We start from the raw sequence: 57671 nt of genomic DNA, 5'->3' as shown, positions 1-57671 counted from the left end.
TTGTTGGAACAGACCACGCAGTGACTTTTCAGCAGAGAGCGCTGCAATAACTTCATTTAACTGCTCAGAGTAGTCCATAACCAAATCCTCTTGTTCAAAACAACAAAATTGCTGCTACCACACTATAAACTCATAGCGCCCATCGTATAGGCTCAAGCAACCACATAAACGCGATGCTATGTGCTTTAGCCATAATAGACCGTGCATAGATGTACATGCAACTTAAGGCATGACTTAGAGTGCGCTGAGTCGGCGCATAAAATTCACTCAAGCTCAATCTAAAAACAGTATTAATCAGCTGAAGACAAGCTTAGGTTAACTAATAGTCATACTTTGCACAGGCTATGGATGATCATTATGCCCTATTTAGGATCGTCATTTAGGTGCAACGCAAAACAAAAGTGCAAAGCACTTAATAAAGCCGATAGATACAGTCTTTTTAAACATGCAAAAGTGTCACACTTGCATATTTATCTCATAGAAACCAATTTTTTACTGCACATGAGCAAAAAGTGATGGTATGTTAAAAAGCACATCAGGTGTACATGTGTACATCAAGCTTTTTAATCAACTATGAATGACTGTCAGTGTTTTCTGCCTTACATCAATGCTTTAGCGCCTCGCGCTAAAAGGCAAACACAGCCCCGCTCTTAGCTTGATTGCTTTAGGCAAAGAGTTTGAACTAATAGCGGCGTTGTGAAAGGCTCGAGCAACTAACCGCCGTAAGGCTTATGAGGTTTTTTATGTCTAAGATTGCACCTAGCGTAACCGCTTTAATTGGTTCTACTCCACTTGTTCGCATTAACAAGCTCACTTCTGAGTCCAAGGCAACTGTTCTTGCTAAACTTGAGTACTTCAATCCAGGTGGCAGCGTTAAAGACCGTGCCGCTCTGTTTATGATCGAAGATGCTGAAAAACAAGGTCTGTTAAAGCCAGGCTCAGTCATCATCGAGCCTACCTCCGGCAACACCGGTGTTGGCCTTGCCTTAGTAGCTGCAGTCAAGGGCTACAAACTCATTCTCACCATGCCTGAGTCCATGAGCTTAGAGCGTCGTCGACTCCTGCAGGCACGTGGTGCTCAATTAGTACTTACACCTGCCTCTGAGGGCATGAAGGGCGCAATTGCCAAAGCAGAGCAGCTGCGCGACAGCACTGAGGGTGCTGTAATCTTGCAGCAGTTTAATAACAGCGCTAACCCAAGTGCTCACTCTGCCACTACCGCTTTAGAAATCCTTTCTGATACTGACAATAAGGTGGATGTCTTTGTAGCTGGTGTTGGCACCGGCGGTACCGTAACTGGCACTGGTCGTGTCTTAAAAGAGAAATTACCAGGCGTTAAGGTGGTCGCTGTTGAGCCTCAAGATTCACCTGTACTTAGCGGCGGTAAGCCAGGCCCACACAAACTTCAGGGCATCGGTGCTGGCTTCGTACCTCAAAACTATGACGCCTCTGTAGTAGATCAGGTCGTTACCGTCACTACTGAGCAGGCATTCTCAACCTCACGCGCTTTAGCCTCTCAAGAGGGCATCTTAGTTGGTATCACCTCTGGTGCTGCTATGTATGCAGCTTTAGAGCTCTCTAAGCAAGATGAGTACGCTGGCAAGACCATCGTGGTTGTTCTGCCAGACACTGGTGAGCGTTACTTATCTACCGAGCTTTTCAAATTTGAAGAATAATTTGGCCACAAGAACAAACAGCTGACTTGCCAAAAGAACAAGCATTCGACTTGCAAAAAGAACAAGCAGCCGACATGCAAAAGGCATTTAACTGCCATACAGCACGTCACTTCCTTGTAAGCCTAAACAGCAAAAATCCCCGATGCTATAGTGCTGCGTTTCCCCGGCGCATGCTATAGCATCAAACCTCCCTGCAAAAGCACCACAAGCAGTGCAGTCATCGTATAAACGATGCGCAAACATCGCGTAAACATCTTGCAACTAGCCCCACGACAACCTCAAAACGTACTGATTGCCTTTATAAAAAGACTCATAAAGATGCAAAAGCAAGTTTGAGTTTGCAGCTTTTGTGATGTACCTCATCCACTGTGCTAAATTATTCACTGAAAGGTAAAACAAGCTACTTCGGATGCATGTATTATAGAAATACGTGTTTGAATCATTCAGCTGTTTCGATTCATAAACAGTGCAGTGAGTTACTTTTGTATAGCACTAACGCCCCTCTTCTAATGTTTTTTACCAAGAGGAGCTTTAAGCTATTGCAAATCTTGTTGCATCTGTCACAATCAAATATTGATTATGTATGGATTGTTTAGCGGATTAGAGCCTTACATATTCATTCAGGTCTAAGGATCGACTGTCACACCACGCTATGAGTTAGAACTGCCTCAGCCAAAGCTAGGTCATGCATCAATTCAGACAAGCACGTGCATGCACAAGCAGTTCTTAGGGAGCTTTGTTTATGGCACATATAAGACAGATATTGGCTAATCTCAGTATCAGTGTTGCTGAGTTTAAGAAGAATCCTAAAACAGTTATTAAAGCTGTTAAGAGTGAGCCTATAGCTGTTATTGTCAATGACAGACCAGCCTTTTATTGCGTTCCGGCAGACATCTTGGAGTCTCTTTACTCAAAGTTCTATGAGATGAATGAGATTCAGAACATTCAAGACTTTGCTAGCAACGATGGTTGCGTAGGCAATGTGAATGACGATGATGAAAGCTTTGGCGTTCAGGACATCTTCCAGAGCATTGAAGATGAACAAGCCACTCAGCTTCCTTCCGATGAAGACATCGTTGATCCTATTTCCAACAGCGTAGCCGATCCTTTAGATGAAGAAATCCGTAATCAATTAGGCAGCTCTATCGATCAGCACCTGTTTAATAGCACTGCAAAGATCATCGAGGACAACACCTCAAGTGTTAACGATCCTTTTGCAGACATCGGAGTATCTGGTGACGACTTTCCTGCTATGGATGACTTCTCCACTGACGACATGAGTGCCATTGATGACACAATGCTCCCACGAGTGGACGACGACTCATTTAACAACGTAGCACCTGGACAGAAAGCACCGATCCGTACTGCCTGTCTAAACCCAAGTGCTGACGCCGATAGCAAGGCATCAGCAAGTGCCAATCTGACTGATACTGCTTTAAAGATTACCACACCTCAAGTAGATACTAGCACTGTACCTACACAATTGACTGATTGCCCAGACGTACGCTCTTTAGTAAGCGGTCCACATTCTTATAGCCTTGATCATGTTGCTAAGACTTACAGCCCTTACAAGCACAAGAAAGTCCAAGCAAAACTGATTGCAGAGCAAAAGAAAGAACTCAAAAAAGAGCATAAGGCTCGTAAAAAAGAGATCAAAAAACTCGAAAAGGCTGCTAAGACTTTAAAGGCTGGTAAGTCTTTAGATAAAGAGCAGCTGATGCTGCCTGAGACTGAGCTTGTAAACGTGCTTGCTACAAGCAAGAAAGCATCAGTAGACAAGTGTAAGAGTGCAAAGATTAGCTGCTCAAGCAATACCAAGTGCGCCAAAACAAAAGAGAATGCAGCTCAAGAAAGCAGCTCAGTAAGCAAGAGTGTATCCGTACAAAAGACCAGATCTACTACTAGAAGCCCTCGCGCTAAAGCAAGCACCACAAGCGCTGCTACACCAAAGAAGCCTGCAGCAAAAAAGACTGTAAGCAGTAAAGAAACTGCAGCTAAAGATGCTCAAGCTCTAGAGACTAAAACAGCAACTAAGAGCAAAGCCCCAACAACCACTGCTACAAAGACCAAGGCTGCTACAGCCGCAAAGACCAAGGCTACTACAGCAACAAAAGATAAAACAGCTACTGCAACAAAGGCTGCACCTAAATCAAACACTACTGTAAAGGCAGCTCGTGAAATTGCAGCAGAAACTCATGTTCCAGAGCCAGCAGAAGGTTCCAAGAGAGCTAAAAAAGCCAATGAGTTTATTCTGCCAACCAAAGAGAAAGCTGTAGATTAATCGCAACAGCTGCAGCTACAAACTAGCACCCTATTTTCTACAAAGGCCCAAGATACCAAGCTTGGGCCTTTGTTTTTTCACCAAGATAAAACTCATAGACTAGCTAGGCCCATAGATACAACACGCTTATCTAATGAAAAGCATTGCGAAAGGGCACTGTTGATTTATGAATATAAGGAATACAAACGAGCAAGAGTTTGCTCAATAGAAATGAGGTATTGAAATGGCGGAAAGAGGGGGATTTGAACCCCCGAGACCCAAAGGGTCTGCCGCATTTCGAGTGCGGTGCATTCAGCCTCTCTGCCATCTTTCCGTGCGCTCTATTATAGGAAAACCATTATGTAAAGCAATAGGCACTAAATGTTTTTCTATACTCAGATGCCAACGACCCAAATAATCTGCGATCTCTTACCATACACATCACGAGTTATTGCCAGTTAGAACATTACGCGTCAAAAACAGTAAAGTAAGATCTACACTTGAGTGAAATATGTTTCCCCTCAGAACAAGATACAACAAAAAATTAACATAACACTTTGTGAAAACGTATTTCCCCCATAAATAAGGGCATATCATAGATACCTAGTATTGGAGAGATGGTTCTAACAATCCCCCCGTATAGATACAGCGCTATAAACCTAGCTCAATTCAAACATAACTACCATACAAGGCAATTACATCGACCTTACTAGTCTTATCCAACATTAGATAGTGTTCTGTATGTCCCAATACGATAGTTCAGCCTCGTTCAAAAAAGCAAATGGAGCGCCATCTTCTAGAGCGCGATCTAAGTACATGGAAGCGAAAGCTGAACTCTGATAACTCAGTGAGAAATCAAACAAACGGAGTTAAGGAGATGTACTTTTCTCACTATGAGTTATAAAACGGAGTATTAAAATGGCAGTCTATGTTAATACAAATTACAGCGCTCTTCAGGGTCAGCGCTACTTAGGTAATGTTCAGAACTCCTTAACAACTACCTACCAGCGTTTATCATCAGGCCTTCGTATCAATAGCGCTAAAGATGACGCAGCAGGCCTTCAGATCGCAGATCGTTTAACATCCCAGATTAATGGCCTCAACCAAGGCAACCGTAACGCCTCCGACGGCATCGCCCTTGCCCAGACCGTTGAAGCCGGCATGGACGAGATCTCAGGCATGCTCCAGAAGATCCGTACCTTAGCAGTTCAGGCTAATAACGGCACTAATACCTTAGATGATCGTAAAGCTCTCTCTAAGGAAGCCTCTTCTTTAGCTACTGAGATCACTCGTATTGCTAAGCAGACTACCTTCGCTGGCAAGACTATCCTAAACGGTAAGCAGACTAACTCCATTGACCCATTCGTTCAAGGTGCTGGTGGTGCAGGTGCCGGCAATAAAGGCGATGCTATGAGCATTACTTTACAAGTTGGCTCAAATAAGGGCGATACCATCAGTTTCGGCCTTGTAAACCTGCAGTTCTCTGCCGCAGCTGTGGCAGGCGGCGTTGACGCTGGACAGTTTGATGGCGCAGCAAGTGATACTAAAGCATTCGTCAAGGATGCGCAAAACGGCGATTTTATCAACGTTAACTTCTCAACTGTTGGCATGGCAGCAAACATCATTAATATGATGGATCAGATGATTGGTTACGTTGATTCTCAGCGTGCCGATTTGGGCGCGATCCAGAACAGACTTGAGAGCTCCATCCGCAACCAGTCTAACGTTGCTGCTAACGAAGCTGATGCACGCTCACGTATTCGTGATGCTGACTTTGCTGAAGAGTCTGCAAACCTTTCCCAGCAGTCCATCATTCAGCAGGCTGCTGCCTCCATGCTGATGCAGGCTAACACCCGCCCTCAGCTTGGTTTAAGCCTCTTAGGCTAATAAGGTAATCTCTTTACCTATCCCTAGATAGCATTTTGCTTTCATAAAGCCCCTGGCGATCCACATTGCTAGGGGCTTTTTAATTTCTACTCTGTTAAATCCTGCCTTTGCTTAAATCCAAGCAATTTTGCACATAAAACCCCATCAAAGATCTTCTGCATAGGCGTTTGCTTTGCCTTTTCTATTCACTTTTACTTCTTGTTCAATGATAGTAGGTTATACACCTTCCTCATCTTAAAGATCGTGCATTCCTCGCTAACTCAATAAGCCTTGTTCTTTAACCCGTCAAAAAAGGCCATGTATTGCGCATAGAGCGCATTTACTGGTTGTTATGTACTTTCAACTGTATTTTCTAAAAGATCGCTGTATGACGCTCTGGTAAGGGTCTATTACGTTTGAATGATTGTGGGTGATGGCAGCTTTTGTAAATTGATTAGTTTGTATCGATCTAAAACGCAAAAAGGGAAGAATCCATAAGGACTCTTCCCTTTTTAATCATCGATTTGCCTTAGTTGTTAGGCCTGTAGCATTGCTTCGGGCCTTAGCATGTGAGACTAATATAACTTAGGCAAAAATATCTGTTTTATAGATTAGGCCTGAGGCTTGTCGCTTACAGAGTCAGTCTTCTGATCTGCTGCTCTTGCCTCAGCTTGCTCAGCCTTTTCCTCGGCCTCATCAGCGTGGTAATCGGCATGATCAGCTGGCACTGTAGCCTCGGCAGCTTTTGCGGCAGCCTGAGCTACGGCATCAGCAGCGGCTGCGCCATCGGAACTGACCTGAAGCTTAGCAGCCTCTGCAGCATCGTCCTCTTCAACTGAAGAGATAACCATTGCCTCTGAGCCAGTGCGAGTGGTTGAGCCAAATACATGTGAACGCATCTCAGAGTTGTTTAAAGCACGGTCAATGGTTTTGCCGTTAACAATCTGGGATAAAGCGCGTTCTTGCATAGCCACAGCAACATAGCGGTTAGCAAGATCACGGATACCTTGTAAGAAGCCTAAGTACATCTCAGCTGAGTGCATGGATACGTGCTCACGGCCGATGATGTTTACTAAGTTAACCTGTGAACGGTCGATATCACGGTTGAGCTTCTTAGCGTGCTTAACCATTGCCTCAACATTTTCAGCTGTTGGGTTGGCAGCCATCTTATGTAGGTCAGCTGAGATGGTATGCAGACGGTTTACGATCTCTAAAAGACTTGACTGCATCTCACCCTGGAAGATGGTGTGACGGTTAGCTACGTGGGTGATAGCTCTCTTAACCATGTAACGAATAGCCTTAGATGCCTCACGCATGTTAGAGAAGGTTAGGTAGAAGAAGTGCTTAGCTTCTGAGGTTACCTTATCCTTTTCAGAGCGTGCTGTGGTAGCTAAGGTGTAGTACTCGGATCTAACCTTGGAGATATCGTACTCAATGTTAGATGCCTTGTTGAAGTCACGACGGAGCTTAAACTCGTTGTCAGCAAAGAAGTTTTCCAGTGCACGGTCAACAACATCGAGCTGAGCATCAAAGTAAGCTGGAACGGCGTGTGAAATAGAAGCCAGAACCTTCTCGTTATCTTCCTTAGCCTCAATAACGCTGTTGAATGCCTCAGAGGTCTTAGCCTTAACGAAGTTACTACGAATAATAACCACGAGAACTACGAACATCAAAAGGAAGATGGCGGTAAAGCCGAATGAGAAGAAGGCTAATGTTACTAAAGCAGCTGCTGTGAAAGCAGTCATTGCAGTTAAGAACCAGCCTGCAATAACGGTGATAACACCGGAGATACGGTAAACAGCAGACTCACGGCTCCATGCACCATCAGCAAATGAAGTACCCATTGCCACCATGAATGTTACATAAGTGGTAGATAAAGGCAGCTTTAAAGAAGTTGCTGATGCAATCAAAATGGATGCTAATACGAGGTTTACAGATGCACGTACATAGTCAAAAGGCAGCTGAATTTCACCCTTAACTACTGGAGCCTTTACATAGCGACGGCCAATGAAGGCAAGCAGGAAATTTGGTAAGAACTGCTTGATTGCACGAGCTACACCTAAGCCAAAACGGGTAACCATACGGCCTGGAGTAGAAGCACCGAATTGTTCATGCTCACCACTTGATGAGCTTGAAAGGTTAATAGAGGTCTGGATAACGCGGTGAGCCTTCTTGGAGGTCCATAATGTAACCACCATGATTACGCCAGCTAAACCTAAGTATAAGGTTGAAGCCTTAGTATTCTCATTTAAAGTGCTCATCATCATGGTGTTCATGTCTGGGTAACCAGCGGAAGTCCACTCTACGAATGCATCAAGAGCAGCTAATGGAACACCAACGAAGTTAACTAAGTCGTTACCTGCAAAGGAGAATGCCAGAGCGAAAGTACCAGCAAGAATAATGATCTTAAAGACATTAAACTTCAGCATCACCAGAATCTGACCTAACAGAGTTAGAGAAAGGAACAGAGTCCACAGGAGAGTTGAAGTGTGCTGATTAATGAACTCAATGTACTCAGGCTTCATGAATGATGCGCCCTTTGCGCCCTTCATGACTAAGAAGTAAACGATGGCGGTTACGGAGAAGCCGCAGAACACACCGCCTAAGTACTTATAAGCGTTCTGGAATCTAAAGGAGAATAGCAGACGCAAAATAAACTGAATAATTGCGCCGGAGAAGAAAGCTACTACAACAGAAATCAAGATTGCTGAAACAATGGTTGCAGCTCTTTCAGTCTTAATGAACTCAAAGATTTCTGTGTATGACATACCGGTCTGTGACAGCTTGTAAGCAGATGCCATAACTGCAGCGCCTAAGAGCTCGAACACAATAGAAACGGTAGTAGAAGTAGGAAGGCCTAAAGAGTTAAAGGTGTTAAGTAATAACACATCCGCCATCATAACTGCGCAGAAGATCAGCATGACGTCGTAAAAAGAGAACATCTCAGGACGGAACATACCGCTTCGGGCCACTTCCATCATGCCTGATGAGAATGTTGCTCCAATGAGAACACCTAAAGATGCTACAACTAATACAACCTGTAGCGGAGCGATGCGACAGCCAACAGCCGAGTTAAGGAAGTTTACGGCGTCGTTTGATACACCGACAAACAGGTCAATACATGCTAGCAGGAGTAAGAAACCAACTAACACTATAAAGATAGTTTCAATCATAGATTTTGTACCTAGAGGTGCTGTTGACCCAGCTGCCTTAGACAAACATCTGCCACTATCGACTGTTTAATTGCCATTTTGTGAGTACTTAAGTTTTACTACAACCAGAGATACGTACCCTGAGTTTTTGCTTGGATATCAAATCTATGTATGTAGCAGTTTGTTAACTGAGCTTTTTGCCTGAGGCTTACCTTTTAGCAAATAATCTCAAGCTTTAGCTTTAAACAATAGAAGACTCGAACACTGTAAGTAGCTATTAAGCATTTTGAATAGAGCTTTCTACTCGATTGCTTTAGGCCTACAGACAGAGTGCCTTTATGTTAAGAACATTAAGACTAAGTTGGACGCATAATCAATCAGAGCGACATGGAAGTTTGCTTAAGACACCTTGCATCCCGAATGAGACGGGGCTGAAGAAAGCATAGAGCATTCACTTCACAAGCACTGTTCCTGTGAATGGTAACACAGGGGCTAAATTTTGCCGCAAGATTATCAGTCTATTGTTAACTTTTTGTTAAGAATTTTTCAAGAAACTGTGCATACATGGGATTTGTCAATTACACATTCAATTTTAATATACATAACAATCATTATTACATATACTGAATGTTAAATCCTTAATCACCAATGAAGTTAAGTTTGCAATCTGCTTATATATAGGATTTAACAAAAGGAGCGTACGCTATATCCTCTCAAGGATAAAGTTAACTATAGTTGTATAAGTTAAGAATTTGTTTAGCTCTTGTCTAACAAGCTAAAAACTTCAACATACAGAGAAAGCTGCTTTTATAAGCCAACTCTATTATGTTGGCTATGTTAGTAATGGCGCTATAACCATGCTACTCAAGAACAACAGTTAAGCTCTAAACACCTCGACATACTCGCTAACAATGGCTGCAGCGGGCTTTTGTAAGGATAGATGGCTGGCATTTTTTGTTTGACACTAGCTGCAAATTCACCTAAAGTATACAGGCCCAATGGCCCTACAAGGCCATAAATGGCTAATACATGCGCTTTGTAAGCAATTTCAAGGTGCAATAGACTGAGAAAGACTAAGAACCATTTATACATATGTATATAAGGTTACAGTCATGCGACGTTGCTTGTAATCGGCAACACTAACGAACAGCAGCACGGCATACAGTTAAACTGTATAAGCTGTCCTCAGGAGACTCAGATGATTACAGCTTGCCAACTCTACGACGATAACAGACTCTCCCTTATCAAGGTAAAAGCCGGAGATGCTCTACCCTCGGACGTAATTTGGCTAGATGTTCATCAAGCAAGCGAAGAAGAGAGTGAGTGGCTTGAGAAACTCTTCGTTGAGGACGTTCCTGATGAAGACGAGATGGACGATCTGGAGTCATCCTCCCGTTTTAAGATCAGTGCTGATGGTGTTCACATCCTCTCCTTATTCCCTCAGCGTCTTGCTAATGACACCCGTGGCGTGAACATGTCGTTCATCATGCGCAAAAATCTTCTTATCTCTTTCAGAGAAGATGATGTGTCTATCGTACGCTTACTTCGCTACCATATTCGTTTCGGTAAGGCTGACGTTCGTTCTGCATTAGATATTCTGCTTACCTTGCAAGATCTCAAGGTAGATCAGCTCTCTGACCTTATTGAGGATGCATACGGCGTACTTGATGAAACTGCAGATCAGATTCTCCAAGACGATACTGTTGAGGACACTTTACGCGAGTTAGTGCGCCAAGAGGAACTTAACGGTCAGATTCTTCAGGCTCTATACGATACCCGTCGTGCATTACGCTTCATTAAAAAGTCTTTTGAAACTACTTTAGACGATCGCCAAGAGCGCTCCATTGATGAAGTGCTCAACGATATTGAGTCCATTTTGCCTCACACCCAATTCCTGGCAAACAAGATCAACTTCCAGCTAGAAGCATCCATGGGCTACACCAACCATAAGCAGAACAAGATCATCAAGATCTTCTCTGTGGCTGCTGTAGTGTTCATGCCTCCTACCTGGATTGCAAGTCTTTATGGTATGAACTTCAAATACATGCCAGAGCTTGAGTGGGAATTTGGCTACCCACTTTCCATATGCCTAATGTTCATATCGGCAACCATTACTTACATCTTCTTCAAGAAGAAAGGCTGGCTCTAATCAACGAACCATCCTTATCTTAAAAGGCCCTGCTATGCAGGGCTTTTTAGTCTCTGCTCCAAACAAAAGATCAGAAACAATCGCAGTAACAAGATCAAAGATCGATATCACCACAATCTCACTTCAATAGCATATGCACGCACTTGCCTGCATTGCCATTATTAAAGTATAGATACAGTAGCCTATCTTCTTTACAAAAGGTTTCATGATTTAACAGATAGCGATAGGCAATATCACCAAATGCTGAGATCTTAAGATCGCCATGACATAAGATCTCAAGATCTTGAATACTCACCCAAACCTAAAGATCAGAACTCACCTCTATTCAAACACTAACTTAAGATCTCTACATGCGATCTCAGTTAAACAACTAGACTCAAGACCTTATCCAATGATCTCAAGCATAGATCGCCACTTGAGATCTTGGGTATATTTGGCCCCACTCATCATACGAGTGCAGCTATACATTTACTCATGTATACAAGGGATATAAAGGATATAAAGGGTGAACTCAACTCACATAGGATTAGTTGAACACTTTGAGTCAATGCCGTTCGCGGCAAGATCTTGAGATCCTACTGCATCAACTGCTCATGAGATCTTATGAGGCCTAACAAGATCTTTAACCTATTCCTTTGAGATCATGACTATCCCTTGAGATCTTTACTCTGTTAGCTGCGATCTTTAGGCGAAGTTAAGATCGCAACCATGATCTTAAGACGGCAAGAGATCGGTAAGATCTTACACTTGCTACCATTACAGCTGCAAAGCGCACTCAACCAACTGCCTGTACCATGAATGCCCGATTGCTCTTACACTTACAGCGACTTAACTGCAATAAAGGCTTAGTGACTACGTAAATATTGTGGTTCTATCGTTTTTTGTTTCTCACACGTTTCACATAGCTAAAGCTACATTGTCACAAGCCTTGTCTTGCTACATCTTACATGGCTATGCGTTTCACAAATAGTTTCTTAGGACGAAGACACGTAAAAGGCCGCACTTAATCCTATTGATGTATGAATACTTGTAGAAATAGCTTTTTAAGCCAAGTAAAGTCTTATGTCTTTAAGAAAGAAACCAGAGACATTTGAGTACATCACGCATATGGTAGAGATTGCCGCATTGACCTTGGAGTTTAGTGCTTATTTGCCGTGGTATTTTGCGCTCATTTCTGTCGGATGACTGGCCTATTTATGCTGTTTAATAAAGATTTTTGCAAGTTTGTGCGTATTGGCTTAGAACTTGTATAAGATATGCTAGCGTTACAAGTAAACGGTAGATAAAACCATACCTTAACTTGATGTAACAAAGCCTGAACAAGTGCTAATCAATTGCCTGCCTACTTAATTTGCGGCAAAACACTTTATAGGCAAACTAATGCAAAACACACAGACAAGGATCATAAGATACTGTCTATACAGTTTTACAGAAATCGTTACTTTCAAGTCTTAAGTTTTAGTTTTCACACCGTTATATAAAGTGAAAGGGATTTACTCCCAAACTCAAGTACTCAATTACAGTCTAGGAAAAAAACTAGGCTATGTGCGAATAACTAGGAGTGCAAAATGGCATCATCAATTACTTCTGCCGGTTCCGCTTCCGGAATGGACTTTGAGTCCATTATTGCTGCGTCCGTTCAGGCCAAAGCAAGCCAAATTAACCGTAATGTAATCAAGAAGAAGGAAGAGACCAGCATCACCCTTTCAGGTGTTGGTAAGTTAAAGAGCGCTCTTGAAGAGTTCCAGAAGTCCATTAAGGCTCTGACCGAGGACAATGGCTTCAATACTCGTAAGGTTACTACCGATCTTCCAACTGAGAACCCATACTTCTCTATCAGCACTAAGGACGACGCTGCTAACGGTGAGTATGACATCACCGTTACTCAGGTAGCTAAGACCGAGAAGCTTGAGCAGACTTTCAAGAAAGACGAGAAGTTTGCTGAAGGTAAGCTGACCATTACTCTTCCTGGTGTCAAGGATGAGAACGGTAAGGTTGGTCCAGAGCGTAAGATCGAGATTGACGTTGCAGCTGACGACAACATCAACTCCATCCGTCGTAAGATCAACGAGAACGACTTTGGTGTTTCTGCTACCACTGTTACCACCGCTAATGGTGACATTAAGTTAGTTATCGACTCAGGTGTTTCCGGTAAAGACGGCAACATCAAGATGGACTTTGATGACAAGGGCGGTACTCAAACTGGCTCTGACAAGTTCAAGGGCGTAAACTCTGATACCGATAAAAAGGGCTGGAATGTAACCCAGGGCCAGAATGCAGTTATCACTGTTGACGGCGAAACCATTGAGTCTCAGACCAACGAGTTCCGTGATGCAGTTTCTGGTATTACCATTGATGTACACCGTGAGTCTAAGAAGGACGACAAGGGTAACTTCGAGTCCAACAACGTAAAGATCACTGCTGATACCGAGAAGGTAACTGAGAAGATGCAGGCATTCGTAACTGCATACAACACTCTCATGGATACCATGGGTGCCCTTTACGAGCACAATACCTACACTGACGGTACCAACAACTACGACGGTGGTCAGCTCGCTGGTGACTCCATGCTCCGTGGTCTGCAGTCTCAGATCCAGAACATGATGACCAACGTATCTGCTAACAGCACTGGTCTGAACATTTACGACATCGGTATTAAGATCGACAAAGAAGGCAAGATGTCCTTAGACTCAACCAAGTTCAAGGAGAACATTGCCGATAACTTCAACGCTGTTGTTAAGATCTTCTCTTCTGATGAGAAGGACAAGAATGGCAACAAGATTGGTATCTTATCTCAGTTAAAGGATACCGTTGACAGCTACACCAAGTCTGATGGTCTCTTAAAGAAGCGTGAGGACGACCTCAACGCTCAGATTAAGGACTACGAGGCTGACTTAACCAAGAATGATGAATACATCGCTGAGTACGAAGCTGCTTTACGTCAGAAGTATGCTCGCCTTGATACCACCATTGCTGGCTACAACCAGTCTCTGAACTACTTAGTCTCTGCAATGGGTTAATAGATAACCCCATGTAGCACGGGCAACAGTAAGAGTACTTGTATTCGCACACATTTAGTTCCAAGGGCATTAGCCCTTGGGGCTATGTGGGCAATACTCTTTAAAACCTGGCACTTACCCGTACAACATTTTCAAAATCCACGCTAATTTTGTTGATTTGTTAATGTATCAATAGATACAACATTGGCAAATTAGCCTCCCACCTATATGTCTCTATTATTTTCTTATTTTTCCCTGCCCTATCTTTTCATCTAAGCTGTCATTCCTGCAGCCATCTTTTCTTTTACATACCTATCCAAGTCTTCTCACTATTCTCCACCGTTCTAAATATGGTTAACTTTTCATTTCGTTCTTAGAGCGAAGTTAATGTGCTCACATTGAGTGTACGGGCTTTAACTGCGGCTATTGGTCGCGCCTTTTGCGCTGAATTTGTTAACTTTTCATTTCGTTCTTAGAACGAAGTTAATGCGCACACATTGAAGCGATGTCCTCATCCGCTGCTATAGGCCATACCTTCGGTGATGCAGTTGTTAACTTTTCATTTCGTTCTTAGAGCGAAATTAATGTGCGCATATTGAGGCCAGTCCTCTTATGCAGCTCAAAGCCATACATCCGGTGATGCAGTTGTTAATTTTTCACTTCGTTCTTAGAGCGAAGATAATGTGCACACATTGATGTACAGGCTTTAACTGCGGCTATTGGTCGCGCCTTTTGCGCTGAATTTGTTAACTTTTCATTTCGTTCTTAGAACTAAGTTAATGCGCACACATTGAAGCGATGTCCTCATATGCAGCTCCTGGCCATATCTCTGGTGCTGTAGTTGTTAACTTTTGATTTCGTTCTTAGAGCGAAGTTAATGTGCAACATTGAGGTATGGGCTTCATCTGCTGCGATTGGTCGAGCCTTTTGGGCTTAGGTTGTTAACTTTTCACTTCGTACTTAGAACGAAGTTAATGTGCTAACACTTAGGTATGGGATTCATCTGGTGCGCCAAGTCATGCCTATGATACTGTAGTGGTTAACTTTTCACTTCGTTCTTTGAGCGAAGTTAATGTGCTCACATTAATCTTCAGGCCTAATCTGCTGCACCAGTCGTGAATTTGGGACTGAAGTTGTTAACTTTTCATTTCGTTCTTAAGACGAAATTTGCATGGTTTGATTGTGGCTTTAGATGAGATGGATTGAGAGGGATGCGCTGAACAGCTGTTGATATGGGCAGGCTTGCTTTGCTGTGCTTTGTTTCGTAGTGATGCGCGGAGTGCTGAACCGATTGAAGATTGGCTTGTTGGCTGGTTGGTTGGTTGGTTGGTTTGCGGACATTAAAAAAGCCCAAGCCTATGGCCTGAGCTTTATGTAATTTATGAACAACAAATCTAATCGATTAGAGGGAGTCTACGCAACCTAATTCCTTCATGGCCTCGAGTACACGCTCAACCATGGTCTCCTGGCCCTTACGTAACCATACGCGTGGGTCGTAGTACTTCTTGTTAGGAGCATCTGGACCGGTTGGGTTGCCGAGCTGACCCTGTAAGTAGTCCTTGTTTGCCTCGTAGTATTCCTTGATACCCTTCCAGCATGCCCACTGGGTGTCGGTATCGATGTTCATCTTAATAACACCGTAGGATACAGACTCAGCGATTTCTTCCTTAGTAGAGCCAGAACCACCGTGGAATACGAGGTTTAATGGCTTAGCCTCGGATAAGCCGAACTTCTCAGCTACGTACTTCTGGGAGTCACGTAAGATGGTTGGCTTTAACTTAACGTTACCTGGCTTGTAAACACCGTGTACGTTACCGAATGAAGCAGCGATGGTGAAGTTTGGAGAAATCTTGATTAAGCGCTCGTAAGCGTATGCTACATCCTCAGGCTGGGTGTATAAAGAAGACTCGTCCTTGTCGGAGTTATCAACGCCGTCTTCCTCACCACCGGTGCAGCCAAGCTCGAGCTCTAAGGTCATGCCGATCTTAGACATGCGCTCTAAGTACTTGCAGCAGATGTCTACGTTCTCTTCTAAAGACTCCTCAGAGAGGTCTAACATGTGTGAAGAGAATAAAGGCTTGCCTTCCTTCTTGTAGAACTCTTCGCCAGCGTCTAAGAGGCCGTCGATCCAAGGTAATAACTTCTTAGCGCAGTGGTCAGTGTGTAATACAACTGGAACACCGTACTCTTTAGCTACGTTGTGAACGTGTAAAGCGCCGGAGATAGAACCTAAGATTGCGTTGCCCTGTGGACGCTCCATCTTTAAGCCCTTACCAGCTACGAACTGGCCGCCGCCATTTGAGAACTGGATGATAACAGCGGAACGAGCCTTAGCAGCTGCCTCTAAAACAGCGTTTACAGAGTCAGTACCAACGCAGTTAACAGCAGGGAATGCATAGCCATTCTCTTTTGCAACAGCGAATAACTTCTGTAAGTCCTCGCCTACTAATACACCAGGCTTTACAACATCTAAAATCTTAGTCATCAGTCTATCCTAATTATGAGACGTGCCATTCCACGCCCCTGTATTATACCCAATTCCTAGCACTCTTTATGAGTAATAGATTTCAATGCATCAGTCAAAGCAAGTGCTTTGATACCCACACATCAGTGCGCATCTAAGATAAGCACATTAACACTGGTGCCTTGCAAAATCGGGCATAGCTTTTAAAAAGCAGTAGCACTAAGCAAAATGCTTGGTACTTGATACTTTCACAAGCAAGCTTGTAAAAGTGGAATTTGCGTTTTAAGGCAAGATGGCGGCAATTTAGTTTGCTAATACCATCTTGCCTAAGGCTCTATAAGTCAGTCAAAAGAACCTAACTTAAGGCCTAAAGTAATCTTATTGATTACTCAGCTGCACGCTTCTCGAGAATCTCAACAGCAGGTAACTTCTTACCCTCTAAGAACTCTAAGAATGAGCCGCCGCCAGTGGAGATGTAGGAGATCTTGTCCTTGATACCGAACTTCTCGATAGAAGCAATGGTGTCACCGCCGCCAGCAACTGAGAAAGCGTCAGACTCAGCAATAGCTAAAGCCATGGTCTTGGTGCCGTTTGAGAATTGGTCGAACTCGAATACGCCAACTGGGCCGTTCCAAATGATGGTCTTAGCGCTCTTGATAGCGTCAACAATGTTCTGAGCAGACTTAGGGCCTAAGTCCATGATCATGTCGTCAGCCTGAACGTCAGCTAAATCCTTAACGGTAGCTGGGGTGTTAGGATCGAACTCCTTACCAACAACAACGTCAACGAACTCTGGGATATGTGTCTTAGCAGAGAGCTCCTTAGCAGTCTCAATGAGGTCTTCCTCAAACAGAGACTTACCAACGTTAGCACCGCCGGCTGCCATGAAGGTGTTAGCAATACCACCACCAACAACGATGTGGTCAGCAACCTTTAATAAGGAGTTGAGAACTGGTAACTTGGTGGAAACCTTAGAACCGCCAACGATAGCCAGCATAGGACGCTCTGGGTTCTCGAAAGCCTTACCTAAAGCGGTAAGCTCAGCGTCTAATAATAAGCCTGCGCAAGCAACTGGAGCGAACTGAGCAACACCGTAGGTTGAGCCCTGAGCACGGTGAGCAGTACCGAATGCGTCCATTACGAATACGTCGCACAGAGCAGCGTACTTCTTAGCTAAAGCTTCGTCGTTCTTCTTCTCGCCAGCGTTGAAACGTACGTTCTCTAATACAACAACTTCGCCTTCGTTTACTTCAACACCATCTAAGTAATCCTTAGCAAGGCGAACTGGGCAGTCTAACAAGGTAGCCATGTGGTCAACTACAGGCTGGAGTGAGAACTCTGGAGCATACTCACCCTCCTTAGGCTTGCCTAAGTGTGAGGTAACCATGACCTTAGCACCCTTCTCAAGAGCTAACTTGATGGTTGGCAATGAGCTGACAATACGTACATCAGAGGTAACCTTGCCGTCCTTTACAGGTACGTTTAAGTCGGCACGGATGAATACACGCTTGCCTTTCAGGTCGAGGTCGGCCATCTTCTTAACTGCTGCCATAACGAAAATCCTCAAAATAGATGTCTTGTTAAGACTGAATACCCGTATTGAACCTAAGTAACAAACTAAGGGAGCAATGCTCAACCTAGCTTGTTGCTGCAATCTTGCAGAGTCTGTTAAAACACTTTAGACCCTTGCAATGTCAATAATGTTCAATTACGAGAGGTGTAATGCTGTAAATTGCTGCAAAACTAAACTTAGCCATATCAGCATCAGTAGTTCATTGCTAATTGCTGCAAAACCTTGCTGAGGTTTTGTTGGATAGTTGATAAAAGCTTGCAACAACATCAACTTAGTAAGTATAAACACCACGTGTTAAAAATCAACTAACAAAGCACTATATGCAAATTAACTAGAACTTTCTTTATTACACTGCAAAGCTTGCAACAGCAATCATTGCGCGTAAAAGCGCTTGTATACAAGCTCTGATACTGCCCCAAAAGATGACGTAAGTACTTCACAAAGTCTTGATATACATCGCATTTTCATAAGGTGGAGCATACAATCTAAAGTACTGTGACTGCAATTTGCTGCAAAAATGTCTGACACGTAATTTACGCTCTATCCTCAATAGACTTTCCATTACTTGCTTTTACATAGGCTCACTTAACATCAGCCTGTATGACAAGATTATAGTTTTACCACCTTTAGAAGCTACTTACTTTGAATATGAGTACTACTTGATATAGTTCTTTTATGCGCTTAAGGCTTTTTACTTCTGTACTTAACTGATTGCACGCACGCTTAGTGAAAATATCCAATTTGTAGTGATTTTAGCCTTGCTGCAGGTTTACTGTTTCTTTTAGTCTTGTCGTTCTCCATCTTGATGATGGTTTGTAGTTTTTTTTTGATGGGTATGTTAGCAAGCCGTCGATTGTAGATCGCTGGTTTTGAGCTTGGGTATTTGGGGCTAGTCGATTTTGTGGGGCGGATTGTAGGCTCGTTGGTATTTGGATGATTTTTTTTCGTGGTTTATTAAGACTAAAGGCCTAGATAGAGCTAGGCCTTTGTTGGGTGTTAACAGCTATCTTTGCTGCCAATGAGAATGTGGTTTGCTACTTCTTTGTTGCTAGTGCACTGGGCTTAAGTTTACCGACTCCCAGGACTGTTTGGTGTGGTATTGAGTAGCAAAGGCCAGGCTCTTAAAATCATCTTCATTGCTGTATTCGCAAGTTAAGATCATGTTCTTACGCTTGAGCATGTAGTTAACGCGCTCAATATATTCAGCAGACTTGATGGAGTAGCTGTTGTTTACAGCAGAGGCGTTGAGCTCCTTAAACTTGTGTACATTAAAGTCAGGATCTGAATCTAAAGAGCGGCTCAGCTGCAGATAGAAAGGCTCAAACCACATCTTCACATTGAACTCAATAAATATTGAGGAGCACTCACTTACTGCAAGCATGCTCAGATCACTTAAGTCTAAATCTTGGGCCATGCGGCGATGCACAATACGCAGCTCATCAGTTAAGTTGAAAAGCTTATGGTCTGTTGCAAAGGTAATGGAGCAAGCCAAGACCTTACGCACGTCATCAAAGTGCTTTGCAGTACCAAAAAGATTGGCAAGACCTACTGCAAGTGAGTAAGTTTTGGTCATGTAAGTAACCATGTTGCCAAATTGAGCTAAGGTAGGAGATGGGATAGCTCCATACTCAACTACTGCCTTTCTAAAGGCATCAGCATCAACACGAGTACCACGCTCTACGCTAATGCATGCATCATCACCTGATCCAATCTTATAGCCAGGATTGTCGGCGTTGAAGATACTTAGCAGTACTGCACGACGTAATTTGGATAAAGGTTCTGCGTAGATAAGACCACCTTTCTTGAAAGGCAGAGATGGAATCTTTTGCACCTCATCTGAGGTAAAGAAATTGGCGCATACAATGTGGTCATCAAAACCGGCACTATCTAAATCAGGAGCTTCACCTGACTTAGAGTGAGCATAAATGTCGGTTGGACCTTCGTACTTCATACCAGTACGATCAATGAAAATAGTGCTAGAGCCAGCAACTAGCAGCAGTACCTCATCGATAAAGGAGCTAAACTGCAAACGAACATCATCAAGGTCGTAAACAGTTACACCCCAATTCTCATCAAGCCACTGCTTATCAATGTTCTTGAGCTCAAACTCGACTTCACAAATCGGAATGCTGATATCGCCACTGATGATACTGCCACGATCTAAAGCTAGCTCAAAGCAAGCAAAGCGAGGCACAGATAGAACTAAAGAGCTGCGCTTAAAGACAGTTAAGTACTTACAAATTAAGCTCTTACCTTGAACTTTGGAGGCAAAACCATTTGGTAATAAATTGCTGTCAAATAAAGACACATCAGGAGAGGTCACTGAGTCATCTACATTAACTGTAGTCTCAATATGAGTATGAGAGGCACCTGCTGCCATATCCTGAGTTTTGAACTTTAAGGTCTGTTCAACTGTTGAGCTCAAACTACTGCGGCGTAGACGCAGACCGGCATTAAACTCTTTAAATAAAAGGTCATCTTCAGTATCAAAGTACTCATTCTTAAGCACTTCGCGCTTTACCTTGCTCTTATCAGCAAAGAACTCCTTTAAATCATGTTCACTACGGAACTCTTGGGACAGTCCTTCATAGTTAAATGCAATGAGCTCATTGAACTTGGCGATAAAATCATCCAGGAAACAATCAGCGTACTGCGCGTTCAGACCGTACTTGTACTCGCATTCAACGTTGTTGAGAAGGTTTTCCTTAGTAAACATAAGCAGCCTCTACCGCCACATGGCAGTTGACAATCCCGACACCAGAGATAAAAAAACTACCAAACCATATTGCTAAGTTTCTATTTAAGACACTGCAAAAACAGCAGCTTATCCTTAGCAACTACCGCAAACATAGCTAACTATAAAGTTAGCCACTACATACAAGCTAAGATGTTATTAGCAAAGCCCATTCGTAACTTAAGCAAACAGGTGTAAGCTCAAAGCTATGTACTAAAAGCTAGTAATGAAGAAAAGACTTGCCATGTACCACTAACAAATCTGCCTTAAGATCTGTCATTAAACTCAGCTAATTGGTATAGATGTCAGACAAATATCTATAGATGTTTTGTTGGACGATAACAAAGAACGAAATGTCATGCAATGGCGTTCTACATCACATTTGCTCGTCTTATTGAACTAGTTTGGCATATTATAGTTCACAACATAGATACAGCAACTTATTAAACATATCAAAAAAGTATCGCATAGTTCACTTGCACTAGAAAAACTCACCACAAAGTAGCTACAGTAAAGATGTGCAAGCCAATATTTTGCTGTTTTTTGAAGCTCATCATGAAAATCAGAGCAGACTTTGCACTAATTTGAGTCTTTGCCGCACTCATTAATCTAAACACCATTACGTACACTCATGCTGTCTAAATTCCTAGTCCAAGCTCTATAGCAAATGGCAGCAACAGCGCCCGCTCAAGCGCCTATGTCTACGCCCGTGTCTATGTCTCCCCCGAGCCTGCGTCTCAGCCAGTGCCTATGTTTCCACACTAGCCTGTGTCCATACCAGTGCCTATTTATCCACCCGAGCCTGTGTCTATGCCATGCATCTGCTATGTTTTGAATCTGCCACGTTTTACACTCCCGCCCTGTCTTTGCGCAGTTTTAGTTTCTGAACATGCATAGTATTTACGATGGCCTTTTATCAATATGTTCCCTGTTAAGGCCACTTAGACTGCTATCAATTTGATGAATTAATCGTCGCGGGATATGCTGCGCCATGCCACATATGGACATGGCTTGCTTAATGGGATGCAAGAGCTTTGGCCACTGCATATTTTGATGGTCAGTGGCATGGTGCTTGGCTGTAGCTGCAATTGCTAATGCTATTGCTTGTGCTATTGCTTGTGCTTCGGTAGTACTACTTTTTGGCTGGGGATGCGGCCTTGATGGTGGTATTTGCAGAGCGATATTCACTTGGCTTGGATCCTGTGTACTTCTTAAAAACACGTGCAAAATAGCCAGGATCTTTAAAGCCGAGCTCATCAACTATGGAGCTGATGCGTTTGTCAGTTTGTGATAACAACTTACAGGCCTCTTCAATGCGCATAGCATTGATGTACTCAACAGGAGTCTTATCTGTGTACTCCTTAAAGGAACGACACAGATAGGTTGGCTGCAGCTTGACCTCCTCAGCTATGTGGTTGAGCGAGATGTTCTCTTTATAGTGAGCTGCAATAAACTTAATGGCATCGTTAACGAGCTTTACCTGACGACGCTCCGAGGCTGTTTGTTCCTCGTGATTTTTATAGTGCTGCTCATACTGTAAGATGCCCATTAAAGTTAAGAACTGACCTTGAGCTTTGAGCTCTAAAGCAGCTCTTTTGGAGAATTTGTCATCTTGTGCAGAGTTTTCCTCTAAAGAAAATACACTCTGTACGGTATGACAAAGATCGTCAAAAGCAGTAATTACGGCTCTATCGTCTGGATTAGTACGATAGAACACGCTCTGCAGCTTAATCTGGCCGTTTTGAATAGCTTCAATAAAGTAACGACCATTACCAGCATGCTCTAAAATTAAGTTTGGATCAAAGTACAGGCACTTGTAGACAAAGCTATCCGACTTATCTAAGCGCTCTAAACGTCTATAGTCACGCTCTTTTTGATCATTCCAGCGCCACTCTTGGCCATCTAAAGGCTCAAAGTTTTGCACATCATCAAGACTATCTAACTCAAGCTCTGATGCTGTTACTTGCTTATCAGTATTAGAGCTTTGCTTATAAGCGTCCTTACTTTTCTTGCAGCTACTCTTGCTTTGCTTAGATGCTAAGTCTTCCTTACATGACTTAAGCGCAGCAGCATTCATCTTGGCATTAGCAAAAGTATCATCATCTTGACCATCAAGAGACACGCTCGATGCTACTTGCTTGCTTACTTTAGATGCTGCCTCTCCTGTCTTAGCTTTGCTAGTCTTTTTCTTGGCTTTACTATTTGCTCTTTCGTGCTTTTGCTTAGTACTAGCAGACTCGTCTTTTACGTCTTCCACGAGTGACTGCAGAGGTGATTTAAATTCTTCTACTTCACGTAATTCTGCATCAGAGTTTGCGAGCTCTTTGATAGCGTCACGCTTAGCGCTAAGGAAGGTGCCAACTAGTACTGGAGGATCTACTTGCTCATTATTAGACTGCTCTAAAGCACGCAGACATAAAGAGTCATGCTCAATAGCCTGCTTAGATGAAGTAGTTACACCTTCTTTGTTGGTAAAGGTATGCTCAATGGTATTTAAGGTGCCATCTTCAGTAGTGATGGTACCGTCTTGATTATAGATAGGAAGTTTGAGCTCAAGATGCTCAAAATGGTGACTGACACCTGCCGGAATAATAACCAGATCACCCTTGTGCACGGCGTATTTCATGTCATCAAGATGGACAGTGTATGACCCTTCCCCGATGAGGATCATCTCATGTTCCATATGGTAGTGATTAACATCTTCCTTGCACTTAGCTTCATCAACTACAACTCTGTAGCTGAAAGGAAAACTTAAACTACCTGACTCTACACTGTGTTGACGTGAGTTCTTCATCGAAACAACCGGTTTCCATCATCCACCACAGCATAGCTAGTCTCAATACTCATTAAGCAGCCTGGACTATAAATTTAGTTAAAGCAGCTGCTTAAATGCTGTAAAACACCAGATGTTCTGATCCAGTGTTATTAAAAACATACTCAGCAACCTAAGCTCTCTAACTTATCTACATGAGCAATTAACATCTAGCCACTGCTAGAAAAAAAAACTAGTAGATAAGAACTCACAGCACTTAGCCTACTTTGCATAGAGCTAAGTGTCTTTAGCTATTTTGTTAGCCTATCTTGTGCCAAAGCCCATATACCTTTAGCAAGGCTAACTTTGCTTTGGCAATTCTAGCAAAGCCTTTACAAAGCTAACTGTGCTTGGCAAAACCAACCAAGCATTGGCATGACTAACGTTACTAAGAAAGCTAGCTACCTTAAGCAATACTAGCTATGCCTAGCAAGACAATAGAGCTTTAGCCAATCACAAGGCTTTTACTAAAGCTATTAAACTCAAACTTAAATTGAGTCTCAGTGCTAAAGCAATCAAGCTATGAGCATGCATACACGAGGGCAAGATTATCTTGCTCGTTTATATGCATAAAGAGCAATCAAGCATGTAGTAGCTTTATACAAGCAACACCAAAAGTTGTTCTTGCATATCAACAGACTACATTTGCTTAACTAAAACTATTTTTGAGCACTACCCAAGCTCGCATTTAGGCAGTGCTATCCAAACTACAAACAAGATTGTGCTTAGCAATTAAGCTAAGCTGCAGACTGTTTAAAACAGTGCTGCTAAGCCGTAAGAGCAATAAAGCTCAATACGCTGTGTACTTTTCGCTGCAAATTAAGTTCTATCTAAGCTCATGCCTAGAGACACTATCTAAAACAACCTTAGATGCTTATCAAAAACACCAGCAGCGGCTTATGAGCTAGTGCCGTCAGAAAGCCTCTCTCCTGTAGCGTATCTGACATAGAATTCCTTTGACAATTTTGAGGGCTTCAAATGAGCCCTTGTTAAACAACAACAATACTGTCAATCAAAGTTAACGTAAGCTTAGTAAATTATTAGAGAGTACTCGTGATCAGGACATGCTAATAAACAATGGACGTAAGTCTATGTCTAAAAATCCACGACTAGAGTAGTTCTAGCTTACTGACGCAATTATATAGTGATTGCCTCATGTCATTAAGCCAAAATCCTTTTGCCTGTACGTGAAAAGTACACGAATATCCCTAGCCTTTCTAAATCAAGATAAGCTACTAGATTAAGCGTAACCTGATGTTCTTACCTTAGGCTTAATTTCACTGCTATATCTCAATTTGAGCATAGCAATCTCAAAGTAATGCACTAAAGTGCCTTAGTTAGTGATATGGTAGTAGACAAGTTAATTTTCAGTTTTCAAAAATTAAGTTTGCGCAGCCTTTACACTGTCTTTATGTAGCAAGCATACAGTAGATCTGTCTCATAGCTTTGCTAAGTGTTACTTACGATATTTACACATTTGCAAGTGTTAAGGCGATTTTAGGCCCTATGCTTGCACTACATAATCATAAAGAACTGTCACTGCGCTTGCTTGCACCATAGCTTATATACAACAAATGGCCTTTTGGGCACTGCTCTTAAGTACATCAGTCCCATTAGACTAATTAGCCAAGAGTAATAGTCCCACTAGCTTAACTAGCCTAGATGCCTTTGGCTTATTAGAGTTATTGGTTTATCCTGTATTTTACCAATTCGATTTGTCAGGTCTTATACTACTACTAGCTGCTTGAATTAATTGCTCAAAAAGAGTCATCTTGTATATGCAAGATGCTGGAAATGAATTAAAAGACTTATGCAAGATCGCAGTTATATATGCTGCATTGAGTCTTATTTAGAAATGAGAATGAGTACGATACTTGTTCTGTCAATGCGAAGTTGCCTTTATGGCTACTTGTTGTTTAGCTTCGCTTTTAAGAAAAAGGTTTTTGTATGCGTGTTCATAGACTTTTTGCTACAGCCACAGCTTTTATGCTGAGCTATGCCCTTGCTTTTTGTCCAATAGCATTTGCTGAACATGCCCACCAACACGTGAGCAGTGAAGCATACACTAATGCAAAATCTGCTGCCAACTTCCCTAACGGCAGGGATATACTCATCATTGTGCCTAAAAAGGCTGGTGGCGGTACGGACATAGCAGCACGTGGACTAGCTAAGTTAATGTCCGAAGATTTAGGCGTCAAAATCCATGTAGAAAACGAGCCTTGCCATAGTGGCTTAGTTGCAACTAAAGCTATTGCAAATGCTACACCCAACGGCTACACCATGGGTATGATTACTGTAGATCTGGCTCTATATACCCATCAGGAAAAGATCAAAATCGCCGTCGATGCCTTTACCCCCATCATTACTCCAATCTCAGCTCCAGCTGCTTTATTAGTCCATAGTGCAGCCCCATATGATACTTTAGAAGAGTTTGTTGAATATGTACACAACCATCCTGGAACCATCTTAATGGGAAATTCAGGTGTAGGAGCCATTTGGCATGTTGCTACTTTGGCATTTGAAAAAGAATTTGGTGTCCGTGTAAAGCATATTCCTTTCTCTAAAGGCAGCTCAGATATAGCTGCAGCTATTGCTGGCAAACAAATCAATGCCACACTTGCAGACCCTTCAGCCTTTAAAGAGCAAATTGATAATGGCTCACTTAAAATCTTAGCCATTATGTCTAACGAGCGTTCTAGACTCTTTCCTGATGTACCAACCTTTAAAGAGCTAGGACATAATCTCGTCATTGGAGCTTGGGCAACTTTAGTTGTACCAAAGGGCACTCCAGAGAAGGTGGTAAATGTTTTACGTACCTCAGCAAGACGTATCTCCTCGACATCCACATACGATGAGTACTTCTTAAGCAACTATATTCAGCCTAAATACATCATTGGCGATGAGGCAGAGAATTTAATGAGAGATGATAACTATCGCTTTGCTATCATCCTTAAAAACCTCCTCAAGCGCTAACAAACAAACGACTACAATACTTAGCTCGCACCCGTGCCATTTAGACACACTTACAGCTGCATCTTTAGCTGCACATACAGATGCAGCTTCATATGCAAATGCAGATGCAGATGCAAATGCGGATGGTGCTGAGGCTGATGCTGGGGCTTAGGCTGAGGCTGTGGCTATTGATGATTATGCCATGCGCCTTTAAGCACCATAATTAGGCTTGGTACTCATGCATAAGGTACTGTAAGTTAGCATGATAAAAGCTCATGTACGTCTAATATGCCTTTGTATAGCCATTTGAGACTACAAACTAGATACAAATCATAATTGTGTAATGCTTTGCATTAAAATGCAGCAAGTGCTATCCATTTTTCGTAATACTGTTTGCATATCCATCATGGTCTTGTAAGATTATGCAGGTTGACCAAAATTACAAAAGTCATGACGGCCAACTATCATTGCTTGACTACTAATTTTCTAGAATAGCTAATTTAGCAATGATAACTTTTTAGAACAGCTAATTTAGCAAGGCTATATGAAATCCTAAGTGGCATAATATAGCGCAAAAGAATTTATGTTCATGTTGGTATAGCTAAGAGCTAGCCTAATGGCTACTCAACATGACTCTTACAAGAATGCATCACACATGCACCTTGTTTACCGATTCAATCCTGAAACTAAGCCTGCGTGCACAGGCTTAGACTTGGAGCTCGCAGAGTCTAACTGCGAGCTCTTTTTACTTTGGCCTAGGCTAAATCCACAAAGCTAGGCTTACTCTGTTAATTACTCTTGTTCCAGCCCAATCTTTAGCCCTATTTTTCCTGTAAACCCTGACCTTTTGTTAGGCAATCAGAAAACCACTTCCTGTTGCTAGACGATCAGCCACCAACGCCTTATTTGCTTTTGCATGCAGCTTGATTGCCAGTCACTTGTGTGCTCGTTTGTCTTTTTGCTTGCTGCTTGCATGATGGGTCGCTTGTGTGCTCATTTACTTTTTTGCTTGGCTACATGATTGGCTTGTGCTTGGCCGATGGATTGGCTCTTTTGGCGTTGGCTAATTGGATGGAGAGCTACCTTAACGTTATAGCTGAGTTTAGGAGTCGAGAAGATGATGTCGTGAGAATTGACCTTTCTCTTGGCTGAACTATTTGGCTTGAGCCAAAGTAAAAGAGCCTCCATAACCTTTGTGTGGCTATGGAGGCTCTTATGTGCCTTTATGATAGCTTGGCTTAGCTTAGCTTTGCTTCGCTTAGCTTGGCTTGGCTTGGCTTTTGCGACAAGCTATCTGATTAGTATTACCTTTTTGGGGTAATTTGTTCGGGTTTGTTATTACTTGAGTAAGGACTTGCCTACAGCAACGGTGTTATCAACGGTGAAGCCGTACTTCTCAAAGAGAACGTCAGCAGGAGCAGAAGCACCGTAGTGGTCGATGCCTAAAACCTTGCCATCAAGACCAACGTACTTGTACCAAGTAGTTGTTGAGCCAGCCTCAACAGCAACACGGTTACGTACTGCTGCAGGGAGAACCTGCTCTTTATACTCAGCGCTCTGACGATCGAATACTTCGCAGCAAGGCATGGAAACAACACGTACCTTCTTGCCCTCAGAAGCTAACTGCTCAGCAGCCTTAACAGCTAAGGCAACCTCAGAACCAGTTGCGATGTAGATTAAATCAGGGGTGCCGTCGCAATCTCTTAAGATATAGCCGCCCTTAGCGATAAGAGGAATCTGCTCTAAAGCACGATCCATCTGCTCTAAGTTCTGACGGGAGAGAATAACCTCAGATGGGCCACACTTTCTCTCAACCATGGAGCACCAAGCTACAGCAGTCTCAACCTGGTCACATGGACGCCATGTGTCTAAGTTAGGAATTAAGCGTAAAGAACCAATCTGCTCGATAGGCTCGTGGGTAGGACCGTCCTCACCAACACCGATAGAGTCGTGGGTGAATACGTATAAGGTTGGGATCTTCATCAGAGCAGACATACGAATTGCGTTACGTGCGTACTCGGAGAAGATTAAGAAGGTACCACCATATGGACGGAAGCCGCCGTGGAGCATCATGCCGTTCATAGCGGCAGCCATTAAGAACTCACGCACACCCCAGTGTACATAGTTACCCTGGATTGCACCTGGCTTAATGGAAACAGAAGCCTTGTTAACGGTTAAGTTGGATGGAGCTAAGTCAGCAGAACCACCAGCAAGCTCAGGTAATAAAGCACCGAAGAAGTCTAATGCGTTCTGGCCAGCCTTACGGGTAGCAATCTTAGCTGGGTTCTTCTGTAACTCTTCAGCCCATGCTAAAGCCTTTTGCTGAATGTCGCATGGCAGATCGCCCTTCATACGACGCTCAAACTCGCTAGCAAGCTCAGGGTACTTAGCCTTGTACTGATTGAATAAATCATTCCACTCAGCTTCAGCCTTAGCACCGGACTCAACAGCAGACCACTGAGCGTAAATGTCCTCAGGGATCTCAAATGGGCCGTAGTTCCAGCCAATAGCCTCACGGGTCTTAGCAATCTCATCGTCGCCTAAAGGTGCGCCGTGGGATGCTGCAGTACCAGCCTTGTTAGGTGAACCCTTACCAATGGTGGTGTTACAGATAATTAAGGATGGACGTGACTTTTCATCCTGAGCAGCCTTAATAGCCTTACGTACAGCCTCACCATCGTGGCCGTCAACCTCTTGAACGTGCCAGTTGTAAGACTCAAAACGCTTAGCAGTATCGTCACCAAACCAGTCCTTTACCTGACCGTCGATAGAAATACCGTTAGAGTCGTATAAAGCGATGAGCTTGCCTAAGCCTAAGGTACCTGCAAAGGAGCATGCCTCGTGAGAGATGCCTTCCATTAAGCAGCCGTCGCCCATGAATACGTAAGTGTAGTGGTCAACGATGTTTAAGCCATCCTTGTTGAACTCGGAGGCTAACATCTGCTCGGCCATAGCAAAGCCAACAGCATTGGCAAGACCCTGACCTAATGGGCCAGTGGTGGTCTCAACGCCAGGAACCTCACCGTACTCTGGGTGACCAGGGGTCTTAGAGCCGAACTGACGGAAGTTCTTGATGTCTTCAATGCTGAGATCATAACCAGTTAAGTGGAGTAAAGAGTAGATCAGCATGGAAGCGTGGCCGTTAGATAAGATAAAACGGTCACGGTTAGCCCAGTTAGGGTTCTTTGGGTTGTGACGCATAAAGCCGCGCCATAAGGCCTCAGCCATATCGGCCATACCTAAAGGGGCACCTGGGTGACCTGAGTTGGCCTTCTGAATGCTGTCCATGCTTAAGGCACGAATTGCATTAGCTAATTGCTGATACTGTGACATGAGTTCTCCAGTGAAATGACTGCATCAGGCCGTAGGCCGTGGCCTAACCTTTGTAAGAGATCACTACTGCCATCCTTGTGTAAGCACTAAGCGTACAAATCCAATTTGTATGCTCTGTACCCAAGACAAAACACTAGCTAAACACAAGTGTTGTCCCAAAGCTGCAGTATTGATGTCTTGCAAATGCTAAAAGCACTAAGCTTTATGCCTTTGCCGTCGGAAACTGTCTAAGATTACTAAGATAAAAGACCGAACTTCAACACAAACAGTTCGGCATCTAATTTAGTTGTTAGGATAGGGAAAAAATCTTAAAAGTCCATAGCTAATGACAATCTTTTTAACCTACCGCTAATTTCACCACAAAAAGCCTACCTTAGCGCTGCTCATCAAGCTAAAAATAAGGCTAATAAGCCACAAAAAAGCGCGTGGCTGCATCTGAGATTATAAAAAGCCTCTGCCAATTCTAAATTAGGCCAAAGTAAGATCTGTGCTTTCCTAACAACACAACTTTGTGCACCATCCTAAATAGAGTGTGCTTGCCAAGCACCAGTTGTTGTAACCACCTCATCACGCTTTGCATACGGTACGCTTTGCGCTTGCCGCTACCACAGTACGCTTTGCGTACGGTAGGCTTTGCGGTTGATAGGCGCAATGCTCTTAGAAGATCGAAAGGTGCTGAGGCTCCTCATTGTGGTTCGTGGACGCAAAACATGGTTATGGTTGGCTTAGATGCTTTTGGTGCGTCCAAAAGCAAAAAGCGCAGGAGTTTTTAGGCCCCTACGCTTTTTGTAAAACTTTAAAAAGTTTTAGCTTTTAATCTACGAACTCTTTGCCGTTAATAGTAAGGCCATTCTCGTCGAGAATTACCTTAGCAGATGAAACGCCAGTCTTTGGATGGACGCTAAATGCAGCGAGGTTTTCCTTGTTAATGGAGCTACCCTCAATGGTGTTCACATCTAAATCTGCAGTTACGTTAGCATCTACAAATGGAACAGTGAAGATACCCATTGGGCTATCCTTTGGCAGAGTTACATTACCATCGATGCCTAAGGTAACCTCACGCATCTCAGGATCCTTGTATGGATCGAAACGTACTAAAGCAGGAACCTTAACAGTTGAACCCTTGCTTACGCGCAGGTCTAAACCGTTCTGGCCAATAGTAGCTAAGATGTCACCAACACTCATGTTGTTGAACATGTTGATGGTAAGCCCAGAAAGCTTACCGTTTAAGTTCAGATCGCTAAAGTCAGAAGCCTTTGCAATCTTAAGCTCGTAGGCAAGATCAAAAGCACCAGTAGTAGCAACGTGACCGCTTTGTAACTTAACAACGGTGTTGTCTAAGAGCTCAAGCTGATTGCCAACAGGGTAGAAGATCTTGTCGCACTGAACTTCGTTACGGCCGAAGTTTAAGAGGTTAGCAAGACCACGGTTAGATGAGTAGTACTTAACACCAGATAAGCCAAGACCAAGATCGTCGCTTACAAAGCTATCTACTACTAAAGAAGTAGAGATGTTCTCGTTAGCATCCATCTTGATGGATAACTTAGCAGTACCAACAGGTAAGAAACGTGTGTCTGCCTTAACCTGCTCTAAAGACTCTTCGCCCATAATGGAAACAGTCTTTTCAGCTACGTTGTTAGCATCCTTAATAGCCTGCTTCTTGAACTCTTCAAAAGCTACTAAGTTCTCTTCCTTGCTCTTGTGAGCATCATAAACGTATGCTGGCTCAGCTGGAGCATTAGCCTTAACCTTCTTGGAGGTGTCCTTTACGAACTTGCCACCCTTAAGTAAGGTCTGGTAGTCGTCAAAGGCCTTAGCATATGCATAGTTTGACAGACCGTAAGTGTCGTTTAAGTATGAAACAGAACCATCGAAGCTCAGCTTGCCAGTAAATAAGCTTAAGTGAGCACGTGCCTTGATATCGGTAAGAGTATCAAGCTCTAAAGACTTGATGGCATTAACGCGGCTAATAGTAGCGTGGATTGGGTCGAAGACGATGTCATATGAACCGTAATTTAATGACACATCTAAAGGCAGATTGAATGAGTCCTCGTTTAGAGTAACCACTAAGTTGAGCTTACGCTCAAAGAGGCTACCATCACGCTCGTACAGAGCAACAGATAAGCCTTGATCCTTAAGCTCAGGATTGCCGTTTAAAAGATAAAGCTCGATACCCTGACGTGCCTTTTCTACAGTGTCGCTATAGCTGCATAAGCTCATTAACCAACCGCTGGATAGAACCAGAACACCTGCTGCGGCTGCACCAACTGCTGCCGCTTTCTTAACGTCAAATGCCATTATGTTCCCCTGACATTAAACAATAGTACCTAATGTACCTTCCTATTAGCCTAATAGATCTAAAACTGAAAGCAGCTACCCTCATCACCCCATCTTAGTTAGCAAGGTGTAACCGCAGATGCTCTTACTTGTATATCTACAAGTGCTTGCGCTTATGTACGGGCTTTAAAGACATCTGCTTTCAGTTTTTGATCCGATAGTTTTGTAAGTTATAGCTGTATACACTTTTCTAAAGACAAACTTTAGCTCGTTAAAAATGTATGCACCTCTATATAGGACAAAACTCGAATAATTTTAGCCTAAAAGATGAAAAAAGCCGATCTTGAGATCGGCCTTTTTTGAGCTGTGCATAGTTTTCTAATCACTTAGTGCTAATTAAAGCCACTAAGTGCTAGTTAGAATGTCCAAGCTGATGCCCTTACCATGCTTAAAACTAAACATTTTTAGACTGCTTACCATTTTGTGTAAAAAAGTGTACAGCAAAGTAATTGTGTAATGGAATGAGGCTTAACACTCACATAGGCTGTGCTTATAAGTACAGCCTACATCTGTGCTTTTATCTTGGGAATATAGTCTATTAACCGAAAACCTTGCGATAGTCTTCTTGGAACTTCTCAATACCCTGATCGGTAAGAGGGTGGTGAGTCATCTGCTCAATTACCTTGTATGGAACAGTAGCAATGTCAGCACCGGCTAATGCACAGTCCATAACGTGGATTGGGTTACGAACAGAAGCTGCGATGATCTGAGAATTGATGGAGGCAATCTCAAAGATTTCAGAAATCTGACGAATGAGATCGATACCAGGAACTGAGATATCGTCAAGACGACCTAAGAAAGGAGATACGTAAGTAGCACCGGCACGAGCAGCTAAAAGAGCCTGGTTAGCGGTGAAAATTAAGGTAACGTTAGTCTTGATACCCTCGGCAGTACACATCTTAGTTGCCTTTAAGCCCTCAACAGTCATTGGGAGCTTAACTACCATGTTTGGATGGATAGCAGCAATCTGACGAGCCTCTTGCATCATGGTAGGAGCATCAAGAGTAGTTGGCTTGACCTCACCACTGATAGGACCATTTACGATTGAGGCGATCTCAGCAATTACTTCCTCAAACTTACGGCCTTCCTTGGCAATCAGGGTTGGATTAGTGGTAACACCGCAGATAACGCCCATGTCATTAGCTTTACGGATATCTTCAACATTTGCGGTATCAATGAAAAAACGCATGATAACTGCTCCAAAAAAATCCTTCCAAGCTACCTAAGCTTTGAGCATCATCAAGTCAAACAGCACGCACCGCCCAAAGCAAGTGCCACGCAAAGTAAAACCTTACCCTGTACAAGAGTAGTTAAGATTAGTGCTTAAAGATGCAAAAGCCTCCTAAACATTAGGCAGCTTTTAATATTCTATTCGACCGAGGCATAAGAACTTACAAAGCCCATTATCGTAAAGCACAAGCCACTAAACCTAGCTTAAAAGCATTAAAACTCAAGCCATAAGAGCATTCAAACTCAGCCATTAAAGTGCCTATTGAACTTTATAAACTAGCTTTGCTTGTGCATTTCAGTCTTTGCGAGCGATTGTACACCTTATGCGATTAGAGTCATGATAAAGGCAAACTAAGCTTTGGTTAAGTTTAGTGATAGTGATCAACTTTTAGCACCCAAAAATGTGCAAGCAAACACCATCATGGAGCAACACTACCCAACCTCATAAACTCGATTAAATAACGCTTAGATACCAAAAGATACCCTCAGACCACCCTAACCTTAATGTGCACGTAGACTCTAAGCTTTCTTAAGAAAAATAATCACTCAACATTGCACCAAAAGGCTTTAAAGCCAAAACAGCCATCACAGCGTCCGAGCACAAAGCAAATCAACAGCAAAAGCAAAAGCAAAAGCAATGGCAATGGCAATGGCAATGGCAATGGCTACCCCCGCCGTCAAAATCATTCCACGACAAACAGTGCAATTAACAGTAGCTAATAAAAGCAGGCAGCCTACCTGATCGATATTAGATAACGCTATGGTTTATTTAACATAAGATGTTGATTGTATCGTTACAATCACTTTGTAGAAAAAGCAAGTATTTAAGCTTTTCGTGGGCAATATATAGCTATGAGCCTTTAACTATTAGAGGCTAAGTAGCTACAGAGACGGTCGTGAGCTCATCAAAAGTCAAAAAACAGTGATTGCCTTTGGATTTGCAATGGCTTAGTTAGAAAGGGGTAGTTGAGCTGCTAGCTAGGCGGGGCTAATGCAGGAGGACAGGGGCCCCCTGCTAGAAAATGCGCCTGTAATCTTACGCAACGTTACGTATGCATATGAATGAGGCGCAAATTGATAAGAGAGGTTGATTATTTGTTCTTATCAGTAGCGTCGAGATCTGGCATTAAGCTAGAGCAGTAGAACAGGTACAGAGCCTGGGTACCCTTTTCGCCGTGGCCGATGTTATTAAGTACGGTGTAAGCCTTCTTAGCTAGCTCTAAACATGGCAGGTTAATACCGTGAGAGTCGCAAACCTTAAGAGCAATCTCGATGTCTTTTAAGAAGTGAGCAATCTTAAAGCCAGGGTTGTAGTCACCACTTAAGATACGAGGGCCGTAGCTGCGCAGTGAGAATGAGCCAGCTGCACCAGCGCTTAAAGTGTCGATAACTTTTTCAACATCCAGTCCCATCTGAGAGGCAAAAGCGATAGCCTCACTTGCAGAGAACATGGTCGCGGCAACTGCAATCTGGTTACAGGCCTTAGCTAATTGGCCCTTACCTGCATTACCGAAATACTCAACACGATCACCAAAGACCTTTAAGAAGTCTTTTAACGCCTCATAGGATTCTTGCTCGCCACCAAAGAGCATAGCTAAAGTAGCATTGCGTGCACCAATATCACCGCCAGTTACTGGGCAATCCACCATATTAAAGCCAAGAGCTTTACCTCTTTGGAATAACTCAGAGGCAAGCTCTGGTGATGAGGTAGTCATATCGATGCCATAAGCACCTTTCTTCATACCCTTGAAAGCACCAGTGGAGCGATTAGTCCAGACATCACGTACGTCATCTGGATATCCAACGATGGAAATAACTACATCACAGCCTTCGGCACACTCACGAGGAGTGTCACACCACTTAGCGCCTTGCTCAATCACACCATTTGCACGCTCTTTGGTACGAGTGAAAACATTCACCTCATAACCAGCTTTGAGCAGGTGACCAACCATTGGAGCGCCCATTACGCCGGTACCGATAAAACCAACCTTCTTAATATCCATAAGAATCTACGAGACCTACAACTACGACACAACAAAAACGAGCCTTTGAGCACCAAGAACTCAATACTCTATACAAAGCAAGCACGTGCAGCACTAAAAGGAAAACTAACAGCTCCCCAACTATTGTAGTGTGGCAGTTATAAAAGCTACCTTAAGCCATGCACATAAAACAGCATAAAGGATACTTTAAAGCGCATGTTTGCCTTGTTACAGGCGCTAATTGTAATGCATTAATCATTACTGTCTAGCATCAACGTAACATTATGCGTGATACTGCCCAAATATAGGCCAGTAAAGGTTGTGTATCTAGTCTTATGTGTAAAGCAAAGGGTTGTAATACTATCTAAATTTCACCTAACAAGAGCTACTTGTGCATAGCCTTTTAAGCAGTCCTTAGGATAAAAGAGTGTAGTTTTTGAGCTTTGTCAGGCCTAGCGACAATATATTTCCCAAAAGCCAGCCACGATACTTAATACACTCTGTCTAACAGAAGCAATTAACTGCAAAGAAACATCAAGCCCCATGCGCCTGAGTCTTTTATTAACTTATTAAGTTTTACCTGTTGAGTTTTGACAGCAGTTGCCAATTTGTATCACATAGTTAAGTTATTAACATTTTCTTGTGTTTGTTCAGTTATACGGGTGTATAATCCGCTCCATTGTGCGTTATACAAAGCAATACAGGAACTAGACAAATAGCTTAAACAAGCCATTTTAATTAATAGTTACGGTAATTTTGGCCACCTGTGGCTTGTCTATTGCATATATAAAGCTAATTCAGGACATTAAGTTGCACATTTTAGGTAGCAACTAGGTAGCGGCTACGCTCTACCTAGCTTGCTGATTAAAGTCAAAGTATTGCAACAGCCTAACCTGAATTTAGTATTCACATCTTTCCGTCGAGCTTACAAAAGCCGTCTGAAGTTTTGTTTTACATTGAATAGTAGTTGCAATCGATTTACGAATCCTTGCCTCTAGCTTATTCACCCTCTAGATCTTATCTGTTGATACAGATGACGTTCTTTGAGAAGACTGTGTTCCATTAGTTTTATCCGCTTGGTCTTATCCACCACATTGCTTAGCTCCTTGTAGTATGTTCAATGCTCAGGGCTATAGCTTAGGGTCTTAAACCAATTACTAATGGGCTTAAAAGGTTAAGTATTCAACCTTAAGTATGTGCTTGCACCTTGTTCTTGGCCTGCCTCGAGAACAAGACACAGCAATCCTCAAACAATGGCTGCCAAGAAGCTACAGCATCTAGATGGATTTCGTAAAACAAAGCCATTTTTAACTACATGACATTGTGTGGAGGGTCTACATGTCACGCCTATTTACTTCCGAGTCCGTATCTGAAGGACATCCTGATAAAGTTGCCGATCAGGTATCCGACGCTATTCTTGATGCTATCTTAGCCCAAGACAGTAAGGCTCGTGTTGCTTGCGAAACCTTAGTTAAGACCGGTATGGTCGTTATCGCAGGTGAAGTTACTACTAAAGCCAACGTTGATTTAGAAGCAGTTGTTCGAAAGACTGTTTGCGATATCGGTTATAACTCTACCGAAGTCGGCTTTGACGGAAACTATTGCGCATTCTTAAATGCTTTAGGCAAGCAGTCTCCTGATATCAATCAGGGTGTAGACCGCCAGAATCCAGAAGATCAAGGTGCTGGTGACCAGGGCTTAATGTTCGGCTATGCTTGCGACGAGACTGCCGTTTGCATGCCTGCAGCTATTACCTATGCTCACCTGCTCGTTAAGCGTCAGTCTGAAGTTCGTCGTATGGGCGTGCTTCCTTGGTTGCGTCCTGATGCAAAGAGCCAGGTTACCTTTGCTTACAATTCAGATGGCACCATCTCTCACGTTGACACCGTAGTGCTCTCAACTCAGCACTCTCCAGATGTTTCTTTAACTTCTGTTGTTGAAGGTGTTCAAGAAGAGATCATCAAGAAGGTTATCCCAGTTAAGTACTTAACCAATGACACTAAGTACTTCATCAACCCAACTGGCCGTTTCGTAATCGGTGGTCCAGTAGGCGACTGTGGTTTAACTGGCCGTAAGATCATCGTAGATACCTACGGTGGTGCTGCTCGTCACGGTGGTGGTGCTTTCTCTGGTAAGGATCCATCTAAGGTTGACCGTTCAGCTGCATACGCTGCTCGTTATGTTGCTAAGAACATCGTTGCTGCTAAGCTTGCTAAGCAGTGTGAGATCCAGGTTTCCTACGCTATTGGTGTTGCTAAGCCTGTTTCTATCTCTGTTAACACCTTCGGTACCGGTAAGTACGACGATGACCGCATAGCAGACGTAATCAATGAGGTATTTGACTTACGTCCATACGGACTCATCAAGATGTTAGACCTCGAGCGTCCTATCTACAGTGCGACTGCTGCTTATGGTCACTTTGGCCGTGATGCTTTCCCATGGGAGCAGACCAACAAGGTTGAAGACCTCATCGCTGCATTAAGCTAATTCATAGCCATAAGCTATCAAATGCTCACAGCTAAAAGCCAAATGCTAAAAGCATAAAGCTTTAAGCAGCCACGAAAGGCTGCTCACAAAAGGCAGAGTCCCAAAAGGCTCTGCCTTTTGTATATAAGCACCACACCAGCGCCCGCCCACAAGGCGGCCGCCCAGCATTTTGCCCCCGCACATGGCCATGCCCATGTTCATGTCCATCCCCATCCCCATGCTCATTCCATAGCCACATGGCCCCATGCATAACACCTTTGGGCCACATAATCGTCATAAGCGTAAGAGTACAGCTGCATTATTAAGAGCCGTTGTGCCCATTTTGGGGCTTAACTCATGTAGTATGCACAAGCTATGGCAGAATATAGCCTGCCCAAAGAGCGTATTTTTGAGCAAAAACAGCTACATACACATACGTAAAGCTGCTGCACGATCTTGTTGCTGCAGTTAAGCCTATGCAGCATCTGCCATACGATTTTGCTTTTGAGAACAAACATGAGTCAGAACACTAAACTGCTGGTCATTATTGCCTTGTTCTGGTTTGCCCAGTACATCTATGTGCCTAATACCGCACCTTACCTCCTTGCACAAAAGGTCACAGCAGACTTTGTAGGCATCATTGTAGGCGTGTATGGCGGCGTACAAATGAGTTTGCGCTTCCCTATGGGCATCCTTGCTGATTGGCTAGGCAAGCATAAGCTCATTATTATCGTAGGCTGTGCTTTTTCTGGAGGCGCATCGGTAGTTCGTATTCTTGAAAGCACTGGCAATGGCTTCTTAATTGCCAATATCATGTCAGGTGTAGCCTCATCCTTGTGGGTGAGCTTCATGCTGCTTAGCACTAAATACATTACTCCCGATAGGATGCAAACTCAGATTGGCTACCTCTTTGCGGCTAATAACTTTGGCATCATGCTCGCCTTCATTACCTCAGCTGTATGCTTTGAGGGCTTTGGTATGGACTTTCTGTGTTTATGCTCCGCACTCTCTGGTGCTTTAGCTATGCTCTTGGCTATGAGCTTAAAAGAAGATGATCCGGCCTATGCTCACCTGCATGAACCACCTGAGAGTAAACATCGTCCGCTCGTTGCTGATCTTATAAAAGTAGCGAAGCGCAAACGTATTTGGTTCTTCGCCTTCTTAGCCTCCATTCAGCAAGGCGTAACCATGACTACCATCATGTCATTTTCTAATGAAGCTGCATTGCGTATTGGCGGTAGCTCATATGAAATGGGCTTGATGACCATTGTCTTTATCTTGTTCAATGTTATCTCTAGCTACTACTCAGGCAAGCCGCCATTTACTCGCATCTCACAAGGATTTTTAGTTAGCTCTGCCCTGTTCATGCTTGCTGCTTACTGTTTCTTATCAGTAATCGTTACTCACATCTACCTGCTCATCATTATTCAGGTATTCCTAGGCTGGAGCTTTGGCTTTGTCTTTACCATTGCCACTAGTGAGGCCATCGTTGGTGTTGAACACTATCGTCGTTCTTCTGCTATTGGCCTCTTCCAAGCTCTCTTTGCCATCGGCATGACTACAGTTCCAATCATAGCTGGCCGTATCATTGAGCTTGACGATGGCGATCTTAAAGCTGCTTTCTTCTTCCAAGGCTGGCTCTGTATTATTGCCTTTGTTGCAACTGTTTATTTCTACTATATGAAACGTCGCAATCACCTCAAAGAAGGCACCGCCTAGCACCCCAAGACGCACCCTCAAGGCAATTTCCAAACTTTCAAAGCATTCAAAGCTATTACAGCCAAATCTAATAAGCGGCCGCTGCCTCACCAAATGCAGCGCCGCTTAGATGCAGCCTGGCATTCATGCATATTTGAAAGCTATGTCGTTGAAACTTTTATTTAAGGTATAGCACTTGCAAGGGCATTGTATTAAGACAATTATTTATACAAACAGTCGCTTATTTATCGGAAATTTGACAAATTTGGTGGCGCTCTTATGCATCGTTACCCTCAAGTTTCTATAACTTGCGACCTAAATTTTGTCTACAGAATTTTAAAGGTCTGCACAGCTACTAACTTACAGAAGCTTAAGAGAATTGCAAGCACATATCTAAGCAAACTTTTAGCATTTGAAAGTAAGCTAAGACCTATTTACACCGTAAAAGAAGCAACGATGCAGCAAGCATAGAACCTACACATTTAGCTATGCCTTTCATGCATTGTTCTAAACAAGCTTGAGCCATAAACATCAAGCCCAAGCTCATAACCACTTGCCAAAGATAATTCAAATGAAGCAAAACAACTTAGCACTGACTTTTCAGCTCGAACAATACCGAGCCATCTTCAAGAGTCCTTACATAAGAGGTTTAGCATCTGCCATTGCTCTTACGGCAGGTGGTGTCTCCCCATACGCCCATGCAGCTACTGGCGATGCCACTTTTGATGTAGACGATTGGGTAAAATCTCTAAAAGACAACGGCACAGTCACCATTACTGGTGATAAAGCAAATACTGGCGATCATGGTAAGTTTGAAAAAGTTGGTATTCAAACTACCGCTAGTGGCGATACTCACTTAACTCTTTCCTCTCAGGAAAAAGTATTAATTGAGAATACCGTTCACCCATATACCGAAAATCACTTTACTGCTGCAGATAGCAAAACTCTTAGCATTAAGGGCGAGGGTACAATTGATGTAGCTGCAGAAGGCAGCAGTACAAACCCTGGCCTGTTTATGGTCGCAAAGGGTGGTGGCAAGCTTAATGTTGATGTAGGCAACATCAATGTACAGTCCAATCTGCAAATTGCTACTCACGGCGATGCATCAGTAGCCTCAGTCGCAGCCAAAAACATCGTTATCGGCAATAACAAATTCTCTGGTTCAACTGAAAAGCCAGAAGAGTCAGGCCGTGCCACAATCCATGTTGGTGGTACCGTTGGAGCTCCTCAAAACTTTAGTGGCGATGGTACTTCAACTCTTGGTAATGAGTCCTCTAACATCACAGTTAATCGTGATGGCAAGATCCGTCTAACCTCTGGTAAAAACAATACAGTAAAGGCCGCTAACGTAACTGTAGACGGAGGCGTGCTTAGCTTTGCTGAGGGCGTTGCTGGCGGTAAAGGTACTGCAACATATCAGGTAGCAAATACCGATGTTAACAACGGCAATGTCTCTGTAAAGGCAGGCTCAAACGTTACTATCAAGGGCGGCTCATTTAACGTTAATGGCAAGTCTTATGTAGATCTTAGCGACACGCTTACCGTCCAAAGCGCAACTTTCAAAGTTGGCGATGAAGCTGTTCTTGCAGGACACGAGTCTGCATCAGGTGGCAAAGCCAAGGTAGTCTTAAGTGGCTCTTCTGAAGGTGAGGCTACTTTAGAGCTTACTAAGGCTAAGTTAAAGTCTTTCTTAAAAGCACAGAATGCTGATGGCTCTAAGCTGCAGTATGTCGATGAGAATGCTCAGTTTAAGGATCCAAATAACAAGCTCAAGAACGCAACCGCTGGCTCTGTAGTTTTAAACTCTGGTGGCGGTATTAACTTTACCGACAGCCACGTTGAGCTTGCTGATTCTGACTTAAAGTTTAGCGAAAAGGGTGAGGTCGGAGCTATTACCATTAAGGATAATAGCTTCGTACGTGGTCAGCACGTTAGCATCTCTAAGAAGATTGAAAACGCCTCTAAGCTCAATGTACAAGCAAAGAATCTGACCTTAGGCTCCAAGAACTTTGACTCTTCTTCTACTGCTTTAGGCGTTAAGGGCCTGTTTGCTCAGAATGTTGAGTTTGTTGCTCCAGATGATGGTAACTACACCCTGCAAGATGATCTGGTTTTACAGTCAGATAAGAGCGAGACCATTAAGGGCGGCTTAAAGATTTCATCTGGTAGTCTCACCATCAAGGGTGGCGATTACCACATGGAGCAAGGCAAAGACCTCATCATTGCCAATGTTAAGCCATCAACAGACACTGGCCCTGGTTCAGGTTCTGGTTCTGGTTCGGGCTCAGGTTCAACTGGCTCAGGCAGCGGCACTCCAAGCGGCACAGCCTCAACTGCTGTTGCCTATGCTAAGGCCTTATCTGGCGAAGCCGGCACTGGCGCAGTATCTGGTGAAGAAAGACTGTATGCCTTAATGAGCATCAATGGCAAGGCCGCAGGAGAAGCTGCAGGTATTGCTGACTCTGGCACCACATCAACCCCAGCTAAGGTTGCTCTTACTATCCAAGATGCCTCCCTTACCGTTAATGGCGGTAAGCTAGAGACCACTGGTGAAAACGGCATTAAGCTGGTTGACGGTACCTTAGATGCTCGTGGTGCAAGCTCTTATAAGATCGCATCTGCATCTATCGAGCTTGAGAACACCTCTTCCCTGCACTTAGACGGCTCTAAGATCCTTGAACTTAAAGAAGGTAAGACTGTTGAGTTTAAGAAAGATGTATTTGCTGAGGACGCCATTAAGACCGGTGCTAACGGCAACACCTCAACCGTAAACTTAGCAAACGTTGGCTCCATGACTATGGACCAATTTAAGGATCTCAAGACCAAGACTACCTTTGAAGGCTTCTTTGACGGCTTTGCTATTTCCGACGCTAATGCCAAGCCAGAGATGAACTTAGGCGACCTTGAGCAAGGCACTCCAGATGGCGTGTACCAAAATACACAAGTTAAGGTACCTGAAGCCGTTGAACAGAGCATTTCTGTTGGTAACGTAGTTGTCGAGGCCTCAAAGCCTTTAGACATTGCTGCAGGCGGCTCTTCAAGCCCTGATACTAGCGGCAACAGCTCCACCTTAGTTAAGCTCACTAATGCAGGTGCTAACGGCAATGGCAAGAATAACTTCGTGCAAACTGCTGATGGCACTATCACTGGCGTAAACTTCAAGGGCGCTGGTACTGCACTGCAGTTACAAGGCACTGGTAATATTGGCGCGATTAAAGCTGAAGCAGAAAACCAAGGTCAGCTCCTGATTGGCAACAATGAGGGTAGCGCTCCTGGCAAGGTTACCGTCAAGGGTGATATCGGTGCTTCAGATAAAGGTATTGGTACAGTTAAGGTTCAGGCAAACTCTGACTTAGTTGTTGAGGGTAGCTCTGTAACCACTAAAAACTTACAGCTTGCCCAAGGTTCTAGCTTAACTGCCAAGGAAAGCTTAATTACTATTACTGCAGGTACGACTGGCTCAGCTTCTTCTGCAATCAATGGCGACATTGACGCTAAAGAGCTGCAGTTTGATGGCTCAGGCAGCCACGTCATTGCAGGTAATGCTATCGTTCAGGTTGAGAACTTTACTGGTAGCTCTGGTGCCACTATTCAGGTGGGTGAGGACAAGGTTGGCGGCTTAGGTGCTGATGTTCTGGCTAAGAACATGAACCTCAATGGCGCAACTTTATTTGTTGATCCTGACTTTAACGTTCAGGCTTCCTACCACGTAGTAGAAAATCTTGCAGGCGCTAACGATGCCCATTCAGCTGGTACCTTAAGCGGTACTGCAGTTGTAGGCAAGAACGCAGTCTTAGCAGTTGGCTTTGATAGCAAAGATGATGTTCTTTCCATCATTAAGGATCGTTTAGGCGCTCATGGCGGCTTTAATAGCGGCTCTGAAATCCAAAACGCCTTAGTGGTTAACAAGGGCATCAAGCTTGAGGGTAAAGACAAGATCGTCGTTGATCCTAAGGCTACCGGCCCAGATGCAGCTACCAATGCAAATGCAGCTGTAACCTTTGGCGAAAACACCGCCATGGTGATTACCGACAATGTCTACACTGTAGGCCCTGATGGTAAGAAGACTGGCGCTGCCATTGATGTAACTGCAACCGACTCTAAGACCGTTGTTGCCGATGCGAAGACTACTGTTCTGCTCTCAGGTAAGTTCAACGGTAACGATACCAACATACAGATCTTTGCTGGAGCTACTAATGCCCCTGCAATGAAGGCAACTTCTACTAACGGTCTGTTAAGCGGCACTATTGGCACTGATGGTACTATCGCTAAGCTTGATGTAAATACCAAGCTGTTAGACGAGAAGTTTGCCAAGGTATCCAAGCCAGTTCGTGAGATGCTTTCTGAGACTATTAGTGGCGGCAACAATGTCTTTGACGGCACTAATGGCGCTGGCGGTGAATACATCGCTAAGATCACCACAGACTCTAATACCGGTCTTGAGGCAGATAAGGCTGCTCATGCTGCTATCTATGCAGGCTCAGCTCAGGCTTCCATGGCTGCAGTTGACGCTTTAAATGATGCAATGCAAGAGCGTGCTCAAAGCTTTGCACACGTTAAGAAGTCCAGCTCTCAGATTTTCAATCAGAATGACAATCTGTTAAATAGCACTGCCTCTAAGCCAACAGAGGCTGTAACAGGCTTCTGGGCAACCCCTAACCTCCGTCGTACCAAGGCCGATGGCTTTAACTCAAGCGGCGCTACTTATGGTGCTGATGTAGACTTATACGGCATGAGTGCTGGTGCTGATTTAGCACTGGGCAACTTAACTGTGGGTGCTGCTGCAAGCATTGGTCGTGGTGATGCTGAAGGGACTGGCAATGGCGGCGGCCTGAAGGATGATTTTGATTACTATGGCATTGGTGCTTATGCATCCATGGCAGTAGGCAACTTCTCCTTAATCGGTGATGCCTCATTTAACTACATCAAGCACGATATCAGCGGCTACTCAGGTTTTGCTGAATACGGTAGCTTAGGTACTAAGGCTGACTCTAAGGCCTTTAGTGCTGGTGCTAATGCAATGTATACCTTTAACACTCCATTCTTTGCATTAACCCCACACTTTGGTACTAGATTCACTCGTCTTGAGACTGACTCTTACAACTTAGGCTCTGCTAAGGGTGAGATCGCCAATACCTCCATCGATACTGTAAACATTATCTCTGTACCAATGGGCCTTACCTTCAGCCAAGACTTCTACAACAATGGCTGGATCGTATCCCCTAGCTTAGATCTGAGCGTAACTCTCAACGAGGGTGATACTGAACTTGCTTCACGCACTCACTTTAACGGCATGAAGAAAGATCTGAACCTCAACTCTGAGATCATGGATGACGTAACTTACGGTGTGAAGTTTGGCCTGAACTCCTCAAATGGCAACTTCAACAGCAAGGTCAGCGTCAACTACAACGGCTCTGATAATACCGACAGCTTCAGCATTAACGCTGGTGCAAGCTACAACTTCTAAGGCCTAATACCTTAAGTAAAGCTTATCCTTGTACAGAAAGCTTTAAATGCCCAAAAGCGCTGCTCTAAACTACTTAGAGTGGCGCTTTTTCGTTTTTTAGCAGTGCCGCTGCAGTTTCAAAGGTCGAGGAAAATGGGGAAATGGTGTGGATCTGGCCATGGCCGTCTATGGATAGTCTTAGCCCCGCACAAGGAGAGCGACGTTTTGCTTTTAATGGCAGCTAGACCGTCTTGTGCTTAGACAAAAGCAATAGCAATAGCAGTGATACTTAGGCTTAGTGAAGAGCACTGACAGATGAATGAATGAATGAATATGGCAGCTTGGCTGGCGCTACTTAATTGTGGAGGAGTGAAGCTTAAGTAAGCTTGCAAGCTCGGCATCATCTTTTGGTAGTGGGCCTACATCATTGAGATCTTTGTTGTTCTTAATGTCATTGCATAAAACGGCATATGGATAGACCTCGTGCAAGGCCTCATTGGTTAAAGGCAGACCATCCGTGAGTACCATCATGATGTCCTCAACACCACGGCCTTTAAGCGCCTCAAGAATAGACTGAGAGCTGGAGTTTGGACTTGGCGGTGAGAAGAAGATCTCTAAAACTTCGCGATTACCCTTGAGATCTACCCCCTGTACTAGCATGAGTGAGTGCTTAGACCATTCACCTTGAGCAATTTGATTTTCAGGCTCAAAGCTAATACGTGAAATCAGCACAAAAGAATACAGTGGTAGTAAACGACGGGCCTGAGCAAAGCGCACGTCAGCAATCACACGATCTTTAATGATGTCGATACACTCAGCATTAAGCTCACGAAAGTACATCTTATGCAGCAAGATCGCGATTTGATCTTCATCTAAAGCATGGGCATAGATCGCCATGAGCTTGGCATCATTGCTTGTTACGGCACGAGAGTGTTTTCTAATCGCTATGGGACTAAAACTACCCTCACGATCTCGTGGTACTAAGATATCAAGCTGTCCAAAGGACGATCTTACATTTTTGCGAACATAGCCATTGCGGCGGTTTTCAGAATAGACCTTAGCATTACCAGATTTTTCATAGCCAAGGTGTACTAAGAATTCGGCATTGAGTAATAAGCCGTAGAACGTAGCTAGCGCCTGAGCAATACCCTGTCTTAAGTACTCATTTGGATTGGACTTATAGTCAACTAGGCTTACTAGAGCCAAATCTCTCGCCTCTAATGAGCGAATGTAATCTTCCTCATGTAGCTCGATGATGTCGCCGCTAGTCGTTTTGATATAGCCTAATTGCCGCCCTGACATGAGTATGACCCTACTTTTATAAGCCACTAAAACTAACAGCCGTTACCTTGAGCCTTTTCTAGAGCTATGAGACTAGCTGAACAACTCAACTTAACGGCTGTTGTCTGACACTAAAGAGTGTAACACCTTAATGTGAAGCTCTTTAGTGACTAGCAATAATTGCCACGGATTTGCCTATTTATCGCATTTACATGAGTATCTACTTAAGATGCGTAGATACCCATGCCTATCGTTTATGCGATTCGATACTTAGTTTTGCTTTGCGTTACTTTGCGCTGCGTTGCTTTGCTTTGCTTTGCTAAAGCATCCATGGCAAGGCTGTAGTCTTATTCACCACGAATGATGATTTCTTGGCGCAGTACAGAGATGTCATCCTCTTCGAGGTTATCACGCTCAGCGCGGTGAATGATCTCTTCTGGGGTGTACTGATCTTCTGGGTAAACTACAACTAATGCGTGATCGCCTACCTGCAGGAAGTTGGTCTGACCGTACTCAGTGTAACGAGTTGCACCAACAGAAACTAAAATACGAGTTGGACGGCCAGCCTCGTTTAAGTACATGTTGATGTTCTCAGCAGGACCTTCATCCTTTTGGTTGTTTAAGCGGTCGATAAGCCATGCAACTAACTTCTCGTAGAAGTATGAGTAGTCACGTACCGGACTGTCCTCACCATATGGATAGATCTTGCCATCACGCTCTAAGAAAGAAGCAATACGGTAACGATCTAAGATGCCGCCCTTGGTTAAAGAGTCTACCTTGATGTAATTAGAGGCAAAGCCCTTAGATGCATGACCCCAGTTCTTCTTCTCGGAGATCTTCTTTGCACCCTGCTTACGAATAGAGCAGTCATTGGCAGCGCCGAAAACTAATGGATGGAGTGCACTAACCTTATCTGCAGTCCACTCTACATCGAACACAATGGCGCACTCAGGCTCAATCTGCAGCTTTTGCTCACCTTCTGGGAAAATGATGGAGTAATCATCAAATGGGAAAGTGCCTAAAAACTCAGGGGTGTTTGGGCCAATCTTTGGTAAATAGGTTGGGAAAACAGCCTTTGGCGCATCAGCCTCTGCGGTCTTTACCTGGGTAAAGTCCTTATCCTCACCTGCCTGCTCAAGGTGACCTGTAAAGTTACCGGCGACACCAAATGATGCAAGTTCCTTAAGCTCAATAAACATGGTAAAACTCCATAAGCTGTTTAGTAATCCTCACGACCCTCGCCACACACTAGCCCACAAATTGTGAGCCTGCGAAAAGTCGATTCAATCTATAAATGTTAGCACAACACAGCAAGTGAGTTGTTACCTCTAAGTAATGCAGCGATCATGTTTTTGCAATCTCGCGCCCTAAACTTTCCACCAAAGACGCAAATCCCACGTCATTGCACTATGACCACCCTAAATCCACGTGCCATCAGTTTTGGCAATCTATACAGCACTACACTGCATCTTGTGACCACCTCAAATCCACGCGCAATCAGTTTTGGCAATCTATAAAGCACTACTTTGCATCTTGTGACCACCTCAAATCCACGCGCCATCAGTTTTAGCAATCTATAAAGCACTACTCTGCATTTTGTGACTATCTATAAATGCCAATTACCTATTTTGGGCAATCTATAAAGCACTACTCTACATCTTGTGACCATCTTTAAATGCCTATTGTCCATTTTGGACAATCTATACAGCACTACAGTGCATCTTGTGACCATCTTTAAATGCCTATTGTCCATTTTGGGCAATCTATAAAGCACTGTGCTGTGGATTTTGACGATCTTTGGTGATCTTTGATGGTGCTCGAGTGGTAGATGTATTGGGCAGTCGTATAGATTTTTTGCACTAGATGAACTTTACTTGCCTTTTGCCCATACAATACAAGGCTGTCTTGGGACTACTTTCTATGCTTTAATCTAAGTATGAGTTTTCCTCAGACTTATGGTGGAAATGTTTGTCGTTTTTCATGATTGGGAGTGAGTTTATGTCATTTACTGTTCGCTTAACTAAAGGCTGTGCTGTTGTCGGCGCTGCTTTGGGCATCATGAGCATGTCACAGCAAGCTCAAGCTATGGAGAGCTTTACTGCAGCTAAAAAAGTACTGCCTGGTATCTATCAGACTTTAGATAAGGAGTTTGGTAACACCTCTACTATCTACTGTGGCTGTGACCTAAGCTACACTGGTGGCGGTAAGCGAGTTAAGTGGCAGCTTGATTTAGACTCCTGCGGCTATGAGGTACGTAAGAATGCCAATCGCGCCTCCCGCATCGAAGTTGAGCACGTGATGCCAGCTTGGAACTTTGGTCATCAGATGCAGTGCTGGCAAGATGGTGGTCGTAAGAACTGCGGCAAGGATGCTAAGTTTAGACAGATGGAGGGTGATCTGCACAACCTCTACCCAAGCGTAGGCGAGGTTAATGGTGATCGTGGTAACTTCCAATTTACTGATTGGAATGGCAAGCCAACTCAGTACGGCAAGTGCGAGATGGTAGTGGACTTTAAGGGTCGCAAAGCTCAGCCACCAAAGCAGTCTCGTGGTCAAATCGCTCGTGCCTATATGTACATGGCAGATCAATACAATATCCGTTTAGCTCCACAGCAGCGTAAGCTCTATGAAGCATGGGATCGTATGTACCCAGTCACTGATTTTGATTGCCGTCGTAATGAGCTGATTAAAAAGGTTCAGGGTAACGACAATAAGTTCATCACTGCTGCTTGCAAGCTAAGATAATTAGCCTCACAAAATGCAGTGATGATGTACTTGAGAGAGCGCCTAAACAGCCTAACAACAGCCTCTAGCGCGTCCTCGTCAAGCACTTATGCAGTTTCTTCTAAAACATGCATAAGCCAATCACACGTCTATGCCTATGGCCATGCCAACTACCAATGGCATGGTCATGCTCATAGGCATGGGCATGGTCATGGTCGCTCAATACAATGCTTCGATGCCCGTATAAGACTATGCTTGGATGCCGCTATAGGCTTATGGCTAGGCACTTGTGGACATCGCTTTCTTTTAACGTTGCTGCAAAGACACTAAAGATCTGTACTGTGGTGTACAATCTTACGACGCTATCACATTACCACCCCATCTTTTAGCCAGGATCAAGCCATGCGTATTCCTCGTATTTATGACGCTAACATGCCACAAGAAGTCGGCGCTGAATTTACGCTCGATGCCTTTGGTGCTAACCATATTTCTAAGGTATTACGCCTTAAAGCTGGCGATAAGATCTTTGTATTTGATGGCCGTAGTCATGAGTTTGAAGCCGAGCTTACCGAGTCTGGCAAAAAAACTATAGCTAAACTTACTAATGAGTGTGAGCGCAGTGTTGAAAGCCCAGTACAAGTAGAGTTGCTGCAGGTCATCAGCCGTGGTGATCGCATGGACTTTACTATTCAAAAAGCTGTAGAGCTTGGTATTAGCAAGATCATTCCACTGACATCTTCACGCTGTGGGGTTAAGCTCGATGGCGATCGTGCCCAAAAGAAGATTGAGAGCTATCAGCGCATTGCGATCTCTGCTTGCGAGCAATGCGGTCGTAATGTTGTACCTGAGGTTACCTCAATTACCACCTTGGCAAACTTCATTAAAGAGCACAGTGCAACTAGTGATACTCAAAGCCTCTGCGATGAGCATGGCTTTATCAATCTCACCTTAGATCCACGTGCTCAACGCAAGATTACCGATCTACCAAGCACTGGCAAGTACCGTATCTTAATTGGTCCAGAAGGTGGCTTTTCAGACGATGAGGTCGAGCTTGCTAATCAAGCAGGCTTTACTGGCGTTACCTTAGGCCCCCGTATCTTACGTACCGAGACTGCAGCCTTAGTGACCTTATCCATCTTAGGCTCCCACTTTGGCGATCTCTAAAGCGTGAGATCCATTGCCCAAATACAGCCAAATGCTCTTACTACACGCCAACTCGAGGCATGTAGATTTTTTGCTGTTTTTGAAACTACACGAAACTTAGTCAGTATAATTAGAGGGCGCTTTTTGAGCGCCCATGTTGTTTAGTTTAGGGATAGAGAAATCATGCATCAAAAGGATATTCCATTAGGAAAAACTAGTAGCTACGTTGAAGAGTACACCCCATCCTTACTATTTCCTATCCCTCGTGCCCAAGGTCGCGGCAAGATGGTCATGCCTCCATTTAGAGGCTTTGATCTTTGGCGTGCTTATGAGCTTACCTTCTTAGCTCCCAATGGTCTGCCACAATGCTACATGGCCAGCATTAAGGTACCTTGCACTTCACCTTACATCGTTGAGTCCAAGAGCTTAAAACTCTATCTTGGTTCATTTAGCCAAACTATGTTCAACGGCCCAGATGAGGTTAGCTCTGTCATTTGTCAGGACTTAAATCAGCTTTTAAACACTGAGGTAAAAGTAAAGCTGTATGAGCTTAACTCAAGCGCCATGCCTTTAGTGGATACTAGCGATCTCATCTTAGAGAACGATCCTAGCCTTGCTGATGTAAAGTTTAAGACTTTTGAGGTTGACTCAAGCCTGCTTAGACTTGCTAACAAGAAAGAGAATGTCTCAGAGACTGTTACCACCAATCTCTTTAGATCTCGTTGTCCAGTAACCGCACAACCTGATTACGCTACAGTTACTATTAGCTACAGCGGTGAAAAGATTGACCATGCTTCACTGCTTGCCTACTTAGTTTCATATCGTCGTCATCAGGGCTTCCACGAGCAATGCTGTGAGATGATCTTTACCGATCTTATCAACATCTGTAAGTGCGACGAGCTCACCGTCTCTTGCTCCTTTACTCGTCGTGGCGGTATCGATATCAATCCAGTGCGCTCAAATGCCCACAGCTTTGACGAGCCAAAGCGCACTCCAAGACAGTAAAGCAATTAAAAGCAAGGGCCACAAAGCCAAACAAAAAGCTCCCAAAATTTCTGGCAGCAAAGCTCTTTGCTGCCTATATTCGCATACCTGCTGTTAATTGCTCCTGCACAATCCCTCCTACCTCAGAAGCAAGGCATCTAATTACATATCAAGCCACACGCTCCATGCAATCAAACTAGGCTAAAACCTACTTACCCTCGTATCGCACGTAGTGGTTATAGTCAGTTACTGTTAATAGCTGTAGACTGACCTTAAGCAATCTATACTGTTAATTGCTCTTAACTAGCTTGATACATGGTTAGCACTTGATGTGCTCCCGGGAGTGTACACTCCCGTGGGCCCATTTGTCATAAGTACAGCCATACTTTGCTTAACGATTTTGGGCCTAGCTCACAACTTGTACATGTGAGTTTATGTTTCAATACGAATCACACACGAATAGCATCATTTGTTAATGCTAATGCGCTAAGATGAGGTCAAAGCCTTAACTCAATTGATTTGATGTTAAACAAGGTCATGAGTTGAGAGTAAGTTTAGTCCTGATCGTAACGGTCAGTAAGTGAGGTTAAATGGGCATTCAGGTTGTATGGCCCTCTGGAGCCATGTCTTTATTAACTCAGTTTGAGGCAGACAAGATTTCTTTAAAGTCACAAGGTGAGCTTTACGATCTGTATCGCAACTGCTCCCTTGCTGTGCTCAATAGCGGCAACCTCACAGACAACTCCAAAGAGCTTTTAGACAACTACAGAAGCTTTGAGATTGATGTGGTACGTAACGAGCGTGGCTTAAAGCTCGAACTTATCAATCCTCCAAAATCTGCCATTGTCGATGGTAAGGTAATTAAGACTCTGCAAAAGCACCTTTACTCAGTACTTAGAGATATCGTGCAAGTAAGAGCCTTAACTGACACATTCAAAGAGCAGATCGATAATGTTTCAAATGAAGAAAAAGGCGCTCTGATTACCAATGAGATCTTCCATATCCTACGTTCAGCTGAGGCTATCAAGGCAGATACCGCTCCAAACATCGCTGTATGCTGGGGTGGTCACTCCATCTCTCAAGAAGAGTATAGCTATGCCTACAGCGTAGGTCGTTGTTTAGGTCTTAGAGGCATAGACATCTGCACTGGCTGTGGTCCTGGCATTATGGAAGCCCCAATGCGTGGTTCTTTAGAAGGTCATGCCCTGCAAGATCAAGCTCAAAACTGTGAGCGTATTGGTCTTACCGAGCCATCTATTATTGCAGCTGAGCCGCCAAATCCATTTGTCTCTAACCTCGTTATCATGCCAGATATCGAGAAGCGCCTTGAGGCCTTTGTACGATTAGGTCACGTGCTCATAGTGTTCCCTGGCGGCCCAGGTACTGCCGAAGAGCTCCTCTACATCTTAGGCATCAAGCTGTGCAATGAGAATCGCCATAATCCAATGCCGGTAATTCTCACTGGTAGCGAAGCTAATCGCGCTTACTTTGATGCAATTGATGAGTTCTTAGTACACTGCTTTGGTGATGAGATTCGTCGTCATTACCAAATCATCATTGGCGATGAAGAAGCTGTAGCTAAGACAGTTACTGAAGGCATGAAGACTATTCATGAGCACCGAACTTTAATTCATGAGTCTTATTGCTACAACTGGTCACTGCACATTCCTCATGAGCTGCAGGATCCGTTTGATGTAACTCATGAGTCCATGGCTAAGCTCAACCTCTCAATGGATCAAGAGCCTTTCATGTTAGCAGCTAACTTACGCCGTGCCTTCTCTGGTATCGTAACTGGTAACGTAAAGGAATACGGTATCAAGCAGATTAAGGAACATGGTCCATTTAAGCTCCATGGCGACAAGGAGATCATCGACTACATCGGCAAGCTGATGTCTGACTTCATTGATCAAGGCCGTATCTTGCTCTCACAGCGTGACTACAAGCCATGCTATGAGCTTGCTGCCACGGACGAGTAACTAATCAAAGCAAGCATAAGCACATGAGCAGGAGCAGGAGCAGGAGCAGGAACAATCCGGCGCACTAAGGATAGCAACTCCGTTCCTAGCCCCCAAGTACTTATGCCTACGCAAAAGCCACTCACTCATGAAACAAAGATCATGATTGCAGTGGCTTTTTTCATGCGCATAATCAGCCAACCATCCCAAAAGGCTGAACAGTTAAAGTCTACACAAACAGATTGTATCGATAAGCACTCGTCTTAACAGCAAACGCCTACATAATCAGCCACGCATCTTATCAACCATAAGAACGTACGCTACAAGCTCATATATCTAAAGGCTTAATACTTGATAGCTTTATGGCGCTCAGTGCAGAAAAACTAATACAAAAGATCACACGCATACACAAAAGCTCAAACGCATCTACATAGCCCCATCGCCAAAGAAATAAGTGCACAGCGCCTTAATCTAGGGATGCAACAAGGAACTTGGGGGTCTGTAGAAATCGTGCTTGATGGCAATTTTGGAAAGGACTTTGAGCTAATAAGGCAAAAATACAATTGCACCAAGATGCATCATGCAAGACAAGACCACCCTCACATTGCACAACAATGACGCATAATAATGTGACCGTGATCAAAATGAATACCAAAGAAAGGCTTATATAAGGCATTTGTAGAGTAAAATGACGCTCATTACTCCATTGCAGGCTGTAATTGATACAAATGCGCAAATGGAGTGCACTATAAATAGAGGCTTGATTGGTAACAAATGCCCGCCTAATATGATTTCAACATAATTCATTAACCAAATGGAAGAATAGAGTGGGTATGTCTCAATCGTTTGACGCTCTTCTATGCTACTAAATTAAGATAGTAAGACAGTTATGCAAAACCTTGATATCGCAAAGTTCGGTGGAACATCAGTCGCAAACTATGACGCAATGAGCAAGTGTGTAGAGGTTGTTACCTCTAACAAAAACACTAAACTCGTTGTTGTTTCAGCTTGCGCAGGTGTTACCAATTTATTAGTAGAGCTTGCCTCTGGTGCTTGTGATAGCGCTGGTCGCGAGGAGATCATTGCTAAGGTTTTTGCTATCCACAAAGAGATCATCTCCAAACTGGATAACCAAGAAGAGCACGAGGCTGTAATCAAGAACTACCTCAAGGTTGTTCATGATTTAGCAGTTCAAGCTTCCATGACTCGTACTGACATGATCACAGATCGCCTAGTTTCCCACGGCGAGCTCATGTCCTCCTACCTCATTACTCAGATTTTCAAGCAAAAGGGCTTTGATGCCGAGTGGTTTGATGTACGTCGTGTAATGCGTACCGACTCATCCTACGGCAAGGCTGTGGCTTTAGTTGAAGTTATCTCTTCTTTAAGCGAAGAGCACTTAGTTCCACTGCTTGATAGCGGCAAGATTGTTGTAACTCAGGGCTTCATCGGTGCTGATTCAAGCGGCCAGACCACTACCTTAGGCCGTGGCGGTTCTGACTACTCAGCTGCCTTATTAGGTGAATCATGCCACGCTCAGACCATCTCTATTTGGACTGACGTTCCAGGTGTATACACCACTGATCCACGCTTAGTTCCTGAGGCAATGCCTATTTCTGAGCTGACCTATCTTGAGGCCGCTGAGATGGCAACCTTTGGTGCCAAGATTCTGCACCCTTCTACCTTAGTTCCAGCTGTACGTTGCGGTATCCCTGTATATGTTGGCTCTTCTAAGGCTCCTGAGCAGGGTGGTACTTGGGTACGTCCAACCACAGATTACTCTCCAGCTTTCCGCGCTGTAGCACTGCGTAAGAGCCAGACCTTAATCGTGCTCTCATCTCCTAAGATGGTAGGCGCTACCGGCTTCTTAGCTCAGGTATTTAGCATCTTTGCAAAATACAACCTCTCTGTAGACTTGGTATCTACCTCTGAGGTTTCTATCGCGATTACTATCGACGCTGGCAGCCAGACTTCTGGTTTATCCTCAATCCCTGAGGCTCTTTACCATGAGCTTCGTGAGTTCTGCCACGTACGTACTGAGTCAGGCCTGTCCTTAGTTGCTGTTATCGGTAACAACATGGCCCGTACTTCACACATTACTGCAGAGGTCTTCTCTGCTATCGACAACTACGCTGTACGCATGATCTGCTACGGCGCATCATCCCACAACCTGTGCTTCTTAGTAGCCGAGGATAATGCTGTCGATGTGCTCAAGCTCCTCCACAAGAGCCTGCTTGAGAGCGAAAAGGACTAATACCCTAAGGCATATTGCCCAAAGGCCTAACGCCCAAATGGCGCATCACATGCGCCATCGTTACTAGTTTCCTCTTTTTTCCTTAAGCCCCGCCTAGCGGGGCTTTTTCATGCCCGCAACAAACAAAAATCAAAACAACGCTGCATCCACCTCAAGACACAACGACGGAATCTACAATTAGCGTCATTCAGACAATATGCAATTCCTAGCTCCTGCATTCACAAGCAAGTGGTAAGAGGAAATTAAAAGAGAATGAATGAAAGCAAGGCAAGGCAAGGCCTAGCCTTACTTCTAAATAGCAATGATCTTAAATAGCTATGCCTCTTTCACGAGCACGACGGAGAATCTCTTCAAATGCACGGTAGCTATCTACAGTGCACTGATCTTTAAGGCGGGTTAACTCTTCAGGAGAAAGATACATAATGCCGCTCACCTCAGAGGCCTGACGCACGGTAATAAAGTCACCTTGCAGTAAGTACAGATAGGCCATGGTAAAGCCATCAAAGTCATGGTGCTCAAAGGCAATCTTGCCTAAAGAGTGGAAGTTTGGATCGGAAAGCTTAATGTTAACGCCTACCTCTTCAGCGACCTCACGCTCAGCGGTAATGTCGCCATCTTCACCATGCTGAACTACACCACCCACGCATGGGTCAAACATGCCTGGAGCATAGTCTTTAGTAAGAGTTCTAACCTCAACTAAAATGCGACCAGCGCTATCAACCATCAAAATATAGGATGCACGGTGCGGCAGCTGTTCTTGACGCATCTGCTTGCGAGTTACAGTTCTAACCACGTTATCATCAAGGTCGATGATGTCCACCATCTCAACAGCCATATCTGTATCCTATAAAAACCAAAACTATTTACTTAATTAGCAGCAACAGGGCTCTATCATATGTGCCAAAAATAGGACCTAAATTAGCAAGTCCCCAGTCCTGCCTTAGCCTCAAGTGTACACGCAAATCTACTCACAAATACCACAAGTGCAAAGATAGAGCATTTAACGAACAAAATTCACTTGTAATCACCACCTCACTTTGCTTAAATTACGGCTGTTTTGAGCACAATAAGCGTAACTAAAAGCAGCTATGGAAATACCATTAGCTCACGCACTAGCACTTGCTCAAAGGCAAAACTTTTGTTCATTAGACACATCTACACGTAATGGGAAATTACATGGCAGGCGAAAAGAATTGTGAAGTTGAGGCACTTGAGCAACGCTGCGCTCAGCTTGAAAACGATATGCAAAAGATGCAAGAGCGCCTTGCTTGGATGGACATGACTCTCAATGACACCGGCAAATACATCGATAATCTCTTAGACAGAGTCGATAAGCTTGAACGCCAAATCAAGTTCTTAGCTTCGATGCAAGATGCCCCGGCAGCCGTGCGTCCTCTTAGCGAAGAGACCCCGCCTCCTCACTACTAGTTTGCATCAAGGGCAAAAGTCATTCAAAAGCATCCCCATCTACAAGGCCATACTGACGCAAAAATATAGCTAATAACGTATTGTTGATAGGCACAAAATATGCTCTTTCTTGCATAGATGATATTAGCCATGGTTCTACAGTGAGCTCATGGCTCATGATGTGAGAAACAAACTATGGCTTTATACGTCAACACTAACGTTAGCTCGATTAACGCACAGCGTAAATTAGCTAACTCCACCTTAGCTCTGAACACCTCATACCAAAGACTCTCCTCAGGTCTTCGTATCAATAGCTCAAAAGACGACGCAGCAGGTCTGCAGATCTCTGACCGCTTAACATCCCAAATTAATGGACTCAACCAGGGCAACCGTAACGCTAATGACGGTATCGCCTTAGCTCAGACCATTGAAGGTGCTCTCGATGAGACCACCAACATGCTGCAGCGTATCCGTACCTTAGCCGTACAGGCTGCTAACGGTACCAACACCGCCAAAGACCGTAAGGCCCTCCAAGAGGAAGTAAATTCTCTTTGCCAAGAAATTACACGTATCGGTAAGAAGACTACATTTGCAGGTGCACATGTTCTTATGAGTAAGGGCGCACCAAACGTAGATACTTTAAAAAACGCTGATGGTGAATATTACTTCCAAGTTGAATTTAGTGAAACACCTCTGAAAGACTTTTTGGTGCTGCAATCTCGCAAACTTGTCTTTTCCCGCGACTTAGTTTGCCACTAATTCTTTTCGTTCTTACACTAAATTTATTGCTTTTA

Annotated in this window: 28 protein-coding genes, 1 tRNA gene and 1 pseudogene (1 of these 30 running past the window's edge); 16 read left to right on the top strand and 14 right to left on the bottom strand. The window is 43.8% G+C overall.

Translation table 11 applies throughout. From position 1 onward, the window contains the following. A protein-coding gene (locus tag RDO37_RS03780; RefSeq protein WP_308498161.1) for a hypothetical protein crosses the window boundary here: on the bottom strand, positions 1-78 show its 5' portion. The gene continues 1086 nt to the left of window position 1, outside the view; only the first 78 of its 1164 coding nucleotides appear in the window; it begins with the start codon at positions 76-78; its stop codon lies beyond the left edge, outside the window. Between the two features lie 665 nt (positions 79-743). On the opposite strand from RDO37_RS03780, the gene cysK reads away from it, so the two are divergent. Together cysK and RDO37_RS03770 are read left to right on the top strand one after the other, a co-directional pair. After that, entirely contained in the window at positions 744-1676 is a 933-nt protein-coding gene (gene cysK, locus RDO37_RS03775) for a cysteine synthase A (protein ID WP_308498160.1), read from the top strand. A gap of 742 nt (positions 1677-2418) precedes the next feature. Further along, complete coding sequence (locus tag RDO37_RS03770) at positions 2419-3957, top strand: hypothetical protein (RefSeq protein ID WP_308498159.1); 1539 nt, start codon at positions 2419-2421, stop codon at positions 3955-3957. A gap of 224 nt (positions 3958-4181) precedes the next feature. On the opposite strand, the gene RDO37_RS03765 is transcribed toward RDO37_RS03770, so the two are convergent. Next, positions 4182-4270 (bottom strand) — tRNA-Ser (locus tag RDO37_RS03765). Between the two features lie 584 nt (positions 4271-4854). Between RDO37_RS03765 and RDO37_RS03760 the strand changes: the two genes are divergently transcribed. Then, a complete protein-coding gene (locus RDO37_RS03760; protein ID WP_308498158.1) occupies positions 4855-5823 on the top strand; it encodes a flagellin in 969 nt (322 codons plus the stop codon). A 590-nt stretch (positions 5824-6413) separates the two neighbouring features. Here RDO37_RS03760 and RDO37_RS03755 read toward each other — a convergent pair. Next, on the bottom strand, positions 6414-8975 hold the full coding sequence (locus RDO37_RS03755; RefSeq protein ID WP_308498157.1) for an inorganic phosphate transporter: 2562 nt from the start codon (positions 8973-8975) through the stop codon (positions 6414-6416). A 1177-nt stretch (positions 8976-10152) separates the two neighbouring features. On the opposite strand from RDO37_RS03755, the gene corA reads away from it, so the two are divergent. Together corA and fliD are read left to right on the top strand one after the other, a co-directional pair. Next, positions 10153-11103: a magnesium/cobalt transporter CorA gene (gene corA, locus RDO37_RS03750; RefSeq protein ID WP_027939660.1), complete on the top strand. Its 951-nt coding sequence runs from the start codon at positions 10153-10155 to the stop codon at positions 11101-11103. Between the two features lie 1568 nt (positions 11104-12671). Then, a complete protein-coding gene (gene fliD, locus RDO37_RS03745; protein ID WP_308498156.1) occupies positions 12672-14123 on the top strand; it encodes a flagellar filament capping protein FliD in 1452 nt (483 codons plus the stop codon). Positions 14124-15504: 1381 nt separating this feature from the next. Here fliD and fbaA read toward each other — a convergent pair. From fbaA to RDO37_RS03725, 4 genes are all read right to left on the bottom strand, one after another. Beyond that, entirely contained in the window at positions 15505-16590 is a 1086-nt protein-coding gene (gene fbaA / locus RDO37_RS03740; RefSeq protein WP_308498165.1) for a class II fructose-bisphosphate aldolase, read from the bottom strand. A gap of 361 nt (positions 16591-16951) precedes the next feature. Then, positions 16952-18118, bottom strand: coding sequence for a phosphoglycerate kinase (locus tag RDO37_RS03735; protein WP_273322445.1), 1167 nt, complete (start codon positions 18116-18118; stop codon positions 16952-16954). Between the two features lie 1069 nt (positions 18119-19187). Beyond that, on the bottom strand, positions 19188-20855 hold the full coding sequence (locus tag RDO37_RS03730; protein WP_308498155.1) for a CYTH domain-containing protein: 1668 nt from the start codon (positions 20853-20855) through the stop codon (positions 19188-19190). A gap of 1150 nt (positions 20856-22005) precedes the next feature. After that, complete coding sequence (locus tag RDO37_RS03725) at positions 22006-23667, bottom strand: AraC family transcriptional regulator (RefSeq protein ID WP_308498154.1); 1662 nt, start codon at positions 23665-23667, stop codon at positions 22006-22008. Positions 23668-25731: 2064 nt separating this feature from the next. On the opposite strand from RDO37_RS03725, the gene RDO37_RS03720 reads away from it, so the two are divergent. Further along, on the top strand, positions 25732-26658 hold the full coding sequence (locus RDO37_RS03720; RefSeq protein WP_308498153.1) for a tripartite tricarboxylate transporter substrate binding protein: 927 nt from the start codon (positions 25732-25734) through the stop codon (positions 26656-26658). 1317 nt (positions 26659-27975) lie between these two features. Here the strand turns inward: RDO37_RS03720 and tkt are convergent. The 4 genes from tkt to RDO37_RS03700 form a co-directional block, all read right to left on the bottom strand. Then, positions 27976-29970 (bottom strand): transketolase, encoded by a 1995-nt coding sequence (tkt, locus tag RDO37_RS03715; RefSeq protein ID WP_308498152.1) that lies wholly within the window; start codon positions 29968-29970, stop codon positions 27976-27978. 813 nt (positions 29971-30783) lie between these two features. Continuing rightward, positions 30784-32268, bottom strand: a complete 1485-nt coding sequence (locus RDO37_RS03710; protein WP_308498151.1) for a hypothetical protein — start codon at positions 32266-32268, stop codon at positions 30784-30786. A gap of 577 nt (positions 32269-32845) precedes the next feature. After that, positions 32846-33496 carry a fructose-6-phosphate aldolase gene (fsa, locus tag RDO37_RS03705; protein WP_027939550.1) on the bottom strand — a complete coding sequence of 217 codons (651 nt, stop codon included), beginning with the start codon at positions 33494-33496 and terminating at the stop codon, positions 32846-32848. Between the two features lie 1132 nt (positions 33497-34628). Next, positions 34629-35540, bottom strand: coding sequence for an NAD(P)-dependent oxidoreductase (locus RDO37_RS03700; RefSeq protein ID WP_308498150.1), 912 nt, complete (start codon positions 35538-35540; stop codon positions 34629-34631). Positions 35541-36857: 1317 nt separating this feature from the next. Between RDO37_RS03700 and metK the strand changes: the two genes are divergently transcribed. The 3 genes from metK (at position 36858) to RDO37_RS03685 (ending at position 45150) form a co-directional block, all read left to right on the top strand. Continuing rightward, positions 36858-38006 carry a methionine adenosyltransferase gene (metK, locus tag RDO37_RS03695; RefSeq protein WP_027939549.1) on the top strand — a complete coding sequence of 383 codons (1149 nt, stop codon included), beginning with the start codon at positions 36858-36860 and terminating at the stop codon, positions 38004-38006. A 495-nt stretch (positions 38007-38501) separates the two neighbouring features. Further along, entirely contained in the window at positions 38502-39704 is a 1203-nt protein-coding gene (locus RDO37_RS03690) for an MFS transporter (protein ID WP_308498149.1), read from the top strand. 550 nt (positions 39705-40254) lie between these two features. Beyond that, positions 40255-45150 carry a hypothetical protein gene (locus RDO37_RS03685; RefSeq protein WP_308498148.1) on the top strand — a complete coding sequence of 1632 codons (4896 nt, stop codon included), beginning with the start codon at positions 40255-40257 and terminating at the stop codon, positions 45148-45150. Positions 45151-45480: 330 nt separating this feature from the next. On the opposite strand, the gene RDO37_RS03680 is transcribed toward RDO37_RS03685, so the two are convergent. Both RDO37_RS03680 and RDO37_RS03675 read right to left on the bottom strand, forming a co-directional pair. Then, positions 45481-46431, bottom strand: coding sequence for a transposase (locus RDO37_RS03680; protein ID WP_308498147.1), 951 nt, complete (start codon positions 46429-46431; stop codon positions 45481-45483). A gap of 326 nt (positions 46432-46757) precedes the next feature. Next, positions 46758-47609: a DUF5718 family protein gene (locus RDO37_RS03675; RefSeq protein ID WP_308498146.1), complete on the bottom strand. Its 852-nt coding sequence runs from the start codon at positions 47607-47609 to the stop codon at positions 46758-46760. A 799-nt stretch (positions 47610-48408) separates the two neighbouring features. Here RDO37_RS03675 and RDO37_RS03670 point away from each other — a divergent pair. The 5 genes from RDO37_RS03670 (at position 48409) to lysC (ending at position 55470) form a co-directional block, all read left to right on the top strand. Then, positions 48409-49155 carry an endonuclease gene (locus RDO37_RS03670; RefSeq protein WP_374045301.1) on the top strand — a complete coding sequence of 249 codons (747 nt, stop codon included), beginning with the start codon at positions 48409-48411 and terminating at the stop codon, positions 49153-49155. Positions 49156-49536: 381 nt separating this feature from the next. After that, the gene (locus tag RDO37_RS03665; RefSeq protein WP_308498145.1) at positions 49537-50298 is read left to right on the top strand and encodes a 16S rRNA (uracil(1498)-N(3))-methyltransferase; all 762 of its coding nucleotides are present in this window, start codon (positions 49537-49539) and stop codon (positions 50296-50298) included. Positions 50299-50460: 162 nt separating this feature from the next. Next, positions 50461-51282: an NADPH-dependent 7-cyano-7-deazaguanine reductase QueF gene (queF, locus tag RDO37_RS03660; RefSeq protein ID WP_308498144.1), complete on the top strand. Its 822-nt coding sequence runs from the start codon at positions 50461-50463 to the stop codon at positions 51280-51282. Positions 51283-51851: 569 nt separating this feature from the next. Next, positions 51852-53237, top strand: coding sequence for a nucleotide 5'-monophosphate nucleosidase PpnN (gene ppnN / locus RDO37_RS03655; RefSeq protein WP_027939541.1), 1386 nt, complete (start codon positions 51852-51854; stop codon positions 53235-53237). 868 nt (positions 53238-54105) lie between these two features. Beyond that, positions 54106-55470 (top strand): lysine-sensitive aspartokinase 3, encoded by a 1365-nt coding sequence (gene lysC / locus RDO37_RS03650; protein WP_273321898.1) that lies wholly within the window; start codon positions 54106-54108, stop codon positions 55468-55470. Between the two features lie 307 nt (positions 55471-55777). On the opposite strand, the gene RDO37_RS03645 is transcribed toward lysC, so the two are convergent. After that, positions 55778-56305: an NUDIX domain-containing protein gene (locus RDO37_RS03645; protein ID WP_027939538.1), complete on the bottom strand. Its 528-nt coding sequence runs from the start codon at positions 56303-56305 to the stop codon at positions 55778-55780. A gap of 341 nt (positions 56306-56646) precedes the next feature. On the opposite strand from RDO37_RS03645, the gene RDO37_RS03640 reads away from it, so the two are divergent. Further along, the gene (locus RDO37_RS03640) at positions 56647-56898 is read left to right on the top strand and encodes a SlyX family protein (protein ID WP_044121583.1); all 252 of its coding nucleotides are present in this window, start codon (positions 56647-56649) and stop codon (positions 56896-56898) included. A gap of 174 nt (positions 56899-57072) precedes the next feature. After that, positions 57073-57481 (top strand): annotated as a pseudogene (locus RDO37_RS03635) (flagellin); the annotation flags it as partial. Between the last annotated feature and the right edge of the window lie 190 nt (positions 57482-57671).

It is taken from the genome of uncultured Anaerobiospirillum sp. (genome assembly GCF_902485895.1).
Classification (GTDB): Bacteria; Pseudomonadota; Gammaproteobacteria; order Enterobacterales; family Succinivibrionaceae; genus Anaerobiospirillum; species Anaerobiospirillum succiniciproducens.
Note: the sequence above shows the minus strand (reverse complement) of the source record. Positions and strands in the feature narration are given on the sequence as shown.

Bases quoted from the DNA above. Each gene is read 5' to 3' on its own strand.
- cysK (WP_308498160.1), top strand. From the start codon at position 744: ATGTCTAAGATTGCACCTAGCGTAACCGCTTTAATTGGTTCTACTCCA.
- RDO37_RS03770 (WP_308498159.1), top strand. From the start codon at position 2,419: ATGGCACATATAAGACAGATATTGGCTAATCTCAGTATCAGTGTTGCT.
- RDO37_RS03760 (WP_308498158.1), top strand. From the start codon at position 4,855: ATGGCAGTCTATGTTAATACAAATTACAGCGCTCTTCAGGGTCAGCGC.
- RDO37_RS03755 (WP_308498157.1), bottom strand. From the start codon at position 8,975: ATGATTGAAACTATCTTTATAGTGTTAGTTGGTTTCTTACTCCTGCTA.
- corA (WP_027939660.1), top strand. From the start codon at position 10,153: ATGATTACAGCTTGCCAACTCTACGACGATAACAGACTCTCCCTTATC.
- fliD (WP_308498156.1), top strand. From the start codon at position 12,672: ATGGCATCATCAATTACTTCTGCCGGTTCCGCTTCCGGAATGGACTTT.
- RDO37_RS03735 (WP_273322445.1), bottom strand. From the start codon at position 18,118: ATGGCAGCAGTTAAGAAGATGGCCGACCTCGACCTGAAAGGCAAGCGT.
- RDO37_RS03730 (WP_308498155.1), bottom strand. From the start codon at position 20,855: ATGTTTACTAAGGAAAACCTTCTCAACAACGTTGAATGCGAGTACAAG.
- RDO37_RS03725 (WP_308498154.1), bottom strand. From the start codon at position 23,667: ATGAAGAACTCACGTCAACACAGTGTAGAGTCAGGTAGTTTAAGTTTT.
- tkt (WP_308498152.1), bottom strand. From the start codon at position 29,970: ATGTCACAGTATCAGCAATTAGCTAATGCAATTCGTGCCTTAAGCATG.
- RDO37_RS03710 (WP_308498151.1), bottom strand. From the start codon at position 32,268: ATGGCATTTGACGTTAAGAAAGCGGCAGCAGTTGGTGCAGCCGCAGCA.
- fsa (WP_027939550.1), bottom strand. From the start codon at position 33,496: ATGCGTTTTTTCATTGATACCGCAAATGTTGAAGATATCCGTAAAGCT.
- RDO37_RS03700 (WP_308498150.1), bottom strand. From the start codon at position 35,540: ATGGATATTAAGAAGGTTGGTTTTATCGGTACCGGCGTAATGGGCGCT.
- metK (WP_027939549.1), top strand. From the start codon at position 36,858: ATGTCACGCCTATTTACTTCCGAGTCCGTATCTGAAGGACATCCTGAT.
- RDO37_RS03690 (WP_308498149.1), top strand. From the start codon at position 38,502: ATGAGTCAGAACACTAAACTGCTGGTCATTATTGCCTTGTTCTGGTTT.
- RDO37_RS03685 (WP_308498148.1), top strand. From the start codon at position 40,255: ATGAAGCAAAACAACTTAGCACTGACTTTTCAGCTCGAACAATACCGA.
- RDO37_RS03680 (WP_308498147.1), bottom strand. From the start codon at position 46,431: ATGTCAGGGCGGCAATTAGGCTATATCAAAACGACTAGCGGCGACATC.
- RDO37_RS03675 (WP_308498146.1), bottom strand. From the start codon at position 47,609: ATGTTTATTGAGCTTAAGGAACTTGCATCATTTGGTGTCGCCGGTAAC.
- RDO37_RS03670 (WP_374045301.1), top strand. From the start codon at position 48,409: ATGTCATTTACTGTTCGCTTAACTAAAGGCTGTGCTGTTGTCGGCGCT.
- RDO37_RS03665 (WP_308498145.1), top strand. From the start codon at position 49,537: ATGCGTATTCCTCGTATTTATGACGCTAACATGCCACAAGAAGTCGGC.
- queF (WP_308498144.1), top strand. From the start codon at position 50,461: ATGCATCAAAAGGATATTCCATTAGGAAAAACTAGTAGCTACGTTGAA.
- ppnN (WP_027939541.1), top strand. From the start codon at position 51,852: ATGGGCATTCAGGTTGTATGGCCCTCTGGAGCCATGTCTTTATTAACT.
- lysC (WP_273321898.1), top strand. From the start codon at position 54,106: ATGCAAAACCTTGATATCGCAAAGTTCGGTGGAACATCAGTCGCAAAC.
- RDO37_RS03645 (WP_027939538.1), bottom strand. From the start codon at position 56,305: ATGGCTGTTGAGATGGTGGACATCATCGACCTTGATGATAACGTGGTT.
- RDO37_RS03640 (WP_044121583.1), top strand. From the start codon at position 56,647: ATGGCAGGCGAAAAGAATTGTGAAGTTGAGGCACTTGAGCAACGCTGC.